Below are 57671 nucleotides of genomic sequence, written 5' to 3'. Positions count from 1 at the left end.
ACCTCGAACGCCGGTGTCTCGCTCACCTTCCTGCGGATGTAGATGCCGAGCAGCACCAGAACGAAGCTCGCGAGAAACGGCACTCGCCAGCCCCAGGTATCGAAGTCGTCCGATGAAAGCAACGCGGCCAGCGTAAAGAGCGAAAAGTTGGCGAGAATCTGGCTGAGTGGCGAACAAATGCCAAGCAGACCTGAATACCAGCCGCGTCGGTTGGCAGAGGCATGCTCCACCGCCATCAATTGCGCGCCCGTCGATTCGCCGCCAAGCGCGAAACCTTGAATGATGCGCAGCGACACCAGCAGTGTCGGCGCGAGGATGCCAACCTGGTGGTAAGTGGGCAGCAAGCCCATCAGGAACGACGACGCGCCCATCACCGATACGGTGATCAGCATCAGTTTGCGGCGTCCCCAACGGTCACCGAGCATCCCGCAGATCACCGCGCCGAGCGGGCGGGCCGCCAATCCAGCCCAGAAGCTCGCCAGCGACGCGAGCAGCGCAGCAGTCGGGTCGAGCGACGGAAAAAACAGCTTGGGAAAGATCGTGGCCGCGACGACGCCATACAGCGCAAAGTCGAACCATTCGAGCGCTGTACCGACGGTTGCCCCCGCTACTGCCCGACGCGCCATCAAGTGAGCTTGCGCGGACCGCCCTTCCCCGGCGAGGTCCGAATCAGCAAAAAATGACATGTTGTCTCCTGGATTCTCGATATGGCGAAGCGTTCGTTTCTGGCGACGAACAGGTGCTATTGTTTGCGCTGGACAGGCGGGGCGTTCCGCACCGGAACTCCATTTCATAATATGGAAGTTGGCCAAAAATGTCGCTTAGAAACGGCCTGAGAATTCTCGATCTGCTGGCGTCGCAAGGCGAAGGTGCAGGCCTCGCGGCTATTGCCGATGCCTTGTCTCTGCCGCGCAGCACCTGCCACCGCCTGCTCGCCGAACTCATCGAAAGCGGGTATGTCAGGCAGCGGGTCGATCACAGCCGCTACATCCTTACCATGCGCATGACGTCGAACGGACTCGAATTCCTGAGCCTCACGGGCATCGCGGACATCGCCCAGCCGATCATCGAACGCGTCGCTGCCCAGACAGGCGAACTCGCGCGACTGTCGCTGGTGGATGGCGAAGCGATCATCTGGGTCGGGAAGGCGGACGGACAGCGCACCGGCTTCCGCTACGATCCCGACATGGGCCAGGCGGCACGACTTTCATGCACGTCGACCGGACATGCATGGCTCATGACGATGACCGATGAACAGGCGGCCTCGCTGGTCTTGAAGCAAGGCTTCGGACAGCCGAATGAGTTCGGACCCAACGCGCCGACGACACTAAAAGCGCTGTTGGGTTTCGTGCATGCTGCGCGCGTGCGTGGCTACGCGATGATCGACGAGGTGTTTGCCCCGCGTATGTCGGCAGTGGCGGCGCCCGTGGTGAACGGTTCGCGCTGCGTCGGCGTCATCAGTGTTGCCGGTCCCCGGGTACGGCTAACGACCGGGAAGATTCACGAGTACTCTGGACTGCTACTCGAGGCGGCCAATGAACTGGCCCAGTTGAGCAATATGGCGGGATTCTCACGTCGGCCGCCGCTCGGAAAGGGATGAGGGTGCAGAATCCAGTCAATAGCTGTGATTGCCCTTGTGACAACTGCAGTGGCACATAACGCACGGCAAGCCAACTGCAACGCGTTCCCGCACGGCGGCGCGGTTTCAGCGTCAATACGTGTTCAAGGCCAGTGGAATCGGAACATGAATGTAACCACCTTTCACGTCGCCGTAAGCATATGTGCGCCCCTCAACCAGGTATCTCGCGGTCAGCGCACACAGCGCGGCATCGAAGTCGTCAATCGATTTCAAGCCAGAGGCGTCGATCATAGCGCTTTCCAGTACTTCTGGCCGTTGCCGGCGCTTCTCCTTCGCAGACGTCCCATCCTTGCCGCGGAGAGCGCAAGTCACAGCATGAGGAAATGTTTCGAAGCTAACACGCCCGCCCTGGAAATCGCGAGATGACAGTAGCGGATAGTCGGAAGAAAAGACTTGGTAAATGGCTTCTCCGTTGAACATCCACCGGTAGAAGCGCCCAGGATTCTCATCGGCCCGTTGTCGGGTTGGCGTGGCGAAGGAAAAGATGCGTTGCCGCGCAAGTTCCCGTTCCGCACGCCGCCCTTTATGTTCGATACCCCATTGGCATGGAGCATCGATCCCGACGGCCTGCACGCCGTACTCGAGGCAGGCTCGCAGCATCTCCTGCGGGGTTATGGTATCGGCAGGCCGGAAAGCTCGACTGCCCTCCAGAATGACCAGATGGCAGCCCTTCTTGTCACCGCCCACGTCGATGCCAGCAACCGTCCGTGTGTTCAAGCGGTCCCCGCCACGAGTAACAAGCGCTGAACCGGGCCGGAAGCAGGCTTCCGGAGCCCGGTGTGCGCAACTCAGGCCGCAGCGGCCGTGCTCACAGCTTCAGTGCCCGCCGCAGGCGCGGCAACTTCGACGGGCGCCGTTGATTTCACCACAAGCTTCGGCGCACGGGCCTTGCGGACGGCCGGCGATTTCGCCGCTGCGCCGTTCTTCGGCGCAGCTTTGCGTGCCGGCGAAGATACCTTCTTGACAGCAGCCTTTTTCGATGCAGCGTTCTTTTTTGCGGCGGCCTTCTTCGCTGCCGGCGCCTTGGCTGTCTTCACTACAGGCTCGGCCTTTTCAATCAAAAACTTCGACCGGTCCTTCGCGCCAGCGAGCCATGCCGGTGCGATGCCACGACCGGACCACGTCGCGCCGGTTTTCGGGTCGCGATATTTTGGCGGTTGCGGCCCGCGCACGTAGTTACCTGCCTTGGGCGCCTTCACTGCAGCAGCCGGTTTCGGCGCCGCGCCTGCAATCAGGAACTTGCTTCGGTCCTTGGCGTTTGCAATCCACGCGGGAGCACGACCATGGCCGGTCCAGGTCGCGCCAGTTTTGGGATCGCGATATTTCGCTGCCGACGAGCCCTGCTTCGCGACAACGGCCTTTCCCGGCTTGCGGCCGCGCCGCTTGCCGACAAATGCCTCGATGTCGGCAACCGTCACGGCATGCCTTTCCATCAGGCCGCGAATCTTCTCGAGTACCGCCGACGATTTCGTCGTTACCAGCGATTCTGCCTGAGCCTGCAGCTTTGCGATTCTTGCCTGAATCGATTGGAGCGTAGCCATTCGTGGATTTCCTTTGATAAGTTAGTTTTTTCCACTATGCCACATCGAACGACGAATACAACATTTGGTGTCGAATTAGTTTGCGCGAGGCACTGAGAAACATTACTTTCTATTTCAAAATCGGTAAGTCGTCTGACTTCCAGTCAGGAAACGCGAGTAAAAGCCATGTCAGCGGCTACGCCTGTCTGATTGCGCTGCCGCAAGACTCACGCACGATGAGCGGAACCGCCATCATCGAATGCAACTCGTCGGGTCGTTCGCCAGCCATAAGGCGTACCAGCAGGTTAGACGCCTCGCATGCCTGCTCATAAGGCAAGGTCCGCATCGTCGTCAGTGGCGGAGTCGCAAAAGCGGCCAGCGGAATATCGTCATAGCCGACGACTGCAACGTCATCGGGGATGCGCAAGCCAGCCTTGCGCAATGCGGCCATTGCACCGAATGCGACGGTGTCGTTGCCTGCAAACAGTGCGGTGAAAGACGGACCGTGCTCGAGCATCGCGTTCATGGCGTCGTAACCGCTTTGCGCATTGAAGTTCGCGAATCCGACACGCTCGGCTTCCACGCCGAGACCAAACTCCCGCAAGGCGTCGCGATAGCCGTAGAGGCGCTCCGTGACCCCGTGGTACTCGTCGGATGCAAACCCGAGATAGGCGACTCGCTTGTGCCCGAGCGCGAGAAGATGCCGCGTTGCGACGCGCGACGCTTCGCGCATGTCGACGTCGATGCTATAGAGGTTCGCGTGTTCGTCGAGCTTCGATCCGAAGACCACAAGCGGAAAGCCTTCGGACGCGAGACGCACAAGGTGTACGTCGTCGGAGCGCGGCGTGTTGATGGCAATGAGTCCGTCGATACGGCGGCTGTCGACCAGTTCGAGGAAGCCGCCCGCTGCACGCCCCGTCTCGATGATCGGCTCGAATATCACCTTGTATCCGTGAGCGTGACAGGTGTCGTTTACTCCCGCAAGCATGCGCGGAATGAAGGCATCGACCTTCAGGTGTTCGCTATGCGGCGTCACGAGCGCCACGGTGCGGGTTGCGCCGCTCACCAGCGAACGCGCAGCCGCGTTTGGCACATAGCCCAACTGACGGGCAGCGTTCAGCACGCGCTCCCGCGTCTCTTCGCTGATGCCCATATGCGGGACATCGTTGAGCACAAACGAGACCGTCGTGCGCGAGACGCCCGCAAGCTTTGCCACCTGGCTGCTCGTGACTCTCGTTGTGGTGATCTTTCGGCTCATTTTTTATATTCACAACCGACGCGGCGCGTCATACCTGCGTAAGCGTGAATGCGTTGCGCTGAACTTGCGCATCGGCTCCCGGTTCAGGCATGCATGCGCTTCGACAGACTCTCGGGAAGCCAGTCGCGATGCGCGTCGAGCAAATCATCGACTAGCGCCACGATCTGGTCGACATCCAGTTCCGCCGCCGTATGCGGGTCCAGCATCGCGGCATGGTAAACGTGATCGCGGCGTCCCGTGAGCGCAGCCTCGACGGTCAACTCCTGCACGCCGATATTCGTGCGCATCAGTGCAGCAAGCTGGGGCGGCAAGGCCCCGATATGGGTCGGCTGCACGCCATTCGCATCAACCAGGCAGGGGACCTCGACGCAACATCCTTGCGGCAAGTTATCGATGAGCGCAGCGTTGGGTACGTTGCCATAGACAACGTTGCGCGTGCCGGACTCAATCGAGTGGATAATTGTCGCCCCGAATTCCTGCGAGCGCGTAATCGTGCGTAGACCTTCGAGACTCGCTACCGCACCGTCATGACGCTTGTCCATGACCTTGAACCCATGCTCGAGTAACACGGCTCGCAAGCCCTCTGGATCCTGCGACCCAGGCTCACGAAGTTCCCTTTCCATGAACTCCCTTGAAGCCTCATAGACCTGGCAGCGGCCGAGGTATTCGTCCACAGGGATATTGAACCTGTCGAGCAGGTCTTCGCGTCCGCGCTTGATGAACCAGGGCACATACTCGCTAAAATGTTCGCTCGATTCCGTCGGGAAATAGCCGAGCCGATGGAGCATCTCGTATCGGACGCGATTCGTGTCGGGAACACGCCCCTGCGTCCGCACCCGATGCAGCTCGGGATAGAGATCTTCGCCGCGTCGCCCAAATGTCAGGAAGAACGCCATGTGATTGATGCCGGCGCACGTGTATCGGATCTCATCGAACGGCACGCCAATGTCCTTCGCGAGTTCCGCCGCTGTGGCCTGCACACTGTGACATAGCCCGATCGTGCGGATCGACGACGCGCGGTACATCGCCCAACACACGATCGCCATGGGATTCACGTAGTTCAGATGCACGGCATGGGGACAGACGCGCTCCATATCGGCGAGCAATTCGAGCATGACCGGAATGGTCCGCAGCCCTCGCATGATCCCGCCGATGCCGATGGTGTCGCCGATGGTTTGCTCAAGTCCGTACCGTTTCGGGATTTCGAAGTCGGTCACGGTGGCTGGCTGATAGCCGCCAACCTGAATCAGATTCAGCACGTAGTCGGCGCCATCGAACGCGCGTACGCGATCGGCCGTCGCCACAATCTGGGGACTCGCCCGCAGTTGCCCCGCCACCCTGTTCGCAACGAGAGCGGAGAGCTCCAACCGCCGCTCGTCGATATCGTGCAGGGCAATGCTCGCGTCCGCGAGTTCCGGATAGCTGAAAATGTCGCCGAGCAGATTGCGCGCGAATACCGTGCTACCCGCTCCGATCAAGGCGATCTTGACTGGCTGTCTCGATGACATGCACGTCTACTCCGTTGTGTGCCCCTGGATGGGCGCGCGTGACTCCTGGCGTCGCCCGACCTCGTTGACCTTCTCATTCGCCTCTTTGAGCGCTATCGCAGCATCGACGCGGCCCAAAAAGATGGATTCGATGGTCGTATCCATGATCGCGTCGATCTGCGCGGCACCCGTTGCGATGGGAGGCTGGTATGTCGTTGCCTGCCTCATATCGAGGAAGGCCTGCGTATCGATATTGCGTTTTGCATGCACATCGACCGTGATCCTGTCGAGACCCTGTATTGCGGGAAACACCACGCCGTCCTGTGCAACGATCTTCTGGCAAGTCGTGGAAGCCAGAAATCTGACCCACCTCCACGACTCTTCCTTATGGACACTGCCACTCCAGATCGAGTCCGCCAGCCCATTGAACATGGACGCACGACCGGCCGAACCTTTAGGCAGCACCGCATATCCGACCTCGAATTTCGCGTTCTGCGCATACCAGTTGACCATCCACGAGCCGTCGCTCACCATGGCGACCTTTCCTGCGGCAAGCATGGCTGAACTTCCCAGCCTGCTGGCTTCTTCGAAAGGGGCCGAATAGCCCCTCTTCGACAAGCCTACGATCCACTCGAGCGTGCGCGCCAGCCGCGGATCGTCATAGTAGTAGAGAGTGGTCCATGGGCCATCGTTATATTTGAAGCCTTCAGACACCGCAAACGAGCTCCATTCGGTCTGCCCCATCATGCCCCCCGCCCGACCGATCTGATATCCGCGCACCTTGACGTGCTGCGGGTCGAACTGCTTCGAATCCCCACGATTGCCGTTGGTATCGATCGTAAGCCTTGCGATCGCCTTCCCGAAGGTACCGCCATCCAGGTCATTCCATGTCCAGTCTGTGATCGCCGCCGGGGCGATGCCCGCATCCCTGAACATCTGCTTGTTATAGACCAGCGCAACGGTATCCCAGTCCTTCGGCAAGCCGTATTGATGTCCGTTCCTCGACCAGTTCATCAGCAATGCAGGATAGAAGCTGCCAGTCGCGACCTTGTCCCGGTGGATGTACGGAGTCAGATCGACGAGTTGCCCGTTGGTCACCATCTCAGGATATTTCATCAAGTGATTCGCGAACACGTCGGGCGCCGTGCCTGACACGAACTGCGTCGTGAGCACAGTCCAGTAGTCCGACCATCCGACCTGCGAGATCCTGATATGGATTCCGGGGTTTTCTTTCTCGAACTGCGTGGCGCACGACTGATATGCGGGTCGCTGATTCGCGTCCCAGAGGGCATACCTGATCTCGACGCTGCCGGCCGCGTGCGCGACGATCGCCGCAGCCATCGCAGTGAACGCCGCAGTAATCTGCGGGATCGGATGTCGCCCGCTGCGGGGTGAGGGACCCTTCATATGCGCGTCCGGACCGGCCTGTACGATTCGACCACATAACGCCCGAAGGCAATCAGCAAAGCGAGCATCGGAAGCGCGGCCAGACAGGCGGCAGCCATCAGGCCGGTCCAGTCCGGGGCGCCTTGGGGAGCTTGCGACTTGAACGCCTGCAAGGCAACGGTGAGCACCTGCATGTCGTCGGCGTTCGCCACGATGAACGGCCAAAGGAATTCATTCCAGGCGTTAACGGCCGATAGAATCGCGACTGTCGCTATCGGCGCCCGGCTCACCGGAACAACGATGCGCCAGAATATCTTCCAGTACGATGCGCCGTCGAGAAGCGCCGCCTCCTCCAGGTCGCGCGGAATCGATAAAAAAGACTGGCGGAGGAAGAAGATCGCAAACGCCCATACAAGAAAAAACGGCGCCACCATGCCTGCATAGGTGTTGAGCCACCCCAGTTCCTTGATCAGAATAAAGTTCGGGATGAACAGAACGATATTCGGCAACATCAGGGAGACGAGGAACAGCGCAAACAACGGCTCGCGCGCAGGGAAACGCAAGCGCGCGAACGCATAGGCGGCCATGGCGCTGAACACAACCTGACCCACCACTATGAGCCCTGTAAAGATCACCGAATTCAGCAGTGATCTCAGCAAATTGATGTTGCCGCCGGATCCCCCATCGGCAAGAGCGACGTTATCGTTCACCAATCCGAGGGCACGAAGAAAATTCTCCAGCGTGAATGCCGGTGACAACCATCTTCCAGTTGACGTGTACAAGTCAGCGGGCGGTGTAAGCGCAGTGCGCAGGACCATCAAGAGCGGAACCAGCGTCACAGCGATCATCGCCGCGAGCACACACCAGGCAAGCACTCGTCCCGTGCTGATACACACAACACGCGCTGGCGTAGTGACCACGTGGTCGAGCGTACCGAGATCGAAACTTAAATGAGCCAGCTCAGACTCGCTTGCATGAAAAAGGCGCATCTGCACCGCACTATACAAAGCCATGATGGACAGCAATGCGATCGACATGGCGCACGCATAGCCCATCCTGTGGAATTTGAACGCGTTTTCGTAGATGTAGTAGACGATCACGCGCGTCGAGCTGGCCGGGCCGCCATGTGTTGCCACGGCGACCGTATCGAAGATCTGGAACGCACCGGTTATGCTCGTGACAATCACGAACAACATCACAGGCCTCAGCAACGGAACCGTAATGCTGCGAAACAGCTGCCATTCTCCGGCGCCATCCAGTAGTGCCGCTTCGTAAAGACAGCGGGGAATGCGCTGCAGGCCAGCCAGAAACAGCAATGCGACCATGCCTGTATATCGCCAGGTATTGACAGCCGCGACTGTGGCGAGCGCCTCGACCGGCGAGCCGAAAAATGACCGGTTTGCAAAGCCGATTGACTCGAGCATCGCGTTGACCCAGCCGAGCATCGGATCGAGCAGCCATACCCACATCAGTGCGACGAGCACATTGGAGAGAAGAAAAGGCAACAGCACGATCGCGCGTATGGCAATCGCTCCACATAGACGGTCCATCAGTACCGCGAGCAGCAGGCCGATCACTGTCTGCGTCGGTATATTCAGGAAGACGTAGTATGCGGATAGTTCGAGTGCGTGCCAGAAATCACCATCGGCGAGCATAGCGCGATAGTTATCCATTCCGACGGCGCGTGGCGCAGCCATGAGGTTCCAGTCGGTTGTGCTGACCCCTATCGCCCTCACCGTCGGCAACAGATAAAACACGACTAGACCGATCAGCGAAGGCAGAATCAGCATCCACGCCGTGAGCGCTTCCCCGTTGCGCCGCCGCGCGGACGGACGCACGATTGCGATAAGCGACCTACGACCGCCTGTTGCCGGAGCCGTTGCCATGACATTCCTGAGGATCGCAGCGCTAACGCGCGTTAGTTCCGGGTGTAAAAAATGGACGCCTTCGTGCGTCCATGCGTACACTCCCGATCTTGCCGATGAAACCTGATATCAGGCTAGGCAATTCGCCAGAAACATTCAAGTGGGCATACGGCGGTCCGGCTTGCAGTGCGTGATTTGCGAACGTCTTGAAGATGAGATTGCGGCGCGAGGAAGGAAATACCGGCCTCCCACGCGGAAGGCTTCTTCGGCTTGCTGGTGGCTCAGGATTTCAAGGGCAAATGCCCCAAAATCTCCGCTTTCCGGCTCAAAGTGACTTTGCGGTTGAAAATTTACTAACTCGTGTTAGATTGATATTGAGCCTTGCGGAACCGCGGCGCATCGGCGCTGAAATCGTAACACCTCGCATGTTCATATGAATGCGTTGCTCGACGATATGCGATTTAGCATCTGAGGAAACCATGACGACGCTTGCCTTTCAGGCACCCGGATTGCCAACCCGTTTCGACGGCTTCCGCGTCGAATTCAGTCCGAAGAACTCCTGTGCCGAAATCGTGCTCGACCGCTCGCCCTTCAATCTGATGTCCCTCACGCAATGCGAGCAATTGCGTCGCGTGTTCGAGACTCTGGACACTGACTCGGCCGTCCGCGTGATCGTGCTGCGCGGTGCTGGCGAACACTTCTCCAGCGGACACTTCAAGCACGAGTCTATTGACGTCTCTACAGACCATGAGTCGAGGCTTGCGTGGGCGCTAAGTGCACCATCGCGTTGCAGCAAGCCGGTCATTGCCGCGACCAGAGGTTATTGCTTCGGCGCTGCGTTCGAGTTGTCCCTCGCGTGCGACCTGCGGCTAGCCACGGAAACGACACTGTACGGACTTCCGGAGCAAAACGCGGGCCACGGCGTCCGCTTCGAGAGCGTGGCGTCCCTCCGTGACTTGATCGGTACCGGGCGTACAAAGGACATCGTCATGCGCTCGCGGCTTATCTGCGGGGTGCAGGCCTATGACTGGGGCATTGCCACTGAATTCGCGATGGACAGCGAACTCGAAGACGCAACGAATGCATTGGTTGGAGAACTGCTCGAGCTACCGTCCGATCGGCAACGTGCAGCCAAGAAATTATTGAACAGCGTCAATGCCGCACGGTTCTCGCTCGACTTTGCACTTGAGCATCACGGCTAGAAGCGCATAAACGGTTCTGGCTTCAACCGGCCCCACGTGTCACGATTCGTCTTCACGCCAATCAAACCTCATCGTCAGGCAGTTGGCAAACCTGGTGGTAAAAGGTCTGGATATCGGCTAAATAAAACGGCCGGAAGGCCCCGTAGACGTTTTTCCAGTCCGGCATGTAGCTCAAGAGCTGCTCCCGAAATGCCGTCGCGACATCCGCACTGAGATCCTTGCGCACGATAAGGACGGCGGGTACGCAAGAATTATATTCGCCGATGACCTTCGTCGCCTGCACGTTCGCGGGTGTCATCTTCCATACGTCTTCCAGAATCATCGTTGCACGGATGGACTTCGCGACCACTGCGTCGACCCGGTCCTGCCATCCCGCAACCTGCTTGAGTTCGAAGAAGGTTTCAAGCTTCTTTCCTTTCTCGTTCAACATAATGGCAGGCGGAAAGAAACTGGAAGAACAGGACCTGTTCAGGTATCCGTAGGTCGATCCTTCAAGGTCGTCGAGGCTGTTTGCCTGATCGTCGTGACGAACTACAAGCAGCGTGCGTTGAGCGGGTTGACCGGAGAACTTTGACGTTGCGATGACAAGGCCGCGATAGTGCGGATTACCCTTTCGCATCATCACGCAGAAACCCGCCCCTGGAACATACGCCATATTCGGGCTGCCAGCCTCGAGCAGCCGGTTCATCTCCGGAATGTCCGTCGTCACCTCGGCGTTCATGCCTGCCTCCGACAGCAGGCTTGTCCAGGGTTCAGCGGTGACGGGAAAATCCAGATTCTTGTTCAGTAGAAACGTCAGATTCTGCTTTGCCATGGCTAGCACCTTTCCTATGCGAAGACATGAGGCCGAAGTCATTCTATGTGGATCGGCAGAGTAGCGATGACCAAAACGACTGCTTTTTATCGAAATGCACGTATCTCACCTATCTGGAAACGTACGCATTGAAAGCACTTACAAAGTTGAGGATCGCCTGCCCGAGGTCGTCTTCGGCAACGCCGGCCGGTTGAGCCGCCGGTAACTGCCAGGTAGTCCGGGAGGCCAGCGCGTGCAGCAGCTGTACGGTCATCGCATCGTAGCCGTCAGCCCTTTGGCGATCTACTGCGCCGGGGTCTCCTTCCCGCAGGACCTCGAGCACCGCGGCAGCACCGGAAACCGAGCGCAAAGCCACGATGACGTCCCGCAGGTGCTCAAGCCACGCAGATCGCCAACGCCCCTCCAGAAGCAGGCGCTCTCGTGCAGCTTCCAGGCGAGTGCTTGCGAGCCCGGCGTCTCGTTGCAGGTTATCAAGCGTAGCGGCAGAGCCGCCGTCCAGACGCAGCGCGGCTGACGCGAAGCGCATGTTCGCAGAGATCGCGGCGGAAACCGCCGCTGTAAGCGTGTCGCTGCTCCGCTCAGGCCACAAGAGGAAGCTGGCCGCCACGCCCACAAAGGCGCCAATGACCTCATTTACAAAGCGTGCAGCAATCAAGCCGCCCGTCGGGTGAATGAAGTCGGAAACCAGCATGAACATGGGACACAGAAAGATCACGAACAAGCCGTAGCTCACCAGCCTCGAGGCAATGGCCGCGGCGGCAAGCGGCAGAATGGCGAGGAGCATTGCGCCAGGACCCGGCAGCGTCGCCAGAAGTGCCGCGGCAATCAGTCCGCCAATGAGGCTGCCGATTGCTCTCTCCAAAACGCGCAGCCATGTGTTGGAGGAAATCGGTTGCGTCACGATGATTGCGGCCAGCGCGCCCCAATAGGCGAGCGTGACGTTTAGCCAGGTACCAATGGCAAAAGCGATTACCGTCGCAATCGCAACTCTTAGCGCGTGGCGCCAAACCAGCGAGTCCACTAACTGGCGCATATGCGCTGCAGCGACCGGGGACGCCGTGCTGCCGACGACTGAGGCTAACCCACCCTTCGCGAGGCGAACAATGGCGCTTGCCGCAAACGCCACGGCGCGTGCTGCCATGTCGTCCTGACCCGCAGCCTGGCGCACAAGAGCGTTCGACTGCACGCCAACCGCATCGGGAAGCGGACGATCCAGCAGAGCGTGGGCGCTCAGTTCCTGAAGCACCTGCAGCAGTCCTTGCAGCAGGTCGCGCGAATTCGCGTTGAGGGCCGTTTCTGACATGCGCCGAGAGTGACCGATGGCAATCAACGCGGAAAATATTCTAGCCGCCGTATCGATATACGGCCCAAGCCGCGATCCATTGCTGGTGTCGAGGGCCGCCAACGCCCTGCCCCGTTCGATAGACATGCGTACACCCCGGCGGTGCACCGTATCGAACTCCTCCCAACCAGTGACATTCGCGCCTGGGAGCGGATCCAGCACCAGCAAAAAACCCGTCATGATCTCCAGCCTTCCGAAGATCGTCGAAAGCATCAGATTGGCCGATTGCCGGAATGGAATTGGCCAGAGGAAGACACAGAACAGCATGGTCCAGGCGGAGCCGAGCAAAAAATATCCGCCTAATTCGAGCGCGCCGAACAGGGGTCTCGCTAACGCAACCCCAATGACGACGGCAAGCGAGGCAACGAGGCCCGCCTGCGTGGGCATCGGGCCAAGCGCCGGTTTGTAGGATCGCGCCAGTCCGCACAGGAACACCAGGACAAACAACGTGACGAGACTTGCGAAATAGCCCCAACTCGCTGCGTAGGCAGAGAGCGGCATGGCGATGCCGCCGAGGATCGTGAAGGTGCCCATCGCTTTGAGGCGCGCGGCTTTCTCCCCTTGGGGATCGCACAGGCAGTTCCAGAAAGCCGCAACGGCGCCAAGCGCAACCTCAGGTCGTGCCAGCAGCACTGCCGCGGCCAGCATCGGCGCCATCGCCACGGCGGCGCGCACGCCCTCCGCAATTGCCACTCGCTCGGGCGTGACGGCGAAGACATGACCTTCAGCCCTGAAAGTCCGGCGACTGACGATAGATACCAGCCTGGCAAGGTTGTCCATAACACCGTCATGCTCAATTATCGCCAAGAAGGCGCAGCCTGGCGCGCTCGAGCGCTTTCGAAGCGCACTTAGCGCAGCACGAAAATCCGGGCGATCCGCGTGCGCCTGCAGCAGCCAGGTGGCGTTTGGATCCAGCAGATGTTACTCGCGATCGGCAGTCATTGATGCGCAACGTACGGTCTGACCATCTTCTTGGGATCGACGATCTGGTCAAATTGCGCTTCCGTCACATAGCCGAGTTTCAAGGCTGCCTGCTTGAGCGTGAGATCGTTATCGTATGCGTAGTGCGCGATCTTCGACGATTTATCATAGCCGATAACCGGCGAAAGCGCCGTTACGAGCATCAACGAACGATCGACATCTTCCTGGATTTTCTTCAGATTCGGCTTCGTGCCTTCCACCAGAAACTTCCGAAAGTTCGTGCACGAGTCGCTCACGATAGCGATGGAGTGCATGATGTCGAAGATGATCAGCGGCTTGTAGACGTTCATCTCCAGATAGCCGCTCGCGCCGCCGATACCCGTTGCCACATCGTCGCCGATCACTTGCGTTGCGACCATCGCGAGCGCCTCGGCCTGCGTAGGGTTGACCTTGCCAGGCATGATCGACGAACCCGGCTCGTTCTCAGGAATGATCAGTTCTGCGAATCCGGCGCGAGGCCCACAGGACATCAGCCGAATGTCGTTGGCGATCTTGTAGAGCGAACATGCGAGCGTGCGCATCGTGCCGGACAAATGGATGAGCGCATCGTGCGCGCCTTGCACGGTGAACTTGTTCGGGGCTGTGACGAACGGAAGATTCGTCAAGAGGGCAATCTCGGCAGCGGCTGCGCCTGCGAATTCAGGCGTGGAATTCAGGCCTGTGCCGACCGCCGTGCCGCCGAGCGCAAGGCGATAGACACCTTTTAGCGCGTCGTCGAGTCGCTCCAGGTTATCGGTGAGCATGCCCTCGTAGCCAGACCACTCCTGTCCCAGAGTGATCGGAGTCGCGTCCTGCATATGGGTCCGCCCGATCTTGACTATGTCCTTCCAGGCAATCGCTTTCACACCAATCGCGTCGCGCAAGGCGGTAACCGTCGGCGCGAGCCGCTCCTTGACGTTGATTGCCGCTGCCATGTACATGGCGCTCGGAAACGAGTCGTTCGACGATTGTGACATGTTCACATGATCGTTCGGATGCACGGGTGTCTTGCTGCCGAGCGGTGTGCCGGCTAGTTGACAGCAGCGATTCGATATCACCTCATTGACGTTCATGTTGAACTGCGTACCGCTGCCGGTCATCCATACGTGCAGCGGAAACATGTCGTGATGCTGGCCGGCGAGTATCTCGTCGCATACCTTGACGATGAGATCGTGCTGAACCGCTCCAAGCCGCTGTTCCTTGAAATTGACGTTGGCTGCCGCCTTTTTCAGAATCGCGTAGGTAATGATCATTTCACGCGGAATCAGATCGTCGCCGATGCTGAAATGCTGGAGCGAGCGTTGGGTTTGTGCGCCCCACAGTTTGTCTGCCGGTACATTGACGACGCCAAGACTATCGCTTTCCTCGCGAAAGCCCGCGGCGGGCTCCGGTTGCTCCGCGCCCCCCGCCGATACCCACGTGGAACTGCCACCCACGGCGAGCGATGCGAGGAGCGTCGATTGCATCATTTGTCTGCGGTTCATTTGCTTTCCTTTCAGGGCGCTACCCACCCTCCTGAGGAAAGTATCTGACGGTTTCGCGCGTCGATCTTCCTGAAACGCACTGGAATTCAAGGTCGATCGCTACGCTGGAGTCGAACCGGCCATGCGAATGTGACAAGGGCCGCCGCGACCCCGATCACAAACCGGATTCGCAGCGGCCCCTGTCAGCCATGATGCATCAATGACTGTCGAAGTCGGCCGAGAGGCTCACATCGCGTTGGCTTTCGATATCCCTCGCGAGCTTCTGCAGGCAATCGACAGATCCGAACCGTTCATTGCGCGAATTGATGGGATAGATGCTGCGCCACGCGACGCATTCGCACAATCGAGGAAAGCGTGGATCAGCCTTGCAAGAAGGCGAGCAGATCGGCATTGACCTTGTCGGCCTCCGTCGTGCACATGCCGTGCGCCCCACCCGGATAAACCTTCAGGGTTGCATTCTTCACGATTTTCGCCGTCATCCGCCCTGCAACGTCGACCGGCACGAGTTGGTCGTCGTCGCCGTGAAGGACCAGCGTCGGCACATCGAACTTCTTCAGGTCCCCGGTGTAATCCACCTCGAACTGCTTGACGCATTGATATTGTGCAAGGATCGACCCGCCCATCGCCTCGCGCCAGAATTCGTCGATGGTGCCTTGCTCGACTTTTGCATTGGGCCGGTTGAAGCCGTAAAAAGGCAGCGCCAGGTTCTTGAAGAACACGGACCGGTTGCCGGTCAGGTTCTTGCGGATGCCGTCGAATGCGGATTCAGGCAAGCCGTCCGGATTGTTGTCGGTCTTGACCATGTATGGCACGACGGCGCTGATCAGCACGGCCTTGGCCACCCGCGACGATCCGTGGCGCCCAATATAGCGTGCAACCTCGCCGCCGCCCATCGAGTGGCCAACGAGCGCCGCCCCCTTCAGGTCGAGTGCGTTGATCACGGTTGCGAGATCGTCGGCGTAGGTGTCCACGTCGTTGCCCGACGCGGACTGGCCAGAGCGCCCGTGGCCGCGGCGATCGTGCGCGACGACGCGGTAGCCGTTGTGCACGAGGAACAGCATCTGGGCATCCCATGCGTCCGCGTCGAGCGGCCAGCCATGCGAAAGCACCACCGGCTTGCCGCTGCCCCAATCCTTGAAGAAAATTCGCGTGCCGTCTTTGGCCATGACCAAGTCGGCGGCATGGCGGGAAGCGGTGTGCGTGTGCCCGTTTCCAACGGTCGCTTCTGCCATGGCAACGGCCGGCGCCGCGATTGCCGCGACTGCCGCGCCCGCTCCGGCGGTCAACACGTACCGGCGATCCGATGAATGGTTTGCGCTTGATGTAGCCACGATTTCCCCTTTTCTTCAGGACGATGGTTGAAGCAACCAACACACCATCATGGTATCGAGGCAAACGTTATCGTTCTTTCGGTAACGCACGCATTTTATTCACGGCACCTTCTTGACCCAGACGCCCTGCGCATTGACGAATTCGCGCAAACCGAAATGCGAGAGCTCCCGACCGTACCCACTCTTTTTCACGCCCCCCACCGGAACGCGCGGATTCGAAGCGCTGAACCCATTCACGAACACGCCCCCGGTTTCAAGCCGCCTTGCGATCTCACTCGCCTTCGCCGTATCCGACGTCCACAGATTGCCGCTCAGCCCGTAGTCGCTCATATTGGCAAGACGGATCGCATCCTCCAGATCGTCCGCCACCGTGAGCGCGGCGACGGGTCCGAAAATCTCCTCGTCGAACGCGGCCATTCCCGGCGCGACATCGCCCAGCACCGTGGGTTCGTAGAAAAAACCCGGGCCTTCGATCATCTTCCCGCCGAGCAGCACTGTCGCGCCGCTCGCTATCGTTCTGACGACCTGGTCGTGCACGCCGTCACGAAGATCGCTGCGTGCGATCGGTCCGATCGTCGTGGCGGGGTCGAGTGGATTGCCGGTCTTGACTTTTGACGCCGCGGCGACGTATTTGCGTGTGAATGCTTCCGCGATCGGCCGCTCCAGGATAAAGCGCTTCGCGGCGAGGCACACCTGCCCCGCGTTCTGGAAACGCGCCTCGATGCCGACTTCCACTGCGCGGTCTAGATCGGCGTCGGCGAGCACGATGAACGCATCTGCGCCACCGAGTTCGAGGAGACTCTTCTTGATCGCCTTGCCCGCGATCGACGCCACCGCGGAACCGGCCCGCATGCCGCCCGTCACCGTCACGGCCGAGGTGCGCGGGTCCTCGATGACCCGCGCCACCATCTCGTTGCCTACGTGAAGGATGCCGAACGTCCCCTTCGGAAATCCGCTCGCCTCGAAGGCTTGCTGAAGCGCATACGCGCAGCCCATGACGTTCGGCGCGTGCTTCAGGACAAACCCGTTGCCCGACAACATGATGGGCGCCGCTGCGCGCATGACCTGCCAGTACGGGAAGTTCCACGGCATCACGCCGAGCACGGTGCCGATCGGCAGAAAGGACACGTACACGCAATCGCCGTTATCCACGGGCGCGGGCTCGTCGGCCAGCATTGCGGGACCGTGTTCGCTGAACCAGTCCACCGCCGCCGCGCACTTTTCGACCTCGGCACGAGCGGCGCCGATCGTCTTGCCCATCTCGCTCGTGGCCAGCAGCGCCAGCGGCTCGATTCTTTCACGCAGTGTCGTTGCGAGCCGCCGGTAGCAGCTGACGCGTTCCGTCATCGCCGTGGCGCGCCAGCTTCTCGCGGCAGCCGCGTTGTCCGCCAGCATCTGCTCGACTTCGTGTGGCCGCTGAAGCGGGTAGGTCATGATGACCTCACCCGTTGCCGGGTTGCGCGATACCGATGCATCCTCCAGTGCCACCACGTCACTCTTCATCGCCGTCTCCACGATAATGTTGAACACGCAACTTTTTCCGCTTGCCGATCCTGTTCACGCATACGCGCGTCCGCCCAGGCGTGCCACGCTTCCGGCCCAGAGAATGTTACGTCCGGCGTTTTGCTGGCGCTTTCCAAAGCGCACGGGGAAGTGCGCAAGCGCCCGATACACCCTTCGTTCAAGGAGTTTGCGTGACAGGCAGCATGAATTCGAACGCCGCACCGGGCTCTTCCATCGACAACAATGCCAGAGCGCCGTTGTGTGCCTCAATGATCGACCGACAGACCGAAAGCCCCATGCCAAGGCCTTCGTCCTTGGTCGAAAAGAATGGCTCGAACAGGCGCTCCCTGGCGTCGGGGGCGACGCCCGGGCCGTTGTCACGCACGACCACGCGCAGTTGACCCGTGTTAACCGCCTCTGCCGAAACGGTAATTATCCGAATCTGCGAATGAGTTGCTTCGAGTGACTCGATGGCATTCAGAATGAGATTGATAAGGACTTGCTGGATCTGCACGCGATCGCCCGAGACTGCTGGCAGTGCGTGCGAGACGGCGTATTCGATCGCTATGTGTCTCGTGTGAAGATCGCGGGCGAGCAACGTCAACGTCTCTTCGATGATCTCAGTAATCGAAAATCGGGCCTTCTGCGGCATTCCGTTCTTTGACAGCCGGCGTATTCGCGTAATGACGTCCCTCGCGCGAGTGGCATCGCGGATAATTCTGTTCATGGCGATGCTTGCCTCGTCGACATCCGGTGGTTCGCGGTGCAGCCAGTGCAATGCGGCGGTACCGTAGGTCACGATGGCGGAAAGAGGCTGATTCACTTCATGCACGATAGACGACGTAACCTTTCCGAGCGCATGCACCCGCGCCAGATGCGCAATCTCCGCTTCGGCGCGGCACAACGCTTCCTTGCGCCGCTCTCGCCCCGTCACGTCCATGCTGCTGCAAAGGTAGAACAGGTCACCGTTTTGGCGTCTTCGCCCCTCGCCAACAGTGCGAAAGTATCGTACTGCATCCTCGTCAACGATTCTGAACTGCACGTCGAAATCCTGTCGCTTCTCTATCGCCTCGGAAATCACCGCTGAAACACGTGTCCTGTCGTCCGAATGGATGGCCTCGAGCGAGCCGCTTATCGTTTGATGTGGTGTCCCTTTTGCGAGGAGTCTAAGCATTGCCCCGATTTTCAAAGAAGGGCATATTTCACCCGTTTCAATATTCCACCACCAACTTTCCGTCTCGCTCAGTCTCTGCACCTGAGCGAGCATGGATTCGATCGCATCCAGCCGCGTTTGCGGGTGTATTGTCTCCCGATTTCCGGGGCGCAAACTCCCGTAGCTTCGCCCGGCTTCAGGTGTGCGGCCGCGTGACGAGCCGATCAATACATCCAGCCACGCGACTAGTTCCGCAAACTGGGCCGGATCGTCATCGCGATCGGTCGCGCCTTCGGTTGAATCTCGTGCGCGCTCGCTTGCGGACGCGGGCTCGCTGATTAGAAGAATCGGTATCTCGTTGCTTGAACTACGCAGCGTCGACACAACGCCGATGCCGGCAATCGTGCCGGGCAGGTTCCGGTTCCATATGATTGCATCGTAGGTTTCAATGGCAGCAAGAAAGATTCGCTTGCGCCCGGTCTCGGCGAATTCCACGCAATGGCCGGCTTTCAGCAACCCAGCCTCGAGATGGCGGGCAACGCGAACATTGTCTACCGCGAGCAGCACATTCATCTTCGCCCCAGCTACCGTCACCCAGGAATGCTCAACAACCAGTCTCAACGCTTATCGGCGGGTTACCAGTTCGAGTTCACCTGCCTCCGCGAGCTTGCGGCGGGCATAATGGCGCGTCGTCTCCAATAGCCGGTAGCGCACCTTCTCGCCGTTCAGTTCGACCGTTACCCATGACTTCTCAACCAGGCTCGCCAGCGCGTCGCTGATTCGAGCCGCCCGAGGTTCCTCGTCGGCAGCAACCGTAATGGCAGAATCGAGGCAAAACGCACCGGCGAACACGCCGAGGCGCCGCAAGACGAGACGCTCGAGTTCAGTCAGCGATTGATGGCCCCAGTCGAGCGTCGCGAGCAAGCTCCTGTGCCGCTGCGCTCCCGTACGCTGACCGCTGCCGAGAGCGATAAAACGGTCGTCGAGCTGAGCCAGCAGTTCGCGAACGCAAAATGCATCGAGACGCGCCGCCGCCAGTCCGATCGCCAGCGGAATGCCATCGAGCCGGCGGCAGATTTCTGCAACCACGGGCGCGTTGTCGTCGCACAGCGCAAAGTCGCTACAGCGAGCCGCGGCGCGCTCCGCGAAGAGCTGGATCGCCGGGTACTGGAGCGCTTCGCTCGCGCCGAGCCCCGCCGATTCGACCGGACTCCCGAGCGGCGCGAGCCGGTACACCTTTTCTCCAGTCGCATGAAGCGGCTCGCGGCACGTGGCGAGAATCCGCATGCGCGGCGCCGCCGAAACCAGGCGCCCTGCGATGGCCGACGCCGCTTCGACGACATGCTCGCAGTTGTCGAGGACGAGCCACTGCGGACGGCTGCGCGAGCAAAGGTATGCCGAGAGCGCCGAGGCGATATCGCTTGAATGCGCAGTCAAGCCAACCGCGGTTGCGATCGCGCACGGCACGAAGCGCGGATCAGGAAGCGCGGAAAGGTCGACGTACCAAACGTCGTAGTGGGACGTTTCAACGATCGATCGGGCGACCGCCAGCGCGATGCTCGTCTTGCCGACGCCGCCCTCGCCCGTGACCGTCATGATGCGCGTGCACGGCAGCCGCGCGAGAATGGCTACGATGTCTGCCGTGCGCCCGAACAGCCGCATGAGGCCCGCGGGCACGTTGTGCGCGGCACCCTGGCGTTCGCGGGGCCGCGGATTGTCTGCAAGCGGCGTCGTCGTCCTGACAGGCGCCACAAACCGATAACCCTGCCCCACGACCGTCGCCAGATAGCATTCACCGAGACTCGTTTCTCCGAGCGCCTTGCGCAAGGCAGCGATTTGAACCTTGAGATTGCCCTCGTCAACAACGGACCTCGGCCAGCCGCGCGCCATCAACTCCTGCCTCGTCACGACTTCGCCGGCACGTTCCACCAGCACCGCCAATAGCTCCAGGGCACGGCTTCCAATCCGCACGCGCGATTCGCCGTCGAGCAGCAGCCGCCGCGCCGGCATGAAAGTAAACGGTCCGAATTCAAACACCGAATCGAAAACTGCTCTCGCGCGGATCGTCCCCTGGTGCATATTCCCCTCAGCAAGCGAGAGCTCACGCGTCACGCCATTAATCGTTAGGATTTCGAAAGCAGGTTGAGCCCAAGGCGCACTCCATTCGGAAGGCGCGCCCGCCACTTCCTCCGCCTGGCACGTAAAGACGATCTCGCTCATGGCGCTACACGGAAAAGATCACGCTGCCATGTTAGGCCGACGCAGCTATGCAGAAGGTGGCCGAAACGTTAATCTTATTTAAGGCGACATCTCAACCTTCTCTCATGGCACTAGCCGGGCAAGTTCGGTCCGGCGAGGCGGCTACGTTAAAAAAATTTAATCTGCGGTCGAAGCCCCGTCCGCGCGCTCCGCGCGATAATAGGTGCTCGAAGCGGCAGGATCCCGGGCGCCCGCCCGCCATGTTTCAGTGGTCTTGTGACAGCGCACGTCTTACGCTCGTTGCGCTGACCGCGAGTAATGGACATGAAAATTCTCCTGGTCGAAGACAATCAGCAGGTGGCAGGCTTCCTGAGAAAGGGCTTGCACGAAACCGGCCATGTCGTCGACTGGGCGGACAATGGCCGCGATGGCATGGCACTCGCAATCGGCGAAGCTTACGATGCCATTATTCTCGACCGCATGCTTCCCGGTGGAATCGACGGACTTGGCATCGTTGCGGCGCTGCGCGCATCCGGCAATAAGGTCCCGGTGCTGATCCTGAGCGCACTCGACGAAGTGGACGAGCGCATTCGCGGCCTGAAGGCGGGCGGCGACGACTACGTCGTGAAGCCGTTTTCCTTCGGCGAAGTCGTCGCGCGGCTTGAGGCGTTGGCGCGGCGCAGCCAGGACAATCACTATGATACGACCCTAAAAGTCGGGGAATTATGCATGGACCTTCTCTCGCGCAAGGTCGCGCGTGACGGCAAGGCGCTCGTCCTCAAGCCTCGCGAGTTCAAGCTGCTCGAGTATTTGATGCGCCATGCCGAGCAGGTCGTGACGCGCACGATGCTGCTCGAAAACATCTGGGAATACCATTTCGATCCGCAAACCAACGTCATCGACGTGCACGTGAGCAAACTGCGTCAGAAGATCGACACCGGTTTTGAGCGGTCCATGCTCCGGACGGTCCGCAATGCGGGTTACATGCTGACGGCCAATCCTTGAATCGCGGCGTCTCTCGCGAGGGCGCAACCATGAGGCTCACGGACTACGATCGAACGAACTTGAGCGACGACGGCCAGTTCGTCCTGTCGCGCCTGCGCAGTCATGGGGAAAGCCAGAGCTGGCTCACCGTTACGTTGTCCGCCTACCGGCCGCTGCCCGAAAGTCAGGAGTGTCTCGAACGCGCCTACCGGATGCGCGCCGCGCTCCAGGACGCACGGGTTGCCGCGCCGCATTCGCTGCTGCAAGACCACGGCAGTGTCACGCTCGTACTGGAAGACCCCGGCGGCATACCCTTGCGCACCGCGCTCAAAGGCCCGTTTCCACTCGAACGTTTTCTCACGGTCGCGACAAACCTTGCAGCGGCGCTCTGCACGCTGCACGACCGTGGGCTCACGCACAACGACATCAGGCCAGGCAACATCCTTCTCGATGAGCAAACACAAGAAGTCGCCTTCACCGGTCTAGGCCTCGTTTCAGCAGAGCCGCGCGAGCGCCCCATACGCGATCTGCCCATGCTCGCGAGCGAAGCGCTTGCCTATCTTTCTCCCGAACGCACGGGCCTGATGAACCGATGGTGCGATTCGCGCGCCGATCTTTATTCGCTGGGCATCGTCCTCCATGAAATGCTCACGGGTCAATTGCCCTATCGCGCAAGCTCGCCTTCGGAATGGCTGCATTGCCATACCGCGCAAATGCCCATACCGGTTTCCGAGTGCATAGGCACTGCCGTGCCCGATCCGGTAAGCAACATCATTGCGCGCTTGCTGGCCAAGGACGCCGCGCGGCGTTATCAGACCGCAGAGGGACTTGCACACGACCTGCGATGCTGCCTCGACGCCTGGCGCCAGTCAGGCCGCATTGAATCGTTCGAACTGGGCGCGGCCGATTCGCCCGACCAATTGCAATATCCGTTTCGGTTGTATGGCCGCGAAAAGCAGGTCGAAATGCTCGAAGCCGCACTGAGCCGCGTGGTTCGACATAAAGAGATCGTGCTTGCGCTCGTTTCCGGCTATTCGGGAATCGGCAAGTCGACGCTCGTCAACAGCCTGCGCGCGACATCGGGGTCCAGCTCGCGCGGGCGGTTCGCATCCGGCAAGTTCGAGCGCTACAAGCGCGATATTCCCTACGCCACGCTCGCGCAAGCGTTCCAGGACCTGATCCGGCAGGTGATCGACGGCAGTCCAGCCGCGCGCGAAGGCTTGCGCGCGCGCCTCGTCGAAGCGCTCGGCGCAAACGGCGTACTCATGACCAGCCTGATTCCCGAGCTTGAACAAATCATCGGTCCGCAGGCACCGGTTCAGGAGCTTCCGCCCCAGGACGCGCGCACGCGCTTTCTCGCCGTTTTTACGCGCTTCATTGGCGCGTTTCCGCATGAAGGGCGGCCACTTGTGCTGTTTCTCGACGACCTGCAGTGGAGCGACACCGCAACGCTCGCCTTGCTCGAACGACTATGCCAGTCCGACGTGCGAAACGTCCTGCTGGTGGGCGCGTATCGGGACAACGAAGTGGGATTCACGCATCCGCTGAGGCAGACGATCGATTCGATCCGGCAGACCGGTACGCACGTCGATGAAATCATGCTCGCGCCGCTGCAATTCGACGACGTATTGCGACTGATCGGCGACGCCCTCAAAACCACGCGCGCCGAATTGCGCGACTTGAGCAAACTCGTCTTCGAACGAACGGGAGGCAACCCGTTCTATGTCGTGCAGTTCCTGAAGTTCCTGAGCGACGAGCATCATCTCGTGTTCGATCGCGAACGCCGCATCTGGCTTTGGGACAGCGACAGGTTGCGCGCGGCCAGCTTCGCGCAAAGCATCGTGGATCTCATGGTAGAGAAGATCGAACGACTGCCGGCGCCAACTCAGCAACTGCTCACACAGTTTGCCTGCCTGGGCGGCCGCGCGAGTTCCTCGCTGCTCGCGCGCATCAGCGGCATGACCGAGTCCGATGTGGAAGCGACACTCGCCGGCGGCGTGGAAGCGGGTTTGCTTTATCGCCGCCGCAATGGTTTCGCTTTCGTCCATGACCGCGTGCACGAAGCGACCTACGATCTGATTCGCGAAGACGAGCGCGAGCGCGCCCATTTGCGCATTGGCCGCATTCTCGCCGCGCAGGCGCCGACCGACGAGGAGCGCGATGTCTTTGAAATCGTCAACCAGTACAACCGCGTCCTCGCGCTCATCGATACCTCGCAGGAGCGCGAACGGGTCGTCGACTTCAACCTCGAGGCCGGGCGACGCGCTCGCGCTTCATCGGCGTACGGCTCGGCGCTCACCTACCTTTCCGTTGGCAGCGAACTGCTCGGCGACGACGAATGGGATCATCACTACGCGCGCAAGTTTCTGCTGGAAACGCAACGCGCCGAATGCGAATTCCTGACCGGCGCCACTGAGAGCAGCAAGGAGCGGCTCTCGATGCTCGATCAGCGCGCGCGCACCTTATGCGACCGCGCAGCCATCACTTTCCTGCGCATCACGCTTTATACCGCGCTCGATCAGGTCAACGTGGCTGTCGAAACCTGTCTAAGCTATTTGCGGCATGTCGGCATCGACTGGGTTGCCCATCCCGGTCGTAGCGCCGCGCGCGAGGAATACGATCGGCTCCTCGATGGCATCGCCAATGTGCCGATCGAAGCGCTCGTCGATCTCCCGTTGCTCGGCGATACGGAAATGACCGCGACGATGAACGTGCTCACGGCCGTGTTGCCGCCGGCGTTCTTCAGCGACGAGAATCTCGTCTGCCTCGTGCTTTGCCGAATGGCGAATCTGAGCCTCGCACACGGCAACAGCGACGCTTCATCGCTCGGCTATGCCTACCTCGGCATGGTTGCGGGACCGTTATTCGACGACTACGACGCTGGCTACCGCTTTGGCCAGCTCGGGCTCGCGCTCGTCGACAAGCGTGGGCTCGACCGATTCAAGGCGCGCGTCTACATGTGTTTCGCCTATCACGTCACGCCGTGGACCAAGCCGATCCGCACGGGCATTCCGCTGCTGCGCCTCGCCTTCGAAGCCGCAAGCGAAGCCGGCGACCTGACCTATATCGGCTTTAGCAGCTGCTGCACGGTCACCACGCTGCTCGCCGCAGGAGAGTCGCTCGGCGAGGTGGAACAGGAGGCGATACGGCGTCTGCAGATCGTCCAGGCGGCAAAATTCGGCCTGATCGTAGATATCATCACGGCGCAACTGGCCTTGATCCGTTCGCTGCGCGCCGGCACAGCCGATCCTGGCGACGAACATGCCCCCTTCTGTGACGATACGTTCGAACGGCGCCTCGAAAGCGACCCGAGCCTCGCAATCGCCGCCTGCTGGTACTGGATACGCAAGCAGCAGGCACGCTATCTGGCCGGCGACATCAGGAATGCGATGGATGCCGGGAACAAGGCGGCCCCGCTCCTGTGGACGTCCTCCGGGCACTTCGAAATGGCCGAATTCCAGTTCTTCGCTGCGCTCACGCGCGCACGCTGGCACGCCGAGGCACCAGGCGACGAACAAGCCGAGAATCTGGAGAAACTGGCGGCCCACCATCAGCAGCTCGAACTGTGGGCCACGCACTGCCCGAGCAATTTCGGTAGCCGCGCGGCTCTGGTGCGCGGCGAAATCGCCCGCCTTCAAGGCCACGATTTCGATGCAATGCGCTGCTACGAAGAAGCCATCCGGCTCGCACGCGAATATGGTTTCATCCACAACGAAGCGCTCGCACAAGACATTGCCGCGATGTTCTATCTGGAGCGCGGCTTCACGACCATTGCCGGTATGTATCTGCGCAATGCAAGACTCGACTGGCTGCGCTGGGGTGCGATTACGCGGGTAAAAGAACTCGACAGGCGCTATCCCGAACTGCTTCGCGAGCAGGCGGCATACGGACCGGCTCCGGACACCGTTGCAGGCCACATCGACGTCGATACCGTCATGAAGGCCTCTCAGGCGATTTCAGCCGAACTTGTTCCCGGCCGCCTGATCCATACGCTGATGACCATCGTGCTCGAACACGCCGGGGCACGGCGCGCCCTGCTCGTTTTGCCGCGTGAGGAGAAGCTTTGGATAGAAGCCGTGGCGGTGGCGACGCGCCAGGGAACGGACGTGAGCATCGAGCGCAAGCCGGTCTCGCCGCTGGAACTGGCCGAAGCGGTGCTCCACGAAAGCATACGGACGCGCCGCCAGGTGCTGATCGACGATGCTTCATCCGATGAAGCGTTCTATGCCGATGAGTATTTCGTCGCCAACCGCTCGCGCTCGGTGCTCTCACTGCCTCTCGTCAAGCAGTCGAAACTGATAGGCGTTCTCTACCTGGAAAATGAACTCGCGCCCGGCGCCTTCACGCCGGCAAGGCTCGCCGTGCTCCGGCTGCTTGCCTCTCAAGCGGCGATTTCACTCGAAAACGCCTCGCTCGAAGAAAAGCAGACGTTGCTCGCCGAAAAGGACGCACTACTGCACGAAGTGCATCATCGCGTCAAAAACAATCTGCAGCTCATCAGCAGCCTGCTGAACCTGCAGGCAGAACGCGTCGAAGACAAAGCCGTCGCCGAGCTGTTCGCGGACAGCCGCAATCGCGTGCGCTCGATGGCCATGGTTCACGAGAACCTGTACCGCGCGGGCAACTTCGCGCGCATTCCCATGACGGTGCACGTGAAAACACTGTGCGGCCATCTTGCGCGCGTCTACGACATGGGACGGCTGGGCGTCGAGATGCAGATCGCCGTCGACGACGTCCAGCTCGACATGAATCGCGCCGTCTCGTGCGGCCTCATCATCAACGAACTCGTCTCCAATGCGCTCAAGCATGCTTTCCCCGACCAGCGCGGGGGCGTACTGAACATCGGCCTGCGCGCGATAGACGGCCATCGCTGCGAGTTGCGCGTTGCTGACGACGGCGTGGGGCTCGCGCCGGAATTCTCGTTCGAGCGCGACGAAACGCTGGGCCTGCGGCTCGTGCACGATCTCGTGCTGCAACTGCGCGGCAGCGTAGACGTCAGCCAGCAACAGGGAACCACATTCACGATTCATTTCGACGCCGCCGAACCCTGATCGACACTCGCCATGACCGCACGAATCTTGATCGTCGAGGATGACCGGATTGTTGCGCGAGATATTGCGCAACAGTTGACACGCAGCGGCTACCGCGTGGTCGGCAGCGCGGTGAGCGGCGAGGAAGCGATTGCGTTGGTGGCGCAGGCGAAGAACGGCCTCACGCCCGAACTGGTGCTCATGGACGTGCGGCTCGAAGGCAAGCTCGACGGCATCGACGCGGCGCGCCGGATTCGCGAACTGCGTGACGTGCCGGTGGTTTTTCTCACCGCCTATGCCGACGACGAAACCGTTCAGCGCGCCACCCAGGCGGAGCCGTTCGGCTACGTGCTCAAGCCGTTCGACGACATCCAGCTGCGCACCGTCGTGGAGATGGCGCTCTACAAGTACCGCGCCGAACGGCGCTTGCGCGAGAGCGAGCAACGCTACGCCGTCACGCTTTCGAGCATCGGCGACGGTGTGATCGCCACGGATGCTGCCGGGGTCGTGACCTTCGTGAACCCCGCAGGCGAGGTGCTGATCGGATGGCGACGCGGCGACGCCGTCGGGCGGCCGCTCGCCGGCGTGTTCCGCCTGCTCGACGAACTCACGCGCGCCCCGATTGCGGACCCGATGGCCGCGGTCCTGCGCAACGACCGCGAGAGCGGGCTGCCCGCCCGCGCCGTCCTGCTGACGCCCAGCGGCAGCGAAATACCGGTCGAGAGCACCGGCACACCCATGACCGACGAACGCGGCGAGACCATCGGCGTCGTCATCGTGTTTCGCGACGCCACACAAAAGCGCCGCGCCGAGGAAGCCGAGATTCTGCGCGAGACGAATGCACGGCTTGAAATGGCGATGTACGGGTCGAACGTGGGCGTGTGGGAAATCGATATGCCTGAGGGCGACTACAAGCGGGGCTTTGCGCGCTTTTCGAATATCTACGAATGGCTCGGCTTCGGGACGCCACAGGCGCGTCTCGACTATGAAGCCTACATGAGCGTTCTCCACCCCGACCATCGCGTGAGCACCGACCGCGCCATGGAGACATTTCTCGCGGACAGTCACGGCATATTCGAAATCGAAAACCGGCTGCGGCATCGCGACGGAACGGACCGCTGGGTGCTGGTTCGCGGCACGGCGCGGCACGATGCGAGCGGCAAGCCGGTGCGCTTCGTCGGCAGCATCGTGGACATCACTCAACTCAAGCATACCGAGCAGGCGCTGCGCGCCAGCGAGGAGCGCTTTCGCGGCACGTTCGAAAACGCCGCCGTGGGCGTCGCGCATTGCGATCTGGACGCCCGCTTCCTGCGCGTCAATCAGCGCGCGTGCGAGATCTTCGGCCATGCGCGGGACGCACTGCAGCACACGCGACTGCAGGCGCTCGTTCATGCGGATTATCGGGAGGCTAGCGAAGAGAAATTACGCCTGCTGACGGGAGGGAAAATCGCCCATTACTCGGAAGAAGTGCCCCTCGTGAACGCCGACGAGGCACTGATCTGGGTTAGCCTCTCGCTCGCGCTTCAGCACGGCACAGCCAGCGAGCCCAGTCACGTTATCGCCATCATCCAGGATATTTCGGCGCGCAAGGCGCTCGAAGAAACGGTGCGGGTTGCCAAGGAAGCGGCTGAATCCGCCAACCGGGCCAAGGACCAGTTTCTTGCGAACATCAGCCACGAACTGCGCACACCGCTGAACGGCATTCTGGGCTATGCGCAGATGCTGCTGCGCGACTCGGCGCTCGATGCGCGGCAACTGGCCGGCGTCGGTGTAATCGAACAGAGCGGTCACCATCTGCTCACGCTCATCAACGACATTCTCGACTTTACGCGCCTTGGCGCGGGCAAGCTGGAACTCCAGGTGACGGAGGTGTCGCTCGGCGCATTTCTCGAAACGATCGCGGAGATCGTTGGCGTGCGAGCGCAACAGAAGAATCTCGTCCTCAACTATGTTCCGGCGCTCGACCTGCCCGCCGTGGTGCGCGTGGACGAACGCCGTCTGCGGCAAGTGCTGCTCAATCTGCTCGCCAATGCGGTCAAATTCACTGATCGCGGGGAAATCCGGCTTACCGTGAGACCCGGCGAAGCAGACCGGTTGCGCTTCGACGTGCATGATACCGGCGTCGGCATCAGCGCCGATCGGCTGGAGGCGATCTTTCAACCGTTCGAGCAGGCGGGCGATCACGTGCGGCGCACCGGCGGCGCAGGGCTCGGCCTCGCAATCAGCCGGCAGCTCGTGCGCATGATGGGCGGCGAGATCTTTGTGACGAGCACCGTGGGAGAAGGCAGCACGTTCTGGTTCGAACTTGCGGCGCCCGCTTCCGCGCTCGACGTCGATGCACGCGCAACGAGCCTCGAAAGCGGCAATCTGGACGGCGCAGGACGGCGCATTCTCCTCGTCGACGACGTGGCGACCAACCGGCGCCTGCTCGCCGACGTGCTGGAGCGCATGGGCTTCGAAGTGATCGAAAGCGCGGATGGACGCGACGCGCTCGATAAAATCGCCTCGAACAAACCGGATCTGATGATCCTCGACACGGTCATGCCCGTGATGGGCGGCATTGAAGTGCTTCGCAACCTGCGCAAGTCAGTCGATCTCGCGGCAATGCCCGTTATCGTCGTCTCCGCCGACGCATCCGAACAGAACGCACGCGCCAATATCGAGGCTGGCGCGAGTCTCTTCCTCGACAAACCAATCGATATCGCCCAATTGCTACAGGCGATCGCCGGTTTGCTCGGCATGACACTCCAGCAAGCCACGTCGCAATCCGACAAGGCGGCCCACCTGGAACAACATGCCCAGCCGATCGTCGTGCCGCCTCAAAGCGAACTGGCGCAGTTGCACCGCTACGCACTGCTGGGCTCCATGCGCGACATCCATCGGCACGCCGATCACCTGGTGGCGTTGAACCAGCGATACGAACCATTCGCCGCGCGTTTGCGGCAGCTTGCGATGACCTATGAATCGCAGGCATTGCTTTCCTTGATTGAACGCTATCTCAACAGTGAAGGGAAAGGACAATGGGAGAAATAAGGAGCGATGACGCTCCCGTGGTGCTCGTCGTGGACGACACCGCGGCGAATCTGGGTCTCGTCGTCGAAACGCTCGAAGCCGAAGGTCTGCGCGCGGCGGTGGCGCGTGACGGCCAGGAGGCGCTGCGCCGCGCCGAAATCGTCAAGCCCGACCTCATCCTGCTCGATGTCATCATGCCGGGCCTCGACGGATTTCAAACTTGCCGCGCGCTCAAGGAAAATCCGGTAACGCGCGATATCCCCGTCATCTTCATGACATCGTTATCGCAGACCGAGGACAAGATCAACGGGTTCCGCGTGGGGGCGATGGACTTCGTCACCAAGCCGCTGCAGATGGAAGAAGTCGCTGTGCGCGTGCAGACTCATCTCAAGCTGCGCGCGCTGCAACGCACGCAGCAGGAGCAGAACGTGCGGCTCGAAGAGGAGATCAAGACACGTATTCGCGCCCAGGACGCCTTGCTCGAAGTGCTCGGCGCGGTCAAGCACGTCTCGAACGCCATCGCTCACGATCTGCGCACGCCCCTTGCCGAGCTACGCTCGCGACTCGAAATCCTGATGCTCGGACTGAAAAAGAAAGGCGACGACGAGACATTGAATCAGCTCGAAGTTGCCGTCGCCGACGTCGACCGCGTCATCGGCATCTTCAATGCGCTGCTGCGCCTCGCCGAGATCGACGCCGGCGTGCGCCGTTCGGGGTTTATCGAAGCCGACCTTACCGCCATCGTTTCCGATGCGGTCGAGTTCTATCAACCCGTCGCGGAGTTGCGCGGCATTTCACTCTCGCTCCATTTGCGCAAGCAAGGCAAGCTGATGGCCGTCGTCGATCCGCTGTTGATGGCGCAAGCGATCGGGAATCTCATCGACAACGCCCTCAAGTTCGCGCAGGAAGGCGGCGAGGTGGCGGTTTCACTCGACGAATCCTCGGACTCGATCGAGATTACGGTTGCCGACGACGGCCCCGGCATCCCCGTCGCCGAGCGCTCGAAAGTCACCGAACGCTTCTATCGCGGCGACCGCAGCAGAGGTACGCCCGGCGTCGGCCTGGGGCTCGCGCTCGTCAAGGCCGTTGCTACGCTCCATCAGGGCACGCTGGTGTTCGCCGACAATAATCCGGGCCTCGCGGCCACCATGACGATTCGAAGAGCGGAATGATCCGCTCTTCGCGAGACGAGGTCCGACGTCTCGCGGCAAATCATGCCAGATCGAACCTGTCGAGGTTCATGACCTTCGCCCACGCGGACACAAAATCGCTCACGAACTTTTCTTGCGCGTCGTCGCTTGCGTAGACTTCGCATAGCGCACGCAATTGCGCGTTCGAACCGAAGACGAGATCGACGCGTGTGCCGGTCCATTTCAGCGCGCTCGTTTTGCGATCACGCCCTTCGAAGACATCCTGCGCGGGCGAACGTGGCGTCCATTGCGTATTCATGTCGAGCAAATTGCGGAAGAAGTCGTTGGTCAGCGTCTGCGGTCTTTCGGTGAACACGCCGTGAGCCTCCCCTTCCGAATGCAAGTTCAGCACGCGCAGGCCACCTATCAGCACGGTCATCTCCGGCGCGCTCAACGTGAGCAATTGCGCCTTGTCGATCAGCAGGTGCTCGGCAGGTACGCTGCACGTCCCCTTCAGGAAGTTGCGGAAACCGTCGGCAAACGGCTCCAGCGCGTCGAACGCGTGCGCATCGGTCTGTTCCTGCGAGGCGTCCATGCGGCCCGGCGCGAACGGCACGGCGACGTTGTGGCCTGCGTCTTGCGCCGCCCTTTCGATGCCCGCGCCGCCCGCCAGCACGATCAGGTCTGCCAGCGATATTTTCTTGCCGCTGGACTGCGCGTCGTTGAACGTGCGCTGGATAGCTTCTAGCGATTCCAGCACTTGCGCCAACTGTGCGGGTTGATTCGCGGCCCAGTCCTTTTGCGGCGCGAGGCGGATACGCGCGCCGTTGGCACCGCCGCGCTTGTCCGAGCCACGAAACACCGACGCCGACGCCCAGGCCGTCGAAACCAGTTGCGAAACGGTAAGCCCCGAGTCCGCTATCTTTTGCTTGAGCGCGGCGACGTCGCTTTCGTCGACGAGTTCGTGATCGACAGCCGGAATCGGGTCCTGCCAGATCAGTTCTTCGGTCGGCACTTCCGGTCCGAGATAGCGTGCGCGCGGCCCCATATCGCGATGCGTGAGCTTGAACCAGGCCCGCGCGAACGCATCGGCGAATTGATCGGGATTCTCCATGAAGCGGCGCGAAATTTTCTCGTAGGCGGGATCGAAACGCAGCGAAAGGTCCGTAGTGAGCAAGGTCGGCAACAGCTTCTTCGACGGGTCATGCGCGTGGGGAATCGTTGCGCTCGCGTTCTTCGCGACCCATTGATGCGCGCCAGCCGGGCTCTTCGTCAGTTCCCATTCGAAGCCGAACAGGTTCATGAAGAAGCCCATGCCCCATTGCGTTGGGGTGTTCGTCCACGTGACTTCCAGACCGCTCGTGATCGTGTCGGCAGCGTTGCCGGTTCCGAAGTTGTTCTTCCAGCCCAGGCCCAGTTGCTCGAGACTCGCCGCCTCCGGTTCGGGACCGACATGGCTGGCCGGCGCGGCTCCGTGGGTCTTGCCGAACGAGTGGCCGCCTGCGATCAGCGCGACCGTTTCCTCGTCGTTCATCGCCATGCGTGCGAATGTTTCGCGTACGTCGTGCGCAGCGGCCACCGGGTCGGGGTTGCCCTCCGGGCCCTCGGGGTTCACGTAGATCAGCCCCATCTGCACGGCTGCAAGCGGCGCTTCCAGATGCCGGCCGCTTGCGGTGCGGGTTGCTTCCTCGCCGTGAATCGCCACATCGGCCACGAGTGTGCCGTCTTTGCTGTCGTCCCGAGGGGCGGCGCCCTTACCGTAACGCAGGTCCCCACCGAGCCAGGTCTTCTCGCTTCCCCAATAGATTTCGTCGTCGGGCTCCCACGTATCCTCGCGGCCGGCGCCATAGCCGAACGTCTTGAAGCCCATGGTTTCGAGCGCGACATTGCCGGTCAGGATCAGCAAATCGGCCCAGGAAATATTCTGGCCGTATTTCTGCTTGATCGGCCAAAGCAGACGTCGCGCCTTGTCGAGGTTCGCGTTGTCCGGCCAGCTATTGAGCGGCGCAAATCGCTGCTGGCCGCGCCCCGCGCCCCCGCGCCCGTCACCCGTGCGGTACGTGCCGGCGCCGTGCCAGGCCATGCGAATGAAGAACGGTCCATAGTGGCCGAAATCGGCGGGCCACCACTCCTGCGAGTCGGTCATGAGCGCAGCGAGGTCTTTCTTCAGCGCAGCCAAGTCGAGCTTCCCGAAGGCCACGGCGTAATTGAATTCGGATCCCAATGGGTTCGATCTGCTCGAGTGCTGGCTCAACAGATCCAGTCGAAGCCGATGCGGCCACCATTCGAGGTTGTTGGTCCCGTCTCCCGCCGCATGGGTGAACGGACACGTTGCATCGGTTGACATGCGCTACCTCCTTGCGGGTCTCGGTTGATGTGCCGATTTTCCGGCGACATGACCTATTTGCTGCGGATCGCTTCGACGAAACATCGCCATTGTCCCGATTCCTTCGGGTCGCTCTCATGGCTGCATTGACAGCCGCCGACGCTCTCCAGTCGCCCGTGGGCTCGCTCATCCGTGTCAGCTTCTGCTTTTTTTTGGGCCGTGGAACACGCCTCGACCCGGCTCGCACCGAGCGCCTCATAGCTAGTCACGGAATAGGCTCGAACCGGTCCTGCGGCGCATGCCAGCGTCACGCTCACGGTCACGATGGAACATCGCAACGTCATGTCGGCTCTCCAGCCTGAAACTGCGGAAAGTGTGGGCTGTCCCCTGGAATCTAAAGCAGTTGGCGCAATACCCCCTGCGCACAGTTTGAATCGGCAAGCCATGCGGATCGATAACATCGCTACGCCTGCTAAGCAGCGTAGTGCGGATCGGACTAGACTGCGGAAACTGACCATGAACCCCAGGAGAGAGCGTCATGAAGGTCTTGCTAATCGGCGCGAGCGGTCGCACCGGCCGGCCGGTCGCGCAAAAGCTGCACGCTGCAGCCATCCCTTTTCGGGCGCTGATACGCAACGCTGCAAAAGCCGATGAATTCCACCGCCTCGGCGCCGAAACAGCGATCGCGGACCTTGCCAGCGACTTCTCGCACGCTTTCGAGGGGACAGACGCCGTTGTTTATGCCGCCGGCTCCGCCGAAACCGAAGGCGCGGATCAGGAGCGTCAGATCGACCGCGACGCCGTCATTCACGCGGCGGACTACGCAAAGCAGCGAGGCGTGGATCGCTTTATCGTCATCAGCGCGTTGCTGGCGTTCGATCCCGGGCGTGCGCCGGATGCGCTGCGCCACTACGCCGAAATGAAGCAGGCGTCCGACGACTACGTGATTGCCAGCGCTCTGGAGTACGTCGTATTGCGGCCCGGCCAGTTGAGCGTGGAGCCCGGCGTCGGCACGATCCAGATCGTCTCGAACGTGGGATCGCCGCACCCACCGGTGGCGCGCGAAGACGTTGCCGAGGTCGTCGTCGAAGCGCTCAAGGCGGCCCTGTCGCGCAAGGTCATCGGCTTCGCGGGCGGCAGGGATCCGATCGCCAGCGCACTCGCCACGGTTTGACGTCTTCAGTGCAAAAGCGAAATAACGCCTCGATTTACGGAAGCAACGACAGGCAAACCCAAGTCACAATGAAACCTCCTCGATGTCCCCTAGCGCCCGTCACCGGGCAAGGAGAAAGTCATGAAGATTCTGGTAGTCCTGACGTCGCACGATCAACTGGGCAATACGGGCCGCAAGACGGGCTTCTGGCTGGAGGAGTTGGCCGCACCGTACTACGTGTTCAAGGACGCGAACGTGGAGCTGACGCTGGCGTCGCCCAAGGGCGGCGCGGCGCCGCTCGATCCCAAGAGCAACGAACCCGCCAACCAGACCGACATGACTCGCCGCTTCGAGGCCGACGCCAGTGCGAAAGCGGCGCTCGCAAGCACCGCGATACTGAAAGATATTGCCCACGACGACGCGTTCGACGCCGTTTTCTACCCGGGTGGCCACGGTCCGATGTGGGATCTCGCCGAAGACGCGGATTCGATCTCGCTCATCGAGCGAACGATAGGCGCAGGCAAACCCGTCGCGCTCGTCTGCCATGCGCCCGGCGTCCTGCGTCACGTCAAGGGGGCGGACGGTGAACCGATGGTCAAAGGCAAGCCGGTGACAGGTTTTTCCAATTCCGAGGAAGCCGCGGTTGGCTTGACACACGTCGTGCCATTTCTCGTGGAAGACGAACTCAAGGCAAAAGGCGGCAACTATTCGAGCGTCGCAGACTGGCAACCGTACGTTCTCGAAGCCGGATTGCTCATCACGGGGCAGAATCCGGCATCCTCGGGACCAGGCGCACATGCCTTGCTGAAGAAGTTGGACAGCATGAACAAATAGGCCCAGCAAAATAAACTGGTTCGAAAAGCCCGAGGCCGCTTGACGGAGCCGAGGGCGATTCGAACCCGATTCGATGCCGATCGAGCGCAACAGCGCATACGCTCGTCAATTACCTTCCTCGTGCAAACTGAGCTTGCTCGTGACTCCCGTGACCCCCGCAACCTGACGCGCTACATCGATCGCGGTGCGCTCCTGGGTCGGATCGTTGATCAGCCCGACGAGAACCACCTTGCCCGTTCCCGCATTGGCAAAAACGATGATGTCTGCTTCGCCAAGGGCGCGGTCCTTATAGATCGCGCGCTGAACGGTGCGTGCGAACTGACGATTCGCCTCGCGCGCGGATGACTTGCTTGATGCCTTCTGCACAGCATCGCCATTCGCCTCGGCTCCCACCATACCCGACGACTCGACCGCGTTCTGCGCAAAAACCATCGACGAAAACAGCAGTGCGAAACATCCGGTCACTACCTGTTGAATCTTCATCACGGCACCTCCGTTGTTTGGCGAAACGAAATCGAAATGAATCCGCGTTGATGCTACGCCGCATACCATCGAGGTTCTTTCAAAAACATACGATGGATTTCGGGGATGAACGGAAATTTGCCGATTTTCCTTTCCGCACGCTTTTGCGCGGGCACACTGGGAGCGGCGACGTTTCGAGAAAGCGCATAATCTGCGAGCAGCAATCACCATCCAGCGGTTTGTCGATCGGGAGGGCCAGATGGATACCAAGCCGAATACCGCGCGCTCACAGACACGTTCGGTCGTCATCATCGTGCTTGCCGTTGTGGTGATCGTCATCGCGTTTTGCTTCACGGCAGGCTGGCTTTCTCCCAGCCGGCTGACGCCCGCCAAACTCATCGACGCGCTCGCGCCGCCCGGTGGAGCTGCGCCCGGATTCCGGCGAAATCACGCCAAGGGAATTTGCTTCACGGGTGTATTCGAATCCAGCGGCGCGGCGGCGTCCGTTTCGAAGGCGCCAATGTTCGTTGCCGGCACCTATCCCGTGACCGGGCGTTTCAATCTCGGCTCCCCCGATCCCAAGGCGGCCGATGCGGCGGTTCGGGTGCGCGGACTCGGCCTGCGCGTCGTCACCCCTGACGGCAGCGAGTGGCGCTCTGCCATGATCGATGCGCCATTCTTTGCGGTGTCGACGCCCGAGGCGTTCTATGCGTTGCTGCAGGCGTTGGGAAAGAAGGACGACCCCGACGCGATGAAGCAGTTCATTGCAGCTCACCCGGAGTTCCCCGCTTTCGGCGCGTGGCTCACGAAGACGCCGATGACGTCCTCGTTTGCCGAGGAGCAGTTCAACAGCCTCGACAGCTTTGTCTTTACCAACACGGCCGGGCAGGACAGCACGGTGCGCTGGTCCTTCGTGCCTTCTGCGAAGCCTGAACTGCTCTCTGCCGAACAGTTGAAACAGCGCGGGCCCAATTTTCTCGATGCGGATATCGTCCAGCGCGTAGCCGATGCGCCGCAACGATGGACGATGATCGTCACCGTCGCCAATCCCGGCGACCCGAGCGCCGATCCGAGCAAGGCATGGCCCGACGATCGCCGCAAGATTTCAGCGGGCACCCTGGTCGTGCAAGCGATCGAGCCGGAAGCCGATGGCCCGTGCCGCGACCTCAACTTCGACCCTACGGTGCTTCCGCCTGGCATGCATGTTTCAGACGATCCGTTCCCTGCGGCGCGTTCAGCCGCCTATTCCGTGTCGTTCAACAGAAGAACCGCGGAAGCCGGCGATTATCCCCGTACCGCTGCGGCAGGAGTAGCACAATGAACCCGACCGGCCAACGCTTCTCGGCGCTACAGCGTCTTCTTCACTGGCTCATGGCGCTTGCGATTCTCGCGATGTTGTTCATCGGCGTGGGTATGGTGTCCATCATGCGCCCCGATCATCTCACGCTGCTTTCCATACACAAGCCGCTCGGCATTCTGATTCTCGTGCTCGCCTTGATTCGTCTCGCGGTAAGACTTGTAAAAGGCGCGCCGCCGTTGCCCGCCGCGATGCCGCCTGTCATGAAGCTTGCCGCGCATCTTTCGCATCTTGCCTTCTATGTCTTGATGATCGCGTTGCCGCTGCTTGGCTGGAGCATGCTCTCGGCCGGCGACTATCCGGTGGTGGTTGCCGGCGTGCGCTTGCCTGCCATCGCGCCGCACAGCGACGCTTTGCACACGCTGTTCTGGAACTCGCACAAAATTCTCGCGCTGCTATTTTTCTTTCTCATCGTCGCTCATATCGCTGCCGCGCTTTTGCACGCGCTGATCCGGCGCGACGGTGTCTTTGAAGCGATGGCGCCGTGGGGCGATACCGTTTCGGACATGCCAGTCGATAACGGCCTGGTTGCCGGCAAGACCTCCAGCCGCAACTAGTTCACAGGCATACCCGAGCCCTCACGGTGCTCCGTAATCGGCGCCCGGCAACTCGAACTCGAATACGGCGCCCGTCGGCACGTTCGCATGAACCTGCAACGTGCCCCCGTGCGCCTCGACGATGGATCGGCAGATCGACAGGCCCATCCCCATGCCGGAAGCCTTCGTGGTGAAGAACGGTTCGAACAGCCGTTCGGCGTCAGTTTCGCCGATGCCCGGTCCTGTATCGCTGACCGTTATCCGTACGGTGTTGGCGTCGCCGGCGCGCGTGGCGATCGTCAGTTGCCGCACGCCGTCGGCGCAATCGCTCATCGCCTCGACCGCGTTGATGATCAGGTTCATGACGACCTGTTGAAACTGGACGCGGTCACCCTCCACCGTCGGCACATCCGCCTCCAGCTGTTCGTGCAACGTAACATGGTGTTTCGACGCTTCGCCGCGCGTTAGCACGATGACCTCGCGAATCGCGTCGTTGACCAGAAATAGCTCCTGCTTCGCCAACTGCTTTTTGACAAGCGCCCTGATTCGTCGAATCACGTCATTGGCGCGCGTACCGTTCTTCACGACGCGCGCGATAGCCGCACGCACCTCGCCCAGATTGGGCGGGCTTGCGTCCAGCCAGTGCGTGGCGGCTTGCGCATTGAACACCGCCGACGCGATAGGCTGCGTGATCTCATGACTGATCGAAGCGGTGAGATGCCCCAGCGAGGCAACGCGGTTCGCGTGGGTCAGCTCCATTTCGATTTCGTGCGAGCGTTGCTCATGGCTCCTCGCGTCCGCCTCGGCACGTTTGCGCTCCGTGAGATCGACGACGAACGCCACCACCTGCTCCGGTGAACTGCTGAACATCGCGGCACCCAGCAGCACCGCGACGCGGCTGCCGTCGGCGCGGATATACTCCTTCTCGATCGGCGGCAGCACACCCTTCTTTCTCAATTCGGCAATGGCCGCCAGATCCTGCTCATGCCACTCGTCGGGCGTAATCCGCGTGCAGTCGACGAGCCCCGCTGCAAGGTCGTCCTTGCTGTAACCGATCATGCGCAGAAACGCCTCGTTGGCTTCGTAAATCGGGCCCACGAAATCCCAGATAAAGACGCCCACGATATTCGCATCGACGAGACGGCGAATTTTCGCCTCGCGCTCCGCGAGATCGCGATACAGGCGGGAATTCTCGAACGAAATCGCAGCTTGGGAGGCCAGCAGTTTCAGCACAGCCACCCGGCTCGCGGTGAACACGCTGGAGGCGAGATTGTTTTCGAGGTAGAGCAAGGCAACCGGTTTGCCCTGGTGCAGCAAAGGCATGCAGGCCACCGAGTGCGTATGGCGCTCCAGAAAGTACCGATCCGATGAAAAGTCGTGCCGGGCGCTCGCGTCGTGAATGATGACGTTCTCGCGCGTCCTGATCACATACTGAAATATCGATACAGGCAAGCGCCCGCTCTCCACGGCCGACTTCTCCAGACTGACCGCGATCACCCCGCCGCCTGTGGTTGCTTCGGCCTCGATGTGAAAGGCGGCGTCGCTTACGACGATCAACAGACCGCGGTCCGCGCCCGCATGTTCGACGGCCGTGCGCATCACCGTTTGAATCAGGTCGTCGAGCACGATCTCGCTCGAAATCGCTTTCGAGACCCTGATGACCGTGGCGAGATCGAGATGCTCGACAGACGCTTCCATGCTGCTGACCACCGAGTAAGGCTGGCTGGGTTGCTCGATGCGCGGATGCAAAGCGTCGAGTTGCCGAACCTTGCCTTTCGCGCCCCATCGCGCGAACGCCTGCCGTGCGTTCCCCATGTACATGTCGCCAATTTCGGCCAGTCCGCGCGCGGCGTAGAAACGCGCGGCTGCCTGACACGCGACCGCCTCGTTATGGATGAAGCCGTTCTCGCGCGCAGAGCGGATCGCGAGATCGTATCGCTGTTCCGCCTGCGCTATGTCTCCACGAATACGCGCCATTTCTGCACCCGCGAGCGCCGCGCGGCTCACGAAATTTTGCGGGCAATGCGAGGCCCATTTCTCCAGATGTGCCAAATGAACACGGATCGCATCGACATGTGCCTGCCGGTCCGGCATGTCCGCTTCGTTCCAGCAGGCCGCATGACTGAGCGCGCCGTAGAAGTGAAACTCCGCCGTTTCGAACTGCGAGGTCGCGACCCACAACACCTTTTCGGCGTGTCGTTTCGCATCGAGCGCCTCAGCAAATTCGTCGGCGATATATCTCGCCTGCAATTTGCGCGTCCAGTAGTCGAACGCGGGGAGCGCCAGGCTCGGGGAACTGTGCAGGTGGCATTCGAATGCCGCCTCGTCGAATTGCGCGTCATCGAACGAGCCAAGACGTTCCGTCTCCCCGCGCAGGGTCCTCACGAGACCCCGATACGTGACGAGCATGTCGGTGACGAGCTGAAACCGGGCGCGTTCGGATATCGCCACTGCCCTGTCTACTTCGGCCTGCACATCTTCGAGATTGTCGCCGACCGAGACGAGATTCTGCGTCAGATCGCAAAGGATATACAGCGTATAGGTCAGGTCTCCGCTTTCGTTCGCCATCTCGAGCGCCCGCCGTATCGGCTCGTGGCCTTCGAGGACATGACGCGCCCATGGCACCACGATATTGCCGAAAGAGGTATAGGTTCGGGCTCTGTACTTCGTGAGGCGCTTTTTCTCGACCAGATCGAGGCCGAGCCGCCCAAAGCGATAGCCGGCCTCGTATTGATCGAAAACCGGACCGGCATACGTTGCGAGCCACACATAGGCATAGCAGGATGCGTCGCTATTGCCGTATTCGAGGCTCAGGTTGACCATCCGGCACAGTACCAACGCGCAGAGATGCTGATCGGTGAAGAATGCCGGTGTCACGATTTCCGTCAACACGTCGAGCGTATCCTGCACTTCGGAATCGGCGAGCAAGGGCAAATCGATCAGGTCTTCGATCTCCCGCTCGCCAAGCAACGCGGCGATACGTTCGAATTCGTGCCGCACCGCCCATTCGTCGGGATGGGGCGACCAGTCCGTTCCGCCCTCCCGCAGGTATTGCAGGCAGATCTCAACGCTGCGCTCGCTCTGGTCGAGTGTCGTATGGAGCGTGATGCGCAATCGCGTCACCATCGCAGCGTGATGCCGTGTTCTCGCGCGTCGCACCAGTTCCAAGAGCCGCGTTTGCGCCGAATACGTTTTCGTGCTCAGCAGTTCGCACTCGGCGAACAGATATTCAATCGAGAAAAGCAGATCGTAGTTGGCGAGCCAGTCGGTGTCCGTCAACAGCGAACGGCCGGCACAAAGATAGGCGAGCGCGGAATCAAATGCGGTCGCGGCTTTTGCGCGTTGCGCCGCCATGAGATTGAGTTGCGCCACCTGTTCGCGTTCCGCGCGCTCCTCGAGTTGCCGCGTGGCGCGATTGAACTGGCTGACTATGTCAAACACTGCGTCTTCACGATTCGCTGGCGGCGTATTGTCGAGCAGCCGCCTGCCTATGCGCAAATGCATCGACGTTCGCGCCGATTCGTCAACGAGCGTGTATGCGGCTTCCTGCACCCGGTCGTGAAGAAAGCGATAAGCCCCGCCGGCGCAAAGTACCAGTCCGGCCTGCACCGCAGGCGCAAGCGCTTCGCGTATTGCCTCATCCGGCAACTCGCAGATCGTCTCGAGCAGCGCGACGTTGGCCGCATTGCCGATACAGGCAAACTGCTTCAGGACGATCTGCGTGCGCTCGGGCAGCCGCCCCAGCTTGTCCAGCATCAGCGCGACGACGTTCTCCGTGTAGCCCTTGGCGTGAATTTGCTGGAGATCCCATGACCATCGGCTGGCAACGTGATCGAACGTCAGCAAGCCCTCGTCGGCAAGCGCCGAGAGGAACTGCAGCGTGAAAAAAGGATTGCCGCCGGTCTTCTTGTGCAGCAAACGGGCCAGCGGTACGGCGCGTGTGGTGGGGCAATGCAACGCATCACACACGAGTTGTTCGAGATGCAGATTCGCGAGGGGCGCGAGCACGATGTCTTGCACAGGCGCGCGGGACGCGCGGATGGCGTCCATTTTCTGTGCGAGCGGATGCTCCGCACCCACCTCGTTGTTCCGGTATGCGCCCACGACCAGCAGATGCTCTGTGTCGCCCTGAACGACCAGGTCTTCGAGGAAATCGAGCGTCGCAATGTCGAGCCATTGCAGATCGTCGATAAAAATCGTGAGTGGGTGCTCGGGGCGAGCGAATACGGAAATGAAACGGCGAAAGACGAGATGGAAGCGCCTTCGCGCGTCCTGCGCAGCCAGAAGCGGCACGGGCAACTGCTCGCCGATGATCATGGCCAGTTCGGGCACCAGATCGACGATGAGTTGACCGTTGGGGCCCAATGCGCGCCGAAATTCGTCGCGCCACACCGCGAGCTCGTCTTCACTCTCGCCCAACAGCAATCGAACGCCGGAGCGAAACGCCATGGCGAGCGACGCGTAGGGAATATCACGCGCAAACTGGTCGAACTTCCCGGCGAGAAAAAGCCCTCTGCTGGGCACGAGGGCCTTGTGCAATTCGTTGACGACCGCTGATTTTCCGACGCCCGAGTAACCGGCAACGAGCACGAGTTCGCTGCGTCCTTCCTTCGACACACGCTCGAAGGCGGCAAGAAGCGCGGCAACTTCCGCAGTGCGGCCATAGAGCGTTTCCGGTATCAGCAATTGATCGGGCATGTCGAATTGCGCAAGCGCGAAGCTCGCAATATGCCCGTGTGTCTCCCAGTGAGCGAGGCAGCGCCGCAGATCGTGGACAATGCCGGCCGCCGTTTGATATCGATCTTCGGCCGTCTTGCCCAGCAGCTTCATGACGATTGCCGAAATCGGCTGCGCGAGCGACGCCACGAGATCGGCCGGCGAAGGAGGTTGTCGTGCGATATGGCAATGCACGAGTTCCATCGGATCGGTTGCGCTAAACGGCAACTGCCCTGTCAGCAACCAGTAGAAGACCACGCCCAGCGCATAGAGATCGCTGCGCGAATCGATCGATCGGTTCATCCGCCCGGTCTGCTCGGGCGCCATGAAAGCGAGCGTTCCCGCGATGAATTCCGGAGGCACCGGCAACTGGCGTTCGCGCTGAATCACCGAAGCGATGCCAAAGCCCGTGAAACGCACCGCGCCGTTCCCTTTGTTCAACAAAATATGTCGCGGATTGATGTCGCGGTGGACGATCCCCCTTGCATGCACTTTGCCCAATGCGTTCGCGATGGTCACGGCAAGGCGCAGAAATTCGACTGGCGTCACGGGAACGGAAAGCGTTTCGAGAGGCTCGTCGCCGGCGTCTTCGAGCACCAGCATTGTCTGCCCCTGCTCGTCCAGCAGTTGCAGCGGACGCGCCGCGGCGGAGCAGTCGAGCTTGTCGGCGAGCGCGTATTCGTGCGCGAGGCGGCCCACCGCCTCACGATTCGGCAGATTGCGCGCCGGGCACACGATCAGCACGGATTCGCGCGTGTCATCATCCATTCGCCGTTTGCCGCGGCAGACGACAAAGGCGCCATCATTCCACGCGGCTTGAAGCGATTCGACAGACTTAGCGTCGGGCCAAGGGGCCAATCGCATCGACTGATACTCCCAGGAAGCTGGCGAGATGCATCGGCAATTCAAATAACCGCGCCTTGCCGTAATAACTCGATGCCCTGCTTCAGTCTATGCCAATAGCATGTTTGGCGACTACCAAACGGCTAGCTGCAACCAGCATTGACCGCGAACAATTGGGGCGCCAAGCGTGAGGACATCGAGGAGACAGACGCCTGCGGGCGCGTGTCACAAGAAGGGCAGGTCTAGAGGTATCGACGTTATACACGACAACCTGATGCCGTGCTTTACGCGCGTTCCGGTTCGGGATTCCGGAAATAGCGCGGCCGCCTGGAGGAATGGTGGCCGTGTTGCCGTGTTACCTATTGCCTGCTATTGCGCCGAACCTTTCACTGTTTGCTGACGGAGCTTTTCCACTTCACGCGCGGAAACTGGCGGCGCCCCGTTATTCCAGCCGCTGCGTATAAACGTCAGAACATTGGCGATCTGCTCGTCGTCGAGCACGTCCGCGAATTTGGGCATCGGGTATGGCGCCGGTACACCGCCGATGATGATGTCTTCCGTGCCATTCAAGGTCACGTTGATCAAAGAGAGCGGCTGTTCTGCCAGTACGTTCGGGTTGCCGGCAAGCGGCGCCAGCAGCGGTGGGAACCCTCTTCCGTCCGGGCCGTGACAATGCATGCAGAAAGCCGTATAGAGGCGCGCACCGGCGTCGTTTGCCGGGCGCCCGAGCGACACCTTCGTCGCTTTGGCGTCGTACGCATAGTCAGGACCGCCCGATCCGCCTGCTGCGGGCAGCGATTTCAGATAGCGCGAAATCGCCGCGAGGTCGGCATCGGACATCGCCTGACTGCTATGGTTGATCACACTCGTCATCGAACCGAATGCAGCCGCGTGCAGATTCGCCCCTGTTTTCAGGAACTGCGCGATATCCGCCTGCGACCAGCGACCCAACCCCGCATTGTGGTCTCCCGTGAGATTCGAAGCGAACCAGTTATCCACGGGCGCGCCCGTCAAATAGACGCCGTCGCTCTCGTCGAGCGCCTTCTCCTGGAAGCCGATGCCGCGTGGCGTATGGCACGATCCGCAGTGACCGAGCCCTTGAACCAGATAAGCTCCGCGATTCCAGGCGACATCCTTGGCCGCCTTGTCTTCATACGCGCCCTTGTGCAGAAACACCATATTCCAGAACATGAGTGGCCATCTCATGTTCAACGGCCATTTGATATCGGACTCGCGATTCGCGTGCTTGACCGGTTCAACGCCTTTCATGAAGTAGGTATAAAGCGCGTGCACGTCGCTGTCGCTGACCTTCGCATACGATGGGTAAGGCATGGCCGGATACAGATTGTGGCCGTCTCTGGCCATGCCTTCACGCAAGGCGCGTGCGAAGTCCGCCTCCGTGTAGCGGCCAATGCCGGTATCGGGATCGGGCGTGATGTTCGTCGAATAGATGGCGCCCATCGGCGTCATCATTTTCAGTGCCCCCACGAACGGTTTGCCGTTTTGCGTCAAGTGGCAGGCAACGCAATCGCCCACCTTCGCGAGATATTCGCCACGCTGGATCAGCGCCGCGTCATCCGCGAAAGCCAGGTTCGAAACCATCAACAAGGCAAGTTCGCAACTGCGGACGAGTGCCTTCAATGCCGTTCTCATCGTTGGCCTCCGTCTATACGGACCGCAACTGCTTGCCCACCGGCAGATCACGCAAACGCTGGCCAGTTGCCGCATAAATTGCATTTGCGATTGCGGGCATTGCCGCCGACGTGCCGGGCTCTCCGATTCCGCCAGGCGCTTCGCCGCTCTTGACGATATGCACGAGAATTTCGGGCGCCTCGTGAATGCGCAGTATGCGGTAGTCCGTAAAGTTGCTTTGCAGCACGCGTCCGCGTTCGACCGTCACCTCGCTGTAAAGCGCGCCCGTGATGGCGAAGATTACGCCGCCCTGAATCTGCGCCTCCACCGTGTTCGGATTGACGAACATCCCGCAATCCACGGCGCACACGACACGATTCACGCGCACTTCACCCTGCTCGACCGTGACTTCGGCGACCATCGAAAGATAGCTGCCAAAGGCGTGCATGACGGAAACACCTCGCCCCTGCCCCTTCGGCAATGCGCTTCCCCAACCCGAAAGCTGTGCCGCGATGTTGAGAACGTTAAGCGCGCGCGGCGACTTGCCGAGCAGTTCGCGGCGATACTGCACGGGATCGGTTTTGGTCTGCACCGCAAGCTCATCGACAAAGCTTTCGACGACGAACGTACCACGAGTTGGACCGACACCTCGCCAGAATGCAGTAGGGACCGCATCCGGCTCTTGCCGCACGTAGTCGACAAGCTGATTAGGCAAATCGTAGGGAAGCGCCGCCGCAACTTCCACCGCATCGGGATCGACGCCGTTCTTGATCGTCGAAGGCGCGAACCGCGAAAGGATCGACGATCCGGCAATGCGATGCTGCCATGCAACCGGTTTGCCGTGCTCGTCGAGACCCGCCGAAATGCGGTCGTAGTAGTAAGGCCGGTACATGTCGTGCTGGATGTCCTCCTCGCGCGTCCAAGTCACCTTGACGGGCGCGTCCACCTGCTTCGCGACTTTCACCGCCTGTGTGACGCCATCCACCTCGAGCCGCCGCCCGAATCCGCCGCCGAGCAGGAAGTTGTGCACCACGACCTTATCCGCCGGGAGACCGGTAATTTTTGCGCCTGCGTCACGCGCGCGTGTGGGGACCTGCGTGCCGACCCAGATATCGCAGCTATCCTGCTGCACATGCACCGTGCAATTCATCGGTTCCATCGTTGCGTGCGCAAGGAACGGCTGCCGATAGACCGCATCCACACGCGTCTTTGCACCTGCGAATGCGCGGTCCACGTCCCCTTCCTTTCGCGCGACGGCACCTTCGCGCTGTGAAGCCCGCTCGAGGTCGTCGACGATCGTCTTGATGGACACCGACGCGCCCGCCCCTGCGTCCCAGCTGATCTTCAACGCCGCCGCGCCGCGCTTCGCCGCCCAGGTATGGTCGCCGACCACGGCCACGGCATTGTCGATCTTGACGATCTGGCGCACGCCCGGGATCTTCCTCGCCGCGCTATCGTCCACTGCGGCGAGTTTTCCGCCGAACACGGGGCAGTTGACGATCACCGCGTACACCATGCCGGGCAGCCGCACATCCAGCCCGAACATCGCACTGCCGTCCACCTTTTCGGGCGAGTCGAGCCGTCGCGCCATCGTGCCGATGAGCTTGAAGTCTTTCGGGTCCTTTAGCGTGACCTCGCCCGGAACCGGCAGCTTGCCGGCGGCTTCCGTGAGTTGGCCGTAGGCGAGCGTGCGATTCGTGGCGGCGTGAATCACCTGGCCGTTCTGCGCGTGGCACGTCGCGGGGTCGACCTGCCACCGCTGCGCGGCGGCGTTGACGAGCAGCGTCCGCGCCGTGGCGCCGGCGCGCCGCATTGGCTCCCACGCGTAGCGGATCGACGTCGATCCGCCCGTCAACTGACCGCCCAGCAACGGATCGAAGAACAGCTTCTCATTGGGCGGCGCGTGGTCGAGCGTGATGCTGTCGAGCGGGACTTCCAGCTCTTCTGCGATCAGCATCGGGATCGAGGTGTACACGCCCTGTCCCATTTCGACCTTCGGGATAATGAGCGTCACCTTGCCCGACGTGTCGATCTGCACGAACGCATTCGGCGCAAACACCGCGCTCTGCGCAGTCTCGACGCCGTCGCCGCCAATCACCGTCTTGCCTACGTCGCCCTCGCTGCGCGCGGGCAAGCTGAACCCGAGTATCAACCCGCCGCTGCCCAGTACCGCCACGCTCGCGCTGAACTTCAGAAAAGCCCTGCGTGTGAGGCCTGCTAGCGCTTCGTCCCGCGGTTCGCCATTTTGCGCATCAACGAGTCCCTGCGACACGTCACGCCTCCTTGACCGCCTGTTTGATGGCCGCGCGAATGCGGTTATAGGTGCCGCAACGGCAGATATTGCCCGCCATCGCAGCATCGATATCGGCGTCGCTCGGGTTGCCGTTCTGCGCAAGCAGCGACGCCGCCTGCATCACTTGTCCCGACTGGCAATAGCCGCACTGGACCACGTCGAGCTTGCGCCACGCGGCCTGAATGCGTTTTCCCGCGGCCGTATCGCCGACTGCCTCGATGGTCGTGATCTTGCGCTCGCCCACGGCCCCGACCGGATAGACGCACGAGCGGACCGCGACGCCGTCGACATGGATGGTGCAGGCGCCGCACTGCGCGATTCCGCAGCCAAACTTGGTGCCCGTGAGCCCGACGAGGTCACGCAACACCCACAGCACAGGCATGTCGGGCGGCGCGTCCACCGTACGCTGCTGACCGTTGACTTCAAGCGTTACCATCGAAACTCCTGATCAGTGCGTCTCCGGCGAAATCCATGCGCGGTACTCAACTCTGCTTCATGACCATCAAACGCAGCTCCGTCATGTCCTCGATCGCGTATCGCACGCCTTCACGCCCGATGCCTGAATCTTTCACGCCGCCATACGGCATGTTGTCGACGCGGAAGGACGAAATGTCGTTGATGACCACACCGCCCACGTCCAGTTCATCCCACGCGCGGTGCGCGTGCGAAAGCGAATCGGTAAACACGCCTGCCTGCAGGCCGAAATCGCTATCGTTGACCGTGACGAGCGCTTTTTCGAAATCGTCGAATTTCTCGAGAATGGCGACGGGCCCGAACGCCTCCTTCCGATAGAGATCGGTTTCGCGCCCGACATTCTCGACGAGTGTCGCCTCGAACATCGCGCCTTCCACCTTCCCGCCCGCGATGATCGACGCGCCAGCCGCCACCGCGCTTTCCATCCAGCCCGCGAGCCGACGCGACTCGGACACCGATATCATCGGGCCGACAAAGGTGGCCTCGTCCTTCGGGTCTCCCGCCTTGAGCGATTTCGTTTTTGCAATCAACTTCTCGCGCAATTCGTCATAAATCGAAGCGTGCACGAGAATCCGCTGCACATGAATGCAGCTCTGACCCGACTGATAAAACGCGCCAAACGCGAGCCGCTCGACGACATAGTCGAGCTTTTCGCGCTGATCGCTATCGACGATCACTGCCGCATTGCCGCCGAGTTCCAGCACGACCTTCTTCTTGCCCGCTTTCGCCTTCAGTTCCCACCCCACTCCGGGCGAACCCGTGAACGAAAGCAACTTGAAACGCTCGTCGGTCGTGAAGAGATCGGCGCCGTCTCGATGGGCAGGAAGAATCGAAAACGCGCCCCTGGGCAGATCGGTTTCCGCCATGACCTCACCGATAATGAGGGCGCCGATGGGCGTGCGGCTCGCGGGCTTCAACACGAACGGAACGCCGCAGGCCAGCGCCGGCGCCACCTTGTGGGCGGCGAGGTTCAGGGGGAAGTTGAACGGGGAGACGAACGAGCACGGACCGATGGGAACCCGCTTCACGTAACCCTGGTATCCCCTGGCACGCTGCGAAATCTCGAGATTGATGATTTCGCCACCGATTCGCACCGACTCCTCTGCCGCGACCTTGAACGTGTCGATCAGGCGGCTCACCTCACCACGCGAATCCTTGATCGGCTTGCCCGCCTCGATACACAGCGCCACCGCCATTTCTTCGGCACGCTCGCGAAAACGCGCCACGCAGTGCTCGAGCACGGCTTGACGTTTATACGGGGCAAACTTGCGCATCTCGGGCATGGCCGCTTCGGCGAAGCCTATGGCCTTGTCGATCGTTTTCGCGTCGGCCAGCGCGACGCGCGTGGCGACTTCGCCGCTGAACTTGTCCGTCACCTCCAGGTCGGTATTGGCGGCGACTGCCTCGTTCGCAAGGTAGTACGGGTAGCTCTCCTGCAACATGACGTGCTCTCCTTTTCTCAAGGCGGCCGAATCCAGAATAGCCATCGACTGTATGAGCGTCTTTTTTGAAAACACGCGATTTTTCCGCTCCCCACGAGGACGACGCGCCAAGCGTCGCCACGCTCGCGTCATCCAGACTGCTTTGCCGCGCTGAGCGTAATCGTGCACGTCATGCCCATCGCGAGATGGACGTTGCGCGGAACGTTATCCAGGTGTATCCGCACGGGCACTCTCTGGGCAAGGCGTATCCAGGTAAACACCGGGTCGACGTTCGCCAGCAGTTCACTCTGCCCCGTGGGATTGTCGCGATCCACGATGCCGCTCGCGATGCTATCGACATGCCCGTCGATGTCCACCTTCGCGCCCAGCAGCCGGACAATGGCGTGCTCGCCGATCTGAACGCCCTGTATCTTGGTTTCCTCGAAGTAGCCGTACACCCAGAACGAGTGCGAATCGATCATGGCCATACGCGCGACGCCTGCCGTCGCGAAGTCCCCTGGAAAGAGGTTCAGGTTCGTGATGTAGCCATCCGTCGGCGCGCGCACACTGCTTCTTTCGAGGTCGAGCCGTGCAGTCTCGCGGTGTACGAGCGCGGCTTTGAGGCTCGCCTCGGCGGCCGCGTGAGCGGCCCGCGCCGCATCGAGCGTGGATTGGGATTGCTGCGACTGCCAGGCGTAGTCCGATCGCAGTTCCTCAGACACGACATCGGCCGAGAGCTTCTCGCGCCTCGCTGCCTGATCCTTGCGCATCTTCAGTTCGTACTGGCTCGCATTCGAAAGCGACTCGGACTGAAGCAACTGCGCCTGCGCGCGCGCGACATCCGCATCGGCCTGCTGCAACGCATAGACGAAGCGGTTCGGATCGAGCACGTACAGCACTTCGCCCTTGTGAACCCATTCGTTGTCCTTGACCCGAACTTCCTTCACGATTCCCGAAACGTCGGTCGAAAGATTGATGACGTTTGCCCGCACGCGTCCGTCGCGCGTCCAAGGCGAATACATATAACGATCCCAGATCGCATGCATGAGCACGAGCGCAATCACGACCGCGATCAGCGTTGTCGCAAAGCGTATGAAATACGGCTTGTTCATCTATCGCCTCGTTTTCATGCGGCGGCCCGCGGGCATCGGTATTCACGCCCTCTGGACGATCAGAGCCGCGCCGCAAAACAGAGCCACGAAGACCGCAACCCGGAACAGGCCCGGATGCCACGCGAACTGATAGGCACCGACCTTCGCCAACAACATGTCCAGCGCGACGAATACGACGACGCTCCCTAGAAACACGAGTAGCAGCGTGGGCGCAAAAAAGCCGTACAGGTCAATTTCCACGGGCATCGCTTTCCCCTTCCTTTGCGCCAACCGGCATTACGTGGATCTGCGCGCCTCCGCCCAGGTCTTTCATCAGCAGCACCCATGCGTCGACGCGTTGCGCATGGATCAGGGTGAGATCGCGCTCTTGTTCGAGCATGATCTTTTGCGCCACCAGCACATCGAGGTACTCGGTGATCCCGCCTCGATAGCCGCTGACCGCGAGATCGTAGGCGCGCCGCGACGATTGCCACGCCGCTTCGGCTGATTGCTGCTGAACGCCGAGCGACTGCAGCGACGTCACGTCCTGAGCGACGCTCTGCATGGCGGACAACACCGTGTCGTTGTACTTGAGCACCGCGTCGTCGTATTCGGCATTAGCCACGCCGAAGTTGGCGCGCCGGCGGCCCGCATCGAAGATCGGCAATGACCCGGCAATGCCGATGCTATGCCCGACTGCGTCGCTATTGATGAAGTTGAAGAATCCGCCGAACGGCGCCAATGACGCGAGCGAGGCGCTGGCGACGAGATCGATGTTGGGGTAAAAGTCCGCGTGCGCGGCGTCGATCTTCTTTGCCGCTTCCGCGGCCCGCCATCGTTGCGCGACGACGTCGGCGCGATGGCCGACGAGTTCCGCGGGCAATGCCGAAGGCAGCGCCGTGGCAACGTTGCCCGGCAGCGTCGGCGCCTTGAGATGATCACCGAAACCGGGCCCCTCGCCGACTAGATATGCAATCTGTAAGCGCGCAAGCGCGATCTCGTTCAGCGTGCGTGCGATATCGGTTCGGCCTGCTTCATATTGTGCTTTCGCCTGACTCGCATCGATCTCGCCACTGATGCCCGCCGCGCGGCGCTTGACCGCGATATCCAGGTTGCGCACCTGTTCCTCGTTGATCGACCGGTAAACCGCGAGCAGCGCTTCCTGAAGCGCGAAACGCGTATAGGTGCGCGCAACGGCCGTTTCGAGTTCGACTTTGGCGAACTGTGCGTCCGCCACCGAAGCCTGCACGTGATTGAGTGCGCCCTGCTCGATTGCGCGATTCTTGCCCCAGAAGTCGAGGTCCCACGAAAGCGTGACCGCGGCGGCATTGTTCCAGACCGTGGTGCCGCCGGGCGGCGAAGGGGTTGCGTAGCGCGGGAAGCGCGTGCGGGCGAAGTGGCCATCGCCCTCGATGTCGGGCAGTTCGTCCGCATGCGCTGCGCGCGCCTCCCAGATCGCGGCGGTGACGCGCGATCTCACGATCGCGAGCGTTGGGCTGCCCTTATCGGCCTGCTGCATCAACATGTCGAGCTGCGGGTCTCGCCAGGCGAGCCACCAGTCGCTCGTGGGCCACTTCGCATCGATGACTGCGGTGCGCATTGCGCTGCCCGCGTCCACACCGCCGGGATCGATATAAGAAGCCTCAGGCTTGATTCCCGCGCCGTCGATGCAGCCCGCGAGCACCGCGAGCGCCATCGACGACACGACCCGCAGCGCGAACGCTCCAGCACCGGAACCCGCGCAGGCGCTCATGACTCGGCCGCCGTGACTGCCGTCAGGCGCGGCAACTGGTCGGTCAGCGCCGCCCAGGTCGAATAGAGCCGCGCGCGCATCTTCAGTATCGCGCGGCATTCGTCCGATGCCGGATCGCCAGGGGGGCCGGCCAGCGCCGTCAATGCCCGCCTGATTGCCGCGAGCGCCGTTTCGACCGATGCGGAATCGGCGCGCTGCGCCAGTCGTTCCATCGCGCTGAGCCATTCAGCCTGCGCTTCGCCCCACGCCGGTGGAAGCAGATCCGGCTGTGTGAACTCGAGATTGCGCACCTTCATCAACGTGTTGACGATCCATAGCTGGTCGAAGGCCCAACTCGTGGCGCGCTGCAGTTGATCCGGCGTGACGTGCGGCAACGTCGAGATATGCACGATCAGGTCGCGCATTGCGATTCCGACCTGTATGGCGTCGTTCGTATCGACAGGATCGCGCGCCGCGCGCTCCACGATCGAGCGAATCCGCGTCGCGGAGCGGCTCGCCATCCAGGCGCCTTCCCGCGAAACCACGAGGGAAAAGGCGACGGCGGAGACACCAATGCCGATGAGCAGGCCGAATCCGCGGTCGAGAATATACGGCGGGTTGTAGACCGCGACGTTCGTTGGCGTGAGCACATAACAGAAGTAAATGTTGAACCCAGCGCCGAAAAGCGCGACACGCGGAAACGTATTGACGTAGCTCCCGAGGAACAGCACGATGCCCAGACACAGCGCGAACAGCGTGACGTCGTCGCCCAATGCGGGCATCACGAAGAAGTTCACGCCAAAGCCAACGATCCACGCGATCAGGCATCCGACAAAGACTTGCCAGCTCGCGACGGCTGGTGTCGGGCTCAATGAAAAGAATCCACTGGTAATGCCTGCCGCCACGACAGCGCTATAGCCGTTGTCCCATCCCGAGAGCACCCACGCGTATCCGACGGCTGCCACCGCCAGCGCCGCGCGCAAGCCCGCTATCGCCGCCGTGAAGCCACTCGTATGCAGCGGAACACTGCGAATGAACGCGACCGCTTCGGCGACGGGCTGCATGAGCCGTACTCTCGGCGGGTCGAGCAGTACCTTGCAGGTATTGCAGAACAGGCGGAGCGCCACGACCGCCGACCAGGCCTCGGCCGCGACCATGGCGATGGCCTCGTACCCGGACTCGTCCTGCTGTTCGTTGCCGCTCGTCCTGCGGTCGAGATAAAGCAGCAACGACGCTTCCAGTGCGCTCAATCTCTCGATCATGCGCTGGAGTCCGCTCGCCGTTTCCAGGCAGTCGGCATTCTCGTTCGCAATGACATTCGCCACCTTGCCGAATATCGCGTCAATGATCGGGCGAAGCGCCTTGCCTGTATTCGCCGAGTTGCGCTGCGCACGGAAGACGGAAAAGATGCGCGTGACGACACCGAGGAATGTCTTGTCCAACTCCAGGAGCCCCTCGTCGCGCAAACGCATTTCCGGCTCTTCAAACACGGCAGCCGTGCGCAACCCCTCCATCGTTGCGCTCTCGCGAACCAGCTTGAGGTAGGTTTCAACCGGTTCATATCCAGGCTCGCCGCGCACCGCGCCGCGCAGCGAGTTCAACAATAGCGTCATCGCGTTTGCACGCCATTTGATGAGCGCGGGCACGACCCTCTGCGGAAAAACCAGCGCACTCACGAGACTGCCGCTCGCCACACCAATGAGGACTTCGCTTATCGTATAGATGATGTTGTACGTCACGTCATAGGGCGTCGACCACTCGGGCACCGTGGTAATACACGCCGCGTAGCCGGACAACACGAAGCCGTACGACTGATAGTTCTTATAGTACGAAGCCCCCGCGACGAAGAGCCCGACCCAGATTGCTAGACCGCCCAGGAAAAGACCGGGCTGCTGCGCGAACAGGATGATCAGCATCAGTCCTGCAAAGCATCCACAGATAATGCCCAGGGTCCGATAAAACGCGCGCGCGATCACCATTCCGCTTTGCTGATGGAACATCACGATCACCGCCGAGACCATGGCCGTGCCGGGTGCGCGTAGTTCGAGCCGCATGCATATCAGCATGCTGATGATCACGGCCAGCGCAGCCTTGAACGCGTGCACGATACGCGGCAGCTCGTCGCCGTACACGTCGGCAAATTCTTTGCGCAAGCCCTCCCAGGTCGTCATCATGTCCGCTTGACCTCACCCGTCAACCGCGCGCCATACGACTCCTCCACTCGATCGTTCGGAATCGTTCTGGCATTTATATTAGCGCGATCAACGGGCCACCTCTTTCGTGAAATAGCGAGGAATATTCTGGAGCCACGGCGATTCGTGACTGGCGACCGATCAATTGCGCCACCCCGTGCATCGGAATGAAAAGATTGCCATTCATTGACGACCTGAAGGCAAATCTCCTTTTAACGTAACGCCGTCAATGCGGAGGCTTCTACGTTCCATTCCTCCTGCGAACCGTACGGGTAGCAGGCGTCCACGGCCGAAGCGAGAATCATCGCGCCAACGTTCCTCGGCGCCGGTCTCGTGGGGCGCGGACGAAAGATCTCGTCGCCTGGTGCGATCGATTTTCCGCTCATCGCGCAACGGCCGCTCACGCGGGAATGCGCGGCCACCCACAGCTGCTCCCGGTAGCAGCATTTGGTCGGATCGCGCCAGTCGATCGTCATCGAGTGTGCGCTTGGCCGGTCGATGATACGCACGAATGGACGCCAGTCCGAAACGTTGGCTTCCGCGCGGTGCCGGCATTTCACAAGAGGAACGGGCTCCACGTCGACGATTTCCGAAGTCCCCGGTATGGACAGCAGACCTATCGTGCGAATCCAGGGATCGACGAAGTTTGTGTTGGTCAACATCGGCGCCTCCTTGCTATCGGCAATCAGAGCCGGTTCGATGAACCGGTCCGGCGTATCACCAAGGTATCGCCGATCGTCGCGATGAGACAGCCCTACAAAGGGTTGTGCCGCGCGCATGAATTTTCCGCAACCCTATACCTTCGTTTAATTCCGTGCTGGAGGAACGCTTTCGACTGGCTCCAATAGCCCTGATGTAGATAACGCTTACATACTCACCGAGGGCACAGTGCTTGCGCACGCCTTCGAGTTGGCTGACTGAAAGGAATGGCCAATGCGTCGTGCACTTTTATACCTTCGTATGGTTATCACGCCACCTATGCGGGACTATTCTGCAATGCGAAAGTCTAACAACCTGCAGGACTGCCGCACTCCGCCTGGGCAGTCCGTCCGAGGGATCGCGTGACTCCAGTCGCTCTTGTCTCGATAGTCGAGGACGACGAGTCGGTTCGGGAATCAATCGAGAGTCTCATTCGAGCCTTGGGATGGGAAGTCTTGACTTTCGACTCAGCCGACGCGTTCCTCCGTTCAGGCGCCGTGCGCAAAACGCGGTGCCTCATCTCGGACGTCACCATGCCGGGCATGTCGGGCCTGGAAATGCATGCGCAGTTGCGCTCGCAAGGCAACGCACCGCCAACCATCTTCATTACCGCTTACCCAACCGCGCAGGACGAATCCGTCGCGCTCGCCAACGGCGCGCTGGCCTATCTCGAGAAACCGGTCGACTCGTGCGTCATACTCGAGAAGGTTCGACAGGCGGTCGGGAAGGCCTGAAATCCTGCTCGTCACTTCGATCGCTTCATGCCATCCCGCGTTTTCACGCCCGTTGCACTTTATCCCTATACGACGGTATAGGTCAGTGGCATTGCGTGCCGCGTGTCGCATACCGCGGTAGTGTTTCCAACACTGTCGCGGCGCGCTAGTGTGCTGATGTCGGACCGGATGCGGTCCGCTCATCCTGCTAGAAGGGGCTCACGATGGATGCCAACGCGCTCGATCTGTCACGGCTTCAGTTTGCCTTCACCGTATCCGTCCATATCATTTTTCCCGCGCTCAGTATCGGCCTCGCGAGTTTCCTTGCGGTCCTCGAGGCGTGCTACCTGAAAACCGGCAAGCCGCATTACAAGGCATTGTCCATGTATTGGGCGAAGATATTCGCCGTCGGCTTCGGCATGGGTGTCGTTTCGGGTGTTGTCATGGCCTATCAGTTCGGCACGAACTGGGCGGGTTTCTCGCGCTTTGCCGGCCCGATTACCGGTCCGCTTCTCACCTACGAGGTGATGACCGCCTTCTTTCTCGAAGCCGGATTTCTGGGCATCATGCTGTTCGGTTGGGAAAAGGTGGGCGCGAAGGCCCACTTTGCGGCCACGCTGCTGGTTGCCATCGGAACACTCATCTCCACGTTCTGGATTCTGGCATCCAACAGCTGGATGCAAACCCCACGGGGATTCAGGATCGAAGACGGTCATGTCGTTCCCGTGGACTGGCTCGCCGTCATTTTCAATCCGTCTTTTCCCTATCGCCTTGCGCACATGACGATGGCGGCGTTTATCGTCGCTGCGCTGGTCGTTGCCGGAACAGGCGGGTGGCATCTTCTGCACGGGCGGCGCGACCCAGAGGTTAAGACCATGTATTCGATGGCGCTCTGGCTGCTCCTCTTGCTCGCCCCGATACAGGCCTTTGTCGGCGACCAGCATGGCTTGAACACCCGTCGCTATCAGCCCGTCAAGATCGCCGCGATCGAAGGTCTATGGGAAACGGAAAAAGGCGGCACGGCGCTCAATCTGATCGGCTTTCCCGACATGAACGCGGAAGTGACGCGCTATGCGATCCGGATTCCCCATCTTGGCAGCCTGATCCTCACGCATAGCTGGGATGGCGAAATTCGTGGGCTCAAGGAGTTTCCCAAAGAAGACCGCCCGAATTCGAGCCTGATTTTCTGGACGTTCCGGATCATGGCCGGGCTTGGCGTACTGATGATCCTGACCGCGCTCGTGGGCGCGCTCCTTCGACGCGGGACGAGACTCTTCGAGTTTCGCGCCTACCAATGGCTCACCGTCATCATGGGCCCAATGGGTATCGTCTCCCTCATTGCTGGCTGGATCACCACCGAAGCGGGCCGCCAGCCCTGGGTCGTATTCGGCGTATTGCGAACGAGAGATGCCGTCTCACCTTTGACCTCCCAAAGCGCGGGCGTTTCCCTGCTGGTGTTCTTCATGGTTTATGTGCTGGTCTTCGGTACGGGCGTCTATTACATCCTTAAGCTCATCTACGCCGGGCCGCCGCTGGACAACGAACCCGCGGCGCCCGCCAAAGTCGCCGATCACCCCGGAGTGGGAGGCCGCCGTCCGCTTGCCGCGGCCACCGAGTAGTTGTACACCAAGCCAGATGCGCAATTCTTCAGGAGCCTGCCATGGATGTCACGGTAGTCTGGGCAACCATCATCGCCATTGGTCTTTTCATGTATATCGTCCTCGACGGGTTCGATCTGGGCATCGGGATGATTTTCCCCTTCTTCCCCTCCGACACGATCCGCGACATGCTGATGCACAGCATCGCCCCCGTATGGGACGGCAATGAGACGTGGCTCGTATTGGGCGGCGCAGCGTTGTTCGCCGCCTTTCCCATGGTCTACGCCGTCGCGCTTTCAG

General features: G+C 61.0%; 39 protein-coding genes (2 of these 39 running past the window's edge). 13 read left to right on the top strand and 26 right to left on the bottom strand.

Annotated features, from left to right (window positions below; translation table 11 throughout):
• On the bottom strand, window positions 1-626 hold the 5' portion of the coding sequence (locus AB4Y36_RS23005) for an MFS transporter (protein ID WP_368684248.1). The gene continues 658 nt to the left of window position 1, outside the view; the window shows 626 of its 1284 coding nt (coding positions 1-626); the start codon lies at window positions 624-626; its stop codon lies off the left edge, out of view.
• 188 nt (window positions 627-814) lie between these two features.
• Here AB4Y36_RS23005 and AB4Y36_RS23000 point away from each other — a divergent pair, with 188 nt between their 5' ends.
• Complete coding sequence (locus AB4Y36_RS23000) at window positions 815-1600, top strand: IclR family transcriptional regulator (protein WP_368684175.1); 786 nt, start codon at window positions 815-817, stop codon at window positions 1598-1600.
• A 111-nt stretch (window positions 1601-1711) separates the two neighbouring features.
• Here AB4Y36_RS23000 and AB4Y36_RS22995 read toward each other — a convergent pair whose 3' ends face one another.
• The 6 genes from AB4Y36_RS22995 to AB4Y36_RS22970 form a co-directional block, all read right to left on the bottom strand.
• A complete protein-coding gene (locus AB4Y36_RS22995; RefSeq protein ID WP_368684174.1) occupies window positions 1712-2356 on the bottom strand; it encodes a DUF429 domain-containing protein in 645 nt (214 codons plus the stop codon).
• A gap of 71 nt (window positions 2357-2427) precedes the next feature.
• On the bottom strand, window positions 2428-3180 hold the full coding sequence (locus AB4Y36_RS22990; RefSeq protein ID WP_342946058.1) for an H-NS family nucleoid-associated regulatory protein: 753 nt from the start codon (window positions 3178-3180) through the stop codon (window positions 2428-2430).
• A gap of 175 nt (window positions 3181-3355) precedes the next feature.
• Window positions 3356-4375, bottom strand: a complete 1020-nt coding sequence (locus tag AB4Y36_RS22985) for a LacI family DNA-binding transcriptional regulator (RefSeq protein ID WP_368617925.1) — start codon at window positions 4373-4375, stop codon at window positions 3356-3358.
• 125 nt (window positions 4376-4500) lie between these two features.
• Window positions 4501-5925, bottom strand: coding sequence for an alpha-glucosidase/alpha-galactosidase (locus AB4Y36_RS22980; protein ID WP_368684173.1), 1425 nt, complete (start codon window positions 5923-5925; stop codon window positions 4501-4503).
• Window positions 5926-5931: 6 nt separating this feature from the next.
• Window positions 5932-7311, bottom strand: coding sequence for a sugar ABC transporter substrate-binding protein (locus AB4Y36_RS22975; protein WP_368684172.1), 1380 nt, complete (start codon window positions 7309-7311; stop codon window positions 5932-5934).
• On the bottom strand, window positions 7308-9176 hold the full coding sequence (locus AB4Y36_RS22970; RefSeq protein ID WP_368684171.1) for an ABC transporter permease subunit: 1869 nt from the start codon (window positions 9174-9176) through the stop codon (window positions 7308-7310). The genes AB4Y36_RS22975 and AB4Y36_RS22970 overlap by 4 nt, the downstream gene beginning before the upstream one ends.
• A 458-nt stretch (window positions 9177-9634) precedes the next feature.
• Between AB4Y36_RS22970 and AB4Y36_RS22965 the strand changes: the two genes are divergently transcribed.
• Window positions 9635-10357: an enoyl-CoA hydratase/isomerase family protein gene (locus AB4Y36_RS22965; protein ID WP_368617921.1), complete on the top strand. Its 723-nt coding sequence runs from the start codon at window positions 9635-9637 to the stop codon at window positions 10355-10357.
• A gap of 61 nt (window positions 10358-10418) precedes the next feature.
• On the opposite strand, the gene AB4Y36_RS22960 is transcribed toward AB4Y36_RS22965, so the two are convergent.
• The 7 genes from AB4Y36_RS22960 to AB4Y36_RS22930 form a co-directional block, all read right to left on the bottom strand.
• Window positions 10419-11171 (bottom strand): phosphate/phosphite/phosphonate ABC transporter substrate-binding protein, encoded by a 753-nt coding sequence (locus AB4Y36_RS22960; RefSeq protein ID WP_368684170.1) that lies wholly within the window; start codon window positions 11169-11171, stop codon window positions 10419-10421.
• A gap of 109 nt (window positions 11172-11280) precedes the next feature.
• Window positions 11281-13293, bottom strand: coding sequence for an FUSC family protein (locus AB4Y36_RS22955; RefSeq protein WP_368684169.1), 2013 nt, complete (start codon window positions 13291-13293; stop codon window positions 11281-11283).
• Between the two features lie 158 nt (window positions 13294-13451).
• Complete coding sequence (locus tag AB4Y36_RS22950; protein WP_368684168.1) at window positions 13452-14957, bottom strand: class II fumarate hydratase; 1506 nt, start codon at window positions 14955-14957, stop codon at window positions 13452-13454.
• A gap of 359 nt (window positions 14958-15316) precedes the next feature.
• The gene (locus tag AB4Y36_RS22945; protein WP_368684247.1) at window positions 15317-16123 is read right to left on the bottom strand and encodes an alpha/beta fold hydrolase; all 807 of its coding nucleotides are present in this window, start codon (window positions 16121-16123) and stop codon (window positions 15317-15319) included.
• Between the two features lie 264 nt (window positions 16124-16387).
• Entirely contained in the window at window positions 16388-17818 is a 1431-nt protein-coding gene (locus tag AB4Y36_RS22940) for an NAD-dependent succinate-semialdehyde dehydrogenase (RefSeq protein ID WP_368684167.1), read from the bottom strand.
• 151 nt (window positions 17819-17969) lie between these two features.
• Window positions 17970-19517, bottom strand: coding sequence for an ATP-binding protein (locus AB4Y36_RS22935; protein WP_368684166.1), 1548 nt, complete (start codon window positions 19515-19517; stop codon window positions 17970-17972).
• A gap of 51 nt (window positions 19518-19568) precedes the next feature.
• Window positions 19569-20981 (bottom strand): winged helix-turn-helix domain-containing protein, encoded by a 1413-nt coding sequence (locus AB4Y36_RS22930; RefSeq protein ID WP_368684165.1) that lies wholly within the window; start codon window positions 20979-20981, stop codon window positions 19569-19571.
• A 486-nt stretch (window positions 20982-21467) separates the two neighbouring features.
• Here AB4Y36_RS22930 and AB4Y36_RS22925 point away from each other — a divergent pair, with 486 nt between their 5' ends.
• The 4 genes from AB4Y36_RS22925 to AB4Y36_RS22910 are packed head-to-tail and all read left to right on the top strand — an operon-like array spanning window position 21468 to window position 31341.
• A complete protein-coding gene (locus AB4Y36_RS22925) occupies window positions 21468-22148 on the top strand; it encodes a response regulator transcription factor (protein ID WP_368617991.1) in 681 nt (226 codons plus the stop codon).
• Between the two features lie 29 nt (window positions 22149-22177).
• The gene (locus AB4Y36_RS22920; RefSeq protein ID WP_368684164.1) at window positions 22178-27178 is read left to right on the top strand and encodes an AAA family ATPase; all 5001 of its coding nucleotides are present in this window, start codon (window positions 22178-22180) and stop codon (window positions 27176-27178) included.
• Window positions 27179-27190: 12 nt separating this feature from the next.
• Window positions 27191-30190 (top strand): response regulator, encoded by a 3000-nt coding sequence (locus AB4Y36_RS22915; RefSeq protein ID WP_368684163.1) that lies wholly within the window; start codon window positions 27191-27193, stop codon window positions 30188-30190.
• Window positions 30178-31341 (top strand): response regulator, encoded by a 1164-nt coding sequence (locus tag AB4Y36_RS22910; RefSeq protein ID WP_368684162.1) that lies wholly within the window; start codon window positions 30178-30180, stop codon window positions 31339-31341. The genes AB4Y36_RS22915 and AB4Y36_RS22910 overlap by 13 nt, the downstream gene beginning before the upstream one ends.
• A gap of 40 nt (window positions 31342-31381) precedes the next feature.
• On the opposite strand, the gene katG is transcribed toward AB4Y36_RS22910, so the two are convergent.
• On the bottom strand, window positions 31382-33646 hold the full coding sequence (gene katG, locus AB4Y36_RS22905) for a catalase/peroxidase HPI (RefSeq protein ID WP_368684161.1): 2265 nt from the start codon (window positions 33644-33646) through the stop codon (window positions 31382-31384).
• 517 nt (window positions 33647-34163) lie between these two features.
• On the opposite strand from katG, the gene AB4Y36_RS22900 reads away from it, so the two are divergent.
• Window positions 34164-34799, top strand: coding sequence for an SDR family oxidoreductase (locus AB4Y36_RS22900; protein WP_368684160.1), 636 nt, complete (start codon window positions 34164-34166; stop codon window positions 34797-34799).
• A 120-nt stretch (window positions 34800-34919) separates the two neighbouring features.
• Window positions 34920-35612: a type 1 glutamine amidotransferase domain-containing protein gene (locus AB4Y36_RS22895; RefSeq protein ID WP_368617908.1), complete on the top strand. Its 693-nt coding sequence runs from the start codon at window positions 34920-34922 to the stop codon at window positions 35610-35612.
• Window positions 35613-35717: 105 nt separating this feature from the next.
• On the opposite strand, the gene AB4Y36_RS22890 is transcribed toward AB4Y36_RS22895, so the two are convergent.
• On the bottom strand, window positions 35718-36473 hold the full coding sequence (locus AB4Y36_RS22890; RefSeq protein WP_368684159.1) for a BON domain-containing protein: 756 nt from the start codon (window positions 36471-36473) through the stop codon (window positions 35718-35720).
• Between AB4Y36_RS22890 and AB4Y36_RS22885 the strand changes: the two genes are divergently transcribed.
• Together AB4Y36_RS22885 and AB4Y36_RS22880 are read left to right on the top strand one after the other, a co-directional pair.
• Window positions 36388-37395, top strand: coding sequence for a catalase family peroxidase (locus AB4Y36_RS22885; RefSeq protein ID WP_368684158.1), 1008 nt, complete (start codon window positions 36388-36390; stop codon window positions 37393-37395). The two genes, AB4Y36_RS22890 and AB4Y36_RS22885, sit on opposite strands and share 86 nt — an antisense overlap.
• The gene (locus AB4Y36_RS22880; RefSeq protein ID WP_368684157.1) at window positions 37392-37988 is read left to right on the top strand and encodes a cytochrome b; all 597 of its coding nucleotides are present in this window, start codon (window positions 37392-37394) and stop codon (window positions 37986-37988) included. The genes AB4Y36_RS22885 and AB4Y36_RS22880 overlap by 4 nt, the downstream gene beginning before the upstream one ends.
• A 21-nt stretch (window positions 37989-38009) precedes the next feature.
• On the opposite strand, the gene AB4Y36_RS22875 is transcribed toward AB4Y36_RS22880, so the two are convergent.
• From AB4Y36_RS22875 to AB4Y36_RS22830, 10 genes are all read right to left on the bottom strand, one after another.
• Entirely contained in the window at window positions 38010-43547 is a 5538-nt protein-coding gene (locus tag AB4Y36_RS22875; RefSeq protein ID WP_368684156.1) for an AAA family ATPase, read from the bottom strand.
• Window positions 43548-43895: 348 nt separating this feature from the next.
• Window positions 43896-45179: a cytochrome c gene (locus AB4Y36_RS22870; protein WP_368684155.1), complete on the bottom strand. Its 1284-nt coding sequence runs from the start codon at window positions 45177-45179 to the stop codon at window positions 43896-43898.
• 13 nt (window positions 45180-45192) lie between these two features.
• The gene (locus AB4Y36_RS22865; protein ID WP_368684154.1) at window positions 45193-47430 is read right to left on the bottom strand and encodes a molybdopterin cofactor-binding domain-containing protein; all 2238 of its coding nucleotides are present in this window, start codon (window positions 47428-47430) and stop codon (window positions 45193-45195) included.
• Between the two features lies 1 nt (window position 47431).
• Window positions 47432-47887 (bottom strand): (2Fe-2S)-binding protein, encoded by a 456-nt coding sequence (locus AB4Y36_RS22860; protein WP_368617902.1) that lies wholly within the window; start codon window positions 47885-47887, stop codon window positions 47432-47434.
• A 46-nt stretch (window positions 47888-47933) separates the two neighbouring features.
• Window positions 47934-49367 (bottom strand): aldehyde dehydrogenase family protein, encoded by a 1434-nt coding sequence (locus tag AB4Y36_RS22855; RefSeq protein WP_368684153.1) that lies wholly within the window; start codon window positions 49365-49367, stop codon window positions 47934-47936.
• A gap of 128 nt (window positions 49368-49495) precedes the next feature.
• Window positions 49496-50458, bottom strand: a complete 963-nt coding sequence (locus AB4Y36_RS22850) for a biotin/lipoyl-binding protein (RefSeq protein ID WP_368684152.1) — start codon at window positions 50456-50458, stop codon at window positions 49496-49498.
• A gap of 42 nt (window positions 50459-50500) precedes the next feature.
• Window positions 50501-50704 carry a DUF1656 domain-containing protein gene (locus tag AB4Y36_RS22845; protein ID WP_368617899.1) on the bottom strand — a complete coding sequence of 68 codons (204 nt, stop codon included), beginning with the start codon at window positions 50702-50704 and terminating at the stop codon, window positions 50501-50503.
• A complete protein-coding gene (locus tag AB4Y36_RS22840) occupies window positions 50688-52190 on the bottom strand; it encodes an efflux transporter outer membrane subunit (RefSeq protein ID WP_368684151.1) in 1503 nt (500 codons plus the stop codon). Before AB4Y36_RS22840 ends, AB4Y36_RS22845 begins: the two co-directional genes overlap by 17 nt.
• Window positions 52187-54343: an FUSC family protein gene (locus AB4Y36_RS22835; RefSeq protein WP_368684150.1), complete on the bottom strand. Its 2157-nt coding sequence runs from the start codon at window positions 54341-54343 to the stop codon at window positions 52187-52189. The genes AB4Y36_RS22840 and AB4Y36_RS22835 overlap by 4 nt, the downstream gene beginning before the upstream one ends.
• 230 nt (window positions 54344-54573) lie before the next feature.
• A complete protein-coding gene (locus AB4Y36_RS22830; RefSeq protein WP_368684149.1) occupies window positions 54574-55140 on the bottom strand; it encodes a DUF3331 domain-containing protein in 567 nt (188 codons plus the stop codon).
• 282 nt (window positions 55141-55422) lie between these two features.
• Here AB4Y36_RS22830 and AB4Y36_RS22825 point away from each other — a divergent pair, with 282 nt between their 5' ends.
• The 3 genes from AB4Y36_RS22825 to cydB all read left to right on the top strand — a co-directional run.
• The gene (locus AB4Y36_RS22825; protein WP_368617895.1) at window positions 55423-55794 is read left to right on the top strand and encodes a response regulator transcription factor; all 372 of its coding nucleotides are present in this window, start codon (window positions 55423-55425) and stop codon (window positions 55792-55794) included.
• A 203-nt stretch (window positions 55795-55997) separates the two neighbouring features.
• Window positions 55998-57392, top strand: coding sequence for a cytochrome ubiquinol oxidase subunit I (locus AB4Y36_RS22820; protein WP_368684148.1), 1395 nt, complete (start codon window positions 55998-56000; stop codon window positions 57390-57392).
• Window positions 57393-57433: 41 nt separating this feature from the next.
• On the top strand, window positions 57434-57671 hold the 5' end (the start) of the coding sequence (gene cydB, locus AB4Y36_RS22815) for a cytochrome d ubiquinol oxidase subunit II (protein WP_368684147.1). Its footprint extends 755 nt past the window's final position; 238 of the gene's 993 nt are visible here — the first part of the coding sequence; the start codon lies at window positions 57434-57436; its stop codon lies off the right edge, out of view.

Source organism: Paraburkholderia sp. BR10936, assembly GCF_040965735.1.
Taxonomy (GTDB): domain Bacteria; phylum Pseudomonadota; class Gammaproteobacteria; order Burkholderiales; family Burkholderiaceae; genus Paraburkholderia; species Paraburkholderia nodosa_A.
The sequence above is the reverse complement of the archived record's forward strand: the minus strand, read 5'-3'. Positions and strand labels throughout refer to the sequence as shown.

Coding starts and splice junctions, on each gene's coding strand:
- AB4Y36_RS23000 (WP_368684175.1), top strand. CDS start 815: ATGTCGCTTAGAAACGGCCTGAGAATTCTCGATCTGCTGGCGTCGCAA.
- AB4Y36_RS22990 (WP_342946058.1), bottom strand. CDS start 3,180: ATGGCTACGCTCCAATCGATTCAGGCAAGAATCGCAAAGCTGCAGGCT.
- AB4Y36_RS22980 (WP_368684173.1), bottom strand. CDS start 5,925: ATGTCATCGAGACAGCCAGTCAAGATCGCCTTGATCGGAGCGGGTAGC.
- AB4Y36_RS22975 (WP_368684172.1), bottom strand. CDS start 7,311: ATGAAGGGTCCCTCACCCCGCAGCGGGCGACATCCGATCCCGCAGATT.
- AB4Y36_RS22970 (WP_368684171.1), bottom strand. CDS start 9,176: ATGGCAACGGCTCCGGCAACAGGCGGTCGTAGGTCGCTTATCGCAATC.
- AB4Y36_RS22965 (WP_368617921.1), top strand. CDS start 9,635: ATGACGACGCTTGCCTTTCAGGCACCCGGATTGCCAACCCGTTTCGAC.
- AB4Y36_RS22960 (WP_368684170.1), bottom strand. CDS start 11,171: ATGGCAAAGCAGAATCTGACGTTTCTACTGAACAAGAATCTGGATTTT.
- AB4Y36_RS22955 (WP_368684169.1), bottom strand. CDS start 13,293: ATGGACAACCTTGCCAGGCTGGTATCTATCGTCAGTCGCCGGACTTTC.
- AB4Y36_RS22950 (WP_368684168.1), bottom strand. CDS start 14,957: ATGAACCGCAGACAAATGATGCAATCGACGCTCCTCGCATCGCTCGCC.
- AB4Y36_RS22945 (WP_368684247.1), bottom strand. CDS start 16,123: ATGGCCAAAGACGGCACGCGAATTTTCTTCAAGGATTGGGGCAGCGGC.
- AB4Y36_RS22935 (WP_368684166.1), bottom strand. CDS start 19,517: ATGAATGTGCTGCTCGCGGTAGACAATGTTCGCGTTGCCCGCCATCTC.
- AB4Y36_RS22925 (WP_368617991.1), top strand. CDS start 21,468: ATGAAAATTCTCCTGGTCGAAGACAATCAGCAGGTGGCAGGCTTCCTG.
- AB4Y36_RS22920 (WP_368684164.1), top strand. CDS start 22,178: ATGAGGCTCACGGACTACGATCGAACGAACTTGAGCGACGACGGCCAG.
- AB4Y36_RS22915 (WP_368684163.1), top strand. CDS start 27,191: ATGACCGCACGAATCTTGATCGTCGAGGATGACCGGATTGTTGCGCGA.
- AB4Y36_RS22910 (WP_368684162.1), top strand. CDS start 30,178: ATGGGAGAAATAAGGAGCGATGACGCTCCCGTGGTGCTCGTCGTGGAC.
- katG (WP_368684161.1), bottom strand. CDS start 33,646: ATGTCAACCGATGCAACGTGTCCGTTCACCCATGCGGCGGGAGACGGG.
- AB4Y36_RS22900 (WP_368684160.1), top strand. CDS start 34,164: ATGAAGGTCTTGCTAATCGGCGCGAGCGGTCGCACCGGCCGGCCGGTC.
- AB4Y36_RS22895 (WP_368617908.1), top strand. CDS start 34,920: ATGAAGATTCTGGTAGTCCTGACGTCGCACGATCAACTGGGCAATACG.
- AB4Y36_RS22890 (WP_368684159.1), bottom strand. CDS start 36,473: ATGAGTTTGGCGGGCGTCAGCCGGCTGGGAGAAAGCCAGCCTGCCGTG.
- AB4Y36_RS22880 (WP_368684157.1), top strand. CDS start 37,392: ATGAACCCGACCGGCCAACGCTTCTCGGCGCTACAGCGTCTTCTTCAC.
- AB4Y36_RS22875 (WP_368684156.1), bottom strand. CDS start 43,547: ATGCGATTGGCCCCTTGGCCCGACGCTAAGTCTGTCGAATCGCTTCAA.
- AB4Y36_RS22870 (WP_368684155.1), bottom strand. CDS start 45,179: ATGAGAACGGCATTGAAGGCACTCGTCCGCAGTTGCGAACTTGCCTTG.
- AB4Y36_RS22860 (WP_368617902.1), bottom strand. CDS start 47,887: ATGGTAACGCTTGAAGTCAACGGTCAGCAGCGTACGGTGGACGCGCCG.
- AB4Y36_RS22855 (WP_368684153.1), bottom strand. CDS start 49,367: ATGTTGCAGGAGAGCTACCCGTACTACCTTGCGAACGAGGCAGTCGCC.
- AB4Y36_RS22850 (WP_368684152.1), bottom strand. CDS start 50,458: ATGAACAAGCCGTATTTCATACGCTTTGCGACAACGCTGATCGCGGTC.
- AB4Y36_RS22845 (WP_368617899.1), bottom strand. CDS start 50,704: ATGCCCGTGGAAATTGACCTGTACGGCTTTTTTGCGCCCACGCTGCTA.
- AB4Y36_RS22840 (WP_368684151.1), bottom strand. CDS start 52,190: ATGAGCGCCTGCGCGGGTTCCGGTGCTGGAGCGTTCGCGCTGCGGGTC.
- AB4Y36_RS22835 (WP_368684150.1), bottom strand. CDS start 54,343: ATGATGACGACCTGGGAGGGCTTGCGCAAAGAATTTGCCGACGTGTAC.
- AB4Y36_RS22830 (WP_368684149.1), bottom strand. CDS start 55,140: ATGCGCGCGGCACAACCCTTTGTAGGGCTGTCTCATCGCGACGATCGG.
- AB4Y36_RS22820 (WP_368684148.1), top strand. CDS start 55,998: ATGGATGCCAACGCGCTCGATCTGTCACGGCTTCAGTTTGCCTTCACC.